This is a genomic window from Stenotrophomonas sp. 05N37 (genome assembly GCF_056397365.1).
In genome coordinates, this window is record NZ_JBFTNG010000003.1 from 337,143 (window position 1) to 392,810 (window position 55,668).

The following is a 55,668-nucleotide window of genomic DNA, read 5'->3' on the forward strand; positions in this document are numbered from 1 at the left end:
GGCGAGGGCGAGCAGGCACATGGCGTCATTGTGCCGGGGTTTGCGCAAGACCGAGTCAATGGCGACGGGGCTCGGGATGAATGCGCGCCTATGTTTCACGCCCTCTACACGCGCCTGAACTTCGCCCCAATCTCAAAAAATGAGACGAAACAGCAACTTGTGGATAAGCCTTGAACAAGTCTCTAAACATTGCTGCAAGCCCTTGATGTCCAAGGCGATTTCCCGCTCGCAAAGTTGTTGACAACCCAATCGGCACTGCTAAGGTGGGCAACAGAGGCAAAACCGGGTTTTTTGTGGTTTTTCGTGGTTCAATGTTTCATCCAGGCGAAGGAAAGGTGCACGCGTCGTGTTTCAGGGCGAGACGGCCATCACGGTTGACGACAAAGGACGCATGGCGGTTCCCACCGCGCATCGCGACCTTGTCGCACGTGTGAGCAACAACCGCCTGGTCCTGACCTACAACCCGTTCGAGTCCGGCTGCCTCTGGCTGTATGCCGAACAGGAGTGGGAGCGGGTCCGCGACGACGTCATGGCCAAACCCAACACACAGCGCGTCGTGCGTCTGCTGCAACAGAAGCTGGTCGGTTCGGCCGCGCATCTGGAGCTGGACGGCAACGGCCGCATCAGTATTCCTGCCAGCCACCGCGGTGCCGTTGGCATTGAAAAGAAGGCGGTTCTGCTCGGCATGGGCGACAAATTCGAATTGTGGAGCGAGCAGGCACATCGCGCATTGATCCAGCAGACGTTGTCTGACGGGGATCTGGGCGATGGGTTGCTCGACCTGAAGTTGTGAGCCGGGGTGCCCGGATGCGCGGAGCAGCGCAGACCGGTCACCTTCCGGTGTCGCAGTCGCCGGCAGGGCATCTGCCGGTGCTGTACACGCAGGTCCTGGATGGCCTGAAGGTGATCGAAAACGGTACGTATCTCGATGGCACGTTTGGTCGTGGCGGTCACGCCCGCGGCGTGCTCGAGCAACTCGGTCCTGGAGGCCGGCTGCTGGTCATGGACAAGGATCCCGAAGCGATTGCGGTGGCCGAGCGCGATTTCGCGCCGGACCCGCGCGTGTCGATCTTCCGTGGCAGCTTCGCCGACCTGCTGCACTGGGACGCCACCGCCGACGGCCTGGACGGGGTGCTGTTCGACCTCGGCGTCTCTTCGCCGCAGCTGGACGTGGCCGAGCGTGGTTTCAGCTTCGGCAAGGACGGCCCGCTGGACATGCGCATGGACCCGGACAGCGGCGAAAGCGCGGCGCAGTGGCTCAACCGTGCCGAAGAGCGTGAGATCGCCGACGTGCTGTGGACCTACGGCGAAGAACGCCAGAGCCGGCGCATTGCCCGCGCCCTGGTGGCGCGCCGCGAGAAGCAGCCGTTCACCCGTACCGCCGAGCTGGCCGATGCGATCGCCGTGGTGATGCCGCGTGGCAAGGACAAGATCAACCCGGCCACGCGCAGCTTCCAGGCCATCCGCATCCACATCAACCGCGAACTGGCCGACCTCGAAGCCGGCCTGGACGCGGCGATGGCGCGCCTGAAGCCGGGCGGCCGGCTGGCGGTGATCAGCTTCCACTCGCTGGAAGACCGCATCGTCAAGCAGTTCATGAACCGCCACGCCAAGGCCCCGCCGAGCAATCGCCGGTTGCCCGAGGCGCAGCCGTTCGTGCCGAGCCTGGACCTGCACGGCGGCGCCATCAAGGCCGAAGACGACGAGTTGGCGGTCAACCCGCGCTCGCGCAGCGCCGTGCTGCGCGTGGCCGAAAAGCGCGAGGTGGCCGGGTGAGTCGCCTGCTGCTCATCGTGCTGCTGGCCTGCACCGTCGCCTCGGCGATCGGGGTGGTGTTCATGCGCCACCGCCACCGCCAGACCTTCATCGAGTTGTCCAGGGTCGAGCGTGCGCGCGATGAGCTCAACATCGAATTCGGCCGCCTGCAGCTGGAGCAGGCGACCCTGGCCGAGGCGACCCGGGTCGACCGCGTCGCCCGCGAGAAGCTCGGCATGAAGTTCCCCGAAGCGGCGGACGTGGTGGTGGTACGGCCATGAACAAGTCCGGCCGCAACCGCGCACGCAACAGCTTCAACCTGCGCCAGCGCCTGAAGTGGGTGGGCCTGGCGCTTGGGCTGTGCTCGGTGTCGCTGGTTGGCCGCGCGGCCTACGTGCAGATCATCAACAGCGATTTCTACCAGCGCCAGGGCGAAGCGCGCTACCTGCGCGAGCTGCCGATCAATACATCGCGCGGCATGATCACCGACCGCAACGGCGAGCCGGTGGCGGTGTCCACCCCGGTCGCCTCGATCTGGGTCAACCCGCAGGAACTGCTGCGCGCCCCGGACCGCATCCCCGAGCTGGCCACCGCGCTGGGCATGCCGCTGGACGAGCTGACCTCCAAGCTGTCGCAGAAGGCCGACAAGGAATTCATGTACCTGCGTCGCCGGATCAATCCGGACGAGGCGGAAAAGGTGGTGGCGCTGAAGATTCCGGGCGTGGCCTCGCAGCGCGAGTTCCGCCGCTTCTACCCGCAGGGTGAGGCGATGGCGCACGTGCTGGGCTTCACCAACATCGACGACCGCGGCCAGGAAGGGCTGGAGCTGGCCTTCGACGAATGGCTGCGCGGCAAGGCCGGCGCCAAGCGGGTGATCCGCAACCGCAAGGGCGACACCGTCGAGAGCGACCTGCTGCGCGCCGCCGAGCCGGGCAAGGACCTCACCCTCAGCATCGACCGCCGCATCCAGTTCCTGGCCTTCAAGGAGCTGCGCAACGCGCTGATCGCCAACAAGGCCGCCGGCGGCTCGATGGTGATCATGGACGTGGCTACCGGCGAAGTGCTGGCCATGGTCAACCTGCCCACCTACAACCCCAATTCGGTCGGCGGCGCCGCCCCGGACACCCGCCGCAACCGCGCGGTGACCGACCTGGTCGAGCCCGGCTCGACCATGAAGCCGTTGACCATCGCCTCGGCGCTGCAGTCCGGGGTGGTCACCAAGGACACCACGGTGGACACCAACCCGGGCTACATGGCCGTGGGCCGGTTCACCATCAAGGACGTGCCGCGCAACAACGGCGTGCTCAACGTCACCGGCGTGATCACCCGCAGCTCCAACATCGGCGCGGCCAAGATCGCGGCCAAGATGCCGGACCAGGTCTTCTACGACCACGTCCACAGCTTCGGGTATGGCGTGTCCCCGCACAGCGGTTTCCCCGGCGAATCGGCCGGCGTGCTGCCGCGGCCGGCGCGCTGGAGTGGCTCGTCCAAGACCACCATGTCCTACGGCTACGGCCTGAATGTCACCCCGCTGCAGATCGCCACGGCCTACTCGGCGCTGGGCAACGGCGGCAAGCTGATCGCGCCGACCTTCGTCAAGGGCCAGCGCAGCGAAGGCAAGCAGATCATCGACGAGAAGATCGCCAGGGAAGTGGTGGCGATGATGGAAACCGTGGTCACCCAGGGCGGCGCCAAGCAGGCGGCGGTGCTGGGCTACCACGTGGCCGGCAAGACCGGTACCGCGCGCAAGGCCGGCCCGGGCGGGTACGAGCGCGGCCATTACAACGCGCTGTTCGCCGGCGTGGTGCCCGCCACCAATCCGCGCTTTGCCACGGTCATCGTGATCAACGACCCGCAGGCCGGCAAGTACTACGGCGGCCTGGTGTCCGCGCCTGTGTTCCACAACGTGATGGAAGGCGCGCTGCGCCTGATGGACGTGCCGCCGGATGACATCGAGTCGTGGCTGGCCGCCCAGCAGTCCGGAAAGATGGGCCACGCCGCCTCGGTGCTGCCGATGCCGCCCCCGGAAACGGTGATCGCCCCGGATGCCGCCGCCGAATTCGATGCCGCGCTGCCCAGCGCGCACGCCCCGGTGCCGCCCGCGCAGGGAGGCACCCAGCAATGAGCCAGACGATGTTGCTTTCGCAGTTGATTCTCGACGTGGCGCTGGGCCATGACCCGTCCATCACCGGCCTGGTGCTGGACAGCCGGGCCGTGCGCCCGGGCAACGCCTTCGTGGCGATCGCCGGCTTCGGCGCGCATGGCCTGGGCTTCGTCGACCAGGCGCGCGCCAACGGCGCCGCGGCGATCCTGTTCGAGCCGCCGGCACCGATCGAACTGCCCGCACCGGCCGACGCCATCGCGGTCCCGGGCCTGCGCGCGCGCATGGGCGCGATGGCCGACCAGTTCCATGGCCAGCCGTCGCGTGCGCTGACGATGGTCGGCGTGACCGGTACCAACGGCAAGACCTCCACCGTGCAGCTGCTGGCGCAGGCCTGGCACCTGCTCGGCACCGCCAGTGGAAGTATCGGCACGTTGGGCGTGGGGCTTTATGGCCACGTGATCCCGACCGGCTTCACCACCCCGCTCGTGCTGCAGATGCATGAGGTGCTCGCGCAGCTGCGCGATGACGGCGCGCAGGCGGTGGCGATGGAAGTCAGCTCGCACGCGCTCGACCAGGGCCGCGTGGATGCCGTGCACTACGACGTGGCCGTGTTCACCAACCTCACCCGTGACCACCTCGACTACCACGGCGACATGGTCCAGTACGGCGCGGCCAAGGCCCGGCTGTTCCATCGCGAGGGCCTCAAGGCCGCCGTGGTGAACCTGGACGACAGCTTTGGAAGTGAACTGCTGCGCACCGTCGATGCCGGCGTCCAGCAGATCGGGCTGAGCTCGCGCGGCGCGCAGCAGGCCACGCTGCGCGCCGATTCGCTGAAGCTGGATGGCCGCGGCATCGCCTTCGACCTGGTGGTCGATGGCGCCCGCCATCCGGTGCAGTCGCCGCTGCTGGGCCGCTTCAACGTGGACAACCTGCTGGCCGTGGCCGGCGCATTGTTCGCACTCGGCCACCGCCCGGCGGCGATTGCCGCGCTGCTCTCGCAGCTGCAGCCGATCGCCGGGCGCATGAACCGCCTCGGTGGCGAGCGTGGCCTGCCGACCGTGGTGATCGACTACGCGCATACGCCCGACGCGCTGGAACAGGCGCTTGGCAGCCTGCACGACCACCTGGCCGGGCGCCTGGTGTGCGTGTTCGGCTGCGGCGGCGAGCGCGACACCGGCAAGCGCCCGCAGATGGCCGCCATCGCCGAGAAGCTTGCCGACGTCGTCATCGTCACCGACGACAACCCGCGCGGAGAAGATGGCGATGCGATCGTCGCCGACATCGTCGCCGGGCTGAGCTCGCCCGCCGCCGCCACCGTGCAGCGCGACCGGGCCACCGCGATCGCCACCGCGATCGGCCTGGCCGGCGCCGGCGACATCGTGCTGATCGCCGGCAAGGGCCATGAGCCCTACCAGGAAGTGCACGGGGTGCAGCATGCCTTCGACGACACCGACGTGGCCGGCCGCGTGCTGGCATCGCGGCAGGGAGTGACGCAATGAAGCGCACCCCGCTGTCGCTGATCGCACATTGGGCCGGTGGCGAGATCCATGGCGATGACACCGCCATCGACGCCATCAGCAACGACACCCGCACCCTGGGCCCGGGCAGCCTGTACGTGGCGCTGCGCGGCGAACGCTTCGACGGCCATGACTTCGCCGCCGATGCGGTCGCGCGCGGTGCCTCGGCGATGCTGGTCGAGCGCCTGCTGGACGTGGCACTGCCGCAGATCGTGGTCGCCGACGGCGAGTACGCGCTGGGGCGCATCGCCCATGGCATGCAGCGTGACCGCGCCACCGAGGTCTTCGCGATCACCGGCAGCAACGGCAAGACCAGCGTCAAAAGCCTGCTGCTGGCGATCCTGGAACAGGTCGCGCGCGAGCAGCACAAGGTGGTCTACGCCAACCCGGGCAACCGCAACAACGAGATCGGCCTGCCGCTGGCCGTGCTCGATGCGCCGGAGGATGCCGACTTCGCCATCTACGAGATGGGGGCCGGCAAGCCGGGTGACATCGCCTACCTCACCGACATCGTGCGCCCGCGCTACGCGCTGGTGAACAACATCGCGCCGGCGCACCTGGAGCGGATGGGCAGCCTGCAGGGCGTGGCCACCACCAAGGGCGCGATCTACGCCGCGCTGCCGGCCGACGGCGTGGCCGTGATCAATGCCGACGACGCCTTCGGGATCTGGTTCGAGCAGCACATCGTCGGCCAGCCCCCGCGCAGCCGCGTGCTGCGCTACGGCCTGGACCACAGTGCCGACGTCTCGGCGCTGGCGATCCGCCCGACCGCCACCGGCAGCCAGTTCCTGTTGACCAGCCCGCACGGGCAGGTCGAGATCGCCCTGGCCTTGCCGGGGCGGCACAACATCAGCAATGCCCTGGCCGCTGCCTCGCTGGCGCTGGCCGCGGGCATCGGCCTGGACCAGATCGCACTGGGCCTGGCCCGTGCCGAACCCGTGCCGGGCCGGCAGATCGCGCACCAGCTGCGCAACGGCGCGGTGCTGATCGATGACAGCTACAACGCCAATCCCGGCTCGCTGGCCGCCGCGATCGACGCGTTGGCCGGCGGCAAGGCCGAGGGCTGGCTGGTGCTGGGCGACATGCGCGAGCTCGGCCCGGATGGCGAGGCGCTGCATGCCCAGGCCGGGCGCCGCGCGCGCGAAGCCGGCCTCAAGCGCCTGTACACGCTGGGCACGCTCAGTGCGGCCGCATCCACCGCCTTCGGCGAGGGCGGCCGGCACTTCCAGGACCACGACAGCCTGGCCGCGGCGCTGGCCGACGAACTGCATGCTGGCGTGCGCTGCCTGGTCAAGGGCTCGCGCGGCAGTGCCATGGACAAAATTGTGAAAGCGCTGCTGGCGCGAGGAGAGGAAAGCCCCAATGTTGCTTGAACTGGCCCGATGGTTGCAGCAGTTGGAGAGCCTGTTCGGGCTGTTCGGCTATCTGACTCTGCGCGGCATCCTGGCCGCGCTTACCGCGCTGTTCCTGTCGCTGTGGCTGGGCCCGGCGATGATCCGCAAGCTGGCGCAGTTCAAGGGTGGCCAGCCGATCCGCACCGACGGCCCGCAGACCCACTTCTCCAAGGCCGGCACGCCGACCATGGGCGGTTCGCTGATCCTGCTCACCATCACCCTGTCGGTGCTGCTGTGGGCCGACCTGCGCAACCGCTATGTGTGGGTGGTGCTGGCGGTGATGCTGTGCTTCGGCGCCATCGGCTGGTATGACGACTGGATCAAGATCGTGCGCCGCGACCCGAACGGGTTGAAGTCGCGCTGGAAGTACCTGCTGCAGTCGATCTTCGGCCTGGCCGCGGGCCTGTTCCTGTTCTACACCGCCGACGTGCCGGCCGCGCTGACGTTCTATATCCCGATGTTCAAGTCGGTGGCATTGCCGCTGGCCGGGATCAGCTTCGTGGCCATCGCCTACTTCTGGATCGTCGGCTTCTCCAACGCGGTCAACCTGACCGACGGCCTGGACGGCCTGGCGATCATGCCGACCGTGCTGGTGGCCTGCGCGCTGGGCGTGTTCGCCTACGCCTCGGGCAACGTGGTGTTCTCCAACTACCTGCAGATCCCGCAGATCCCGGGGGCCGGCGAGCTGGTCATCATCTGCGCGGCGATCGCCGGCGCGGGCCTGGGCTTCCTGTGGTTCAACACCTATCCGGCCATGGTCTTCATGGGCGACATCGGCGCGCTGGCGCTGGGCGCGGTGTTGGGCACCATCGCGGTGATCACCCGCCAGGAACTGGTGCTGGTGATCATGGGCGGCGTGTTCGTGATCGAAACGCTGTCGGTGATGATCCAGGTCGCCTCGTTCAAGCTGACCGGCAAGCGCGTGTTCCGGATGGCGCCGATCCACCACCACTTCGAACTGAAGGGCTGGCCCGAACCGCGCGTGATCGTGCGCTTCTGGATCATCTCGGTGGTGCTGGTGCTGATCGGCCTGGCCACGTTGAAGGTCCGCTGATGAACGACCTGTCGCGCCAGGCAACCCGCCTTGAAGCCATCGGAGGCCACTTCGACAAGTGGCTGCTGGGCGCGATCATCGCGCTCACCGGGCTGGGCGTGGTGATGGTCGCGTCGAGCTCGATCGCGCTGATGAGCAGCCCGTTCTATTACCTCAACCGCCACCTGATCTTCCTGGCGGTGGGCATCGCGCTGGCGATCATCGCCATGCGCACCGAGCTCAAGAGCATCGAACAGTACAACCAGGTGCTGCTGCTGGGCTGCTTCGCCCTGCTGGTGGTGGTGTTCGTGCCCGGCCTGGGCAGCAGCGTCAACGGCGCGCGTCGCTGGATCAACCTGGGCATCTCCAAGTTCCAGACCGTCGAAGCGGTCAAGGTGCTCTACATCGTGTGGCTGTCCAGCTACCTGGTGCGCTTCCGCGATGAGGTCAATGCCACCTGGCCGGCGATGCTCAAGCCACTCGGCGTGGCCGGCGCGCTGGTGGTGTTGCTGCTGCTGCAGCCGGACTTCGGCTCCTCCACCCTGCTGCTGGCGATCACCGCCGGCATGCTGGTGCTGGGCGGGGTGAACATGCCGCGCATGTCCATGCCGGTGGTGTTCGGGCTGGTGGCGATGAGCGCCCTGGCGATCATCGAACCGTACCGCATGCGCCGCATCACCTCCTTCCTCGACCCGTGGGCCGACCAGCAGGGCGACGGCTACCAGCTGTCCAACGCGCTGATGGCCGTCGGCCGCGGCGAATGGACCGGCGTGGGCCTGGGCAACTCGGTGCAGAAGCTCTACTACCTGCCCGAGGCGCACACCGACTTCATCTTCTCGGTCACCGCCGAGGAGCTGGGCTTCCTCGGTACCTGCCTGATCATTTCGCTGTACGCCCTGCTGGTCGGTCGCACCTTCTGGCTGGGCATGCGCTGCGTGGAGATGAAGCGCCACTTCTCCGGCTACATCGCCTTCGGCATCGGGCTGTGGATCAGCATGCAGAGCTTCGTCTCGATCGGGGTCAACCTCGGCATCCTGCCGACCAAGGGCCTGACCCTGCCGCTGATTTCCTCCGGTGGCTCCAGCGTGCTGATGACCTGCGTGGCGATGGGCCTGCTGCTGCGGGTGTCCTACGAACTGGATCGCGCCGAGCGCCGCCAGGCCGTGCGCATGGGCGCCGCCGAAGGCGACGAGCCGGTGGGCGGTGAACCGGGCAGGGCGCCGGGCGCATCCGCCGTGGCCGCTGCGATGCAGGACGCCGCGCATGACGCGGCACCGCGCGACAGTTCGCCACGCGGCACCAGCCGCATGCAGCAACGCATCGAACCGACGTTGGGGAGGATGGGATGAGCACCGTCTCCACCCCGTCCTCCGCGCGCCCGGTGCTGATCATGGCCGGCGGCACCGGTGGCCACATCTTCCCCGGCCTGGCCGTGGCCCGGGTGCTGCGCGAGCGCGGCATCCCGGTGACCTGGCTGGGCAGTGACGGTGGCATGGAAACGCGCCTGGTGCCGCAGCACGACATCCACATCGACACGCTGGCCATCAGCGGACTGCGCGGCAAGGGCAAGCTCGCCCTGCTGACCGCGCCGGGGCGCCTGCTGCGCGCGGTGCGCGCGGCCGGCTTCCTGATCCGCGACCGCCAGCCCCGCGCGGTGATCGCCTTCGGCGGGTTCGCCTCCGGCCCCGGCGGCCTGGCCGCGCGCCTGCACGGCCTGCCGCTGCTGGTGCACGAACAGAACCGCGCGCCCGGCCTGACCAATCGCATCCTGTCGCGCTTCGCACGGCGCGTGCTGACCGGCTTCCCGGGCAGCTTCGCCCAGCGCGAGGAAGCGGTGGGCAACCCGGTGCGTGCCGAGATCGCCGCGATCACCCCGCCCGAACTGCGCCTGGCCAACCGCCAGGGGCCGTTGCGGCTGCTGGTACTCGGTGGCAGCCAGGGCGCGCGCGCCTTGAACACCGCCGTGCCGCAGGCGCTGGCCGCACTGGGCGCCGGCAGCGCGTTCGACGTGCGCCACCAGAGCGGCGAAAAACTGCATGCCGAAGCGTTGAAGGCCTACCAGGATGCCGGCGTGACCGCGCGCGTGGATGCCTTCATCGCCGACATGGCCGAGGCGTTCGCCTGGGCCGACCTGGTGGTGTGCCGCTCCGGCGCCTCGACCCTGGCCGAGCTGTGCGCGGTCGGGATCGGCAGCGTGCTGGTGCCGTTCGCCGCCGCCGTCGACGACCACCAGACCCGCAACGCCGAGTACCTGGTCGAACGGGGCGCGGCGGTATTGCTGAAGCAGGATGAAACGCTGGCCACGCACCTGCAGGGCGTGCTGCGCGAATTGTCCGAAAATTCCGCCCGTCGCATGCAGATGGCCAACGCCGCGCGTGCCCTGGCCAAAGTCGATGCCGCCGAGCGCATCGCCGACATCATTCTCGAGGAATCCAAATGAAGACCGCTACGCGCCTGCCGCGAGGCCGCGCATGATCCGCCGCCTGCACGACACCAACGACCTGGTCCGCGCGTTCCCGCGCGTGCACTTCGTCGGCATCGGCGGCACCGGCATGAGCGGCATCGCCGAAGTGATGCTGACGCTGGGCTACGAAGTGTCCGGTTCGGACAACGCCGACAACGCCGCGACCCGTCGCCTGGCCAGCCTGGGTGCGCGCGTGATGCGCGGCCACTCGGCCGCCAACGTGCTGGGCACCGACTGCGTGGTGGTGTCCAGCGCGATCCGCGATGACAACCCCGAGCTGATGGAAGCGCGCAGCCAGCGCATCCCGATCATGCCGCGCGCGGCCATGCTGGCCGAGCTGATGCGCTTCCGCCGCGGTATCGCGGTAGCCGGCACGCATGGCAAGACCACCACCACCAGCCTGACGGCGGCGGTACTGAGCGAAGGCGGGCTGGACCCGACCTTCGTGATCGGTGGCCAGCTGCTGGCCGCCGGTGCCAACGCCAAGCTCGGCGGGGGCCAGTGGCTGGTGGCCGAGGCCGACGAGAGCGATGGCAGCTTCCTGCGCCTGAACCCGCTGGTGTCGGTGATCACCAACATCGATTCGGACCACCTGGAAAACTACGGCAACGATTTCGCCCGGGTCCAGGCCGCCTTCGCCGAATTCCTGCAGCGCCTGCCGTTCTACGGCCTGGCCGTGCTGTGCATCGATGACCCGGAAGTGGCCGCGCTGGCCGCGCAGACCCCGCGCCACGTCATGAGCTACGGCATGAGCAGCACGGCCGACGTGCGTGCCGAGGACGTGGTCCAGGACGGTCCGCGCATGCGCTTCACCCTGCGCCTGCCCGAAGGCAGCAGCCATCCGGTGACGCTGGCGCTGCCGGGCGCGCACAACGTCCTCAATGCCCTGGCCGCCGCCGCGGTGGGCTGGCAGCTGGGCGTGGCGCCCGAGGCGATCGCCCGCGCGCTGGAGAGCTTTGCCGGCATCGGCCGCCGCTTCAACGACCTGGGCATCGTCACCACCGCCACCGGCGCCAAGGTGCGGGTGATCGACGACTACGGCCACCACCCGCGCGAGCTGGCGGCGGTGTTCGCCGCGGCGCGTGGCGGTTGGCCCGAACAGCGCCTGGTGGTGGCGTTCCAGCCGCACCGCTACAGCCGCACCCGCGACCAGTTCGACGCGTTCGCCGCGGTGCTGTCCGAGGTGGACGCGCTGGTGCTGAGCGAGGTCTATCCGGCCGGCGAAGCGCCGATCCCCGGCGCCGATTCGCGCTCGCTGGCGCGCGCCATCCGCGCCCGCGGCCGCAGCGAACCGGTGGTGGTCGGCCAGACCGCCGAGCTGTCGCACGTCCTGCCCGACGTCCTGCAGGACGGCGACCTGCTGCTGATGATGGGCGCCGGCGACATCGGCCACATCGCACAGTTGATCGCCACCGAAGGCTTCACGGAGACCCCGGCGGCATGAACCCGATCTTCTTCCCCTCGCTGCGCATCACCGACCCGGCCCGCTTCGGCCGCGTCGCGGTGTTGCTGGGCGGCACCTCCAGCGAACGCGACGTCTCGCTGGATTCCGGTCGCAACGTGATCGAGGCGCTGCGTGCGCGCGGCGTCGACGCGGTGGCCGTGGACGGCATCCCGGCGCTGGCACGGGCCCTGGTCGAACAGCGTTTCGACCGCGTCTTCAACATCCTGCATGGCCACAACGGCGGCGGCGAAGACGGCATCGTGCAGGGCCTGATGCAGGCCTTCGGCGTGCCGTACACCGGTTCGGACGTGCTCGGCTCGGCGCTGAGCATGGACAAGATCCGCACCAAGCAGGTCTGGCTGTCGCTGGGCCTGCCGACGCCGCGTTACGTCAAGCTGGTGGAAGGCGTGGACGTGCACGCGGCCGCCGCCGAGCTCGGCTTGCCGGTGGTGGTGAAGCCGGCCAACGAAGGCTCCAGCGTGGGCATCAGCCGGGTCGTCGACGACGCCGGCCTGGATGACGCGGTGGCGCTGGCCACGCGCTACGACGGCCAGCTGCTGATGGAGCAGATGGTGGTCGGCGACGAACTCACCGTGGCCATCCTCGGCGACCAGGCGCTGCCGTCGATCCGCATCGTGCCCAAGGGCCAGTGGTACGACTACAACGCCAAGTACATCGCCGAAGACACCCAGTACCTGTGCCCGGGCCTGGACGGCGAGGACGAGCAGGAGATCCGCCGCATCGCGCTGGCCGCCTTCCAGGCCGCCGGCTGCCGTGGCTGGGGCCGGGTGGACGTGATGCGCGACCGCGCCAGCGGCCGCTTCTACCTGCTGGAAGTGAACACCGCACCCGGCATGACCAGCCACTCGCTGGTGCCCAAGGCCGCCGCACAGGCCGGCATCGGGTTCGAGGAGCTGGTCTGGCGCGTGCTGGAGCAGGCCTTGCCGGCCAACCTGCAGGACGGCACCGAGCGGGAGCGCGCCCACGCATGAACGCGGTGCTGCGCATCTTCGTCTGGTTGCTGGCCCTGTCGGTGGTGGCGCTGCCCGTGGTGGCGGTGCTCAACGGCTGGGTCGGTGCCGAGCGCTGGCCGTTGGCCAAGCTGCGCGTGCACGCCGAATTCAAGCGGGTGCCGGCCGAACAGCTGCAGCAGGTGGTGCTGCCGTTCGCCAAGGCCGGCTTCTTCGCGGTCAAGCTGCAGGACGCCCAGGACGCCATCGAAAAGCTGCCGTGGGTGGAAAGCGCGCAGGTGCGCAAGCAGTGGCCGGACGTGCTGGAAATCACCCTGGTCGAACACAAGCCGTTCGCGCGCTGGGGCAACGACCGCCTGCTGTCCGAGCAGGGCAAGCTGTTTGCCACGCCCAAGAAGCTGCAGGACCTGGCGTTGCCCGACCTGGATGGGCCGGACAGCCAGACCGAGGAAGTGGTGGCGCTCTACAACGATGCACGCGCGCTGTTCGCGCCGGCCGGCGTGGACGTCAAGCGGGTCAGCATGGATGCGCGTGGCAGCTGGTCGCTGCTGCTGAGCAACGGCACCGAAGTGGTCGTGGGCCGCGACGACGCGCGTTCGCGCCTGCAGCGTTTCGTGCGCGTGCTGCCGCAGCTGACCAACCAGCAGGCGCCGATCGAACGCGCCGACCTCCGTTATACCAATGGCTTCACGCTGAGCTGGGGTACCCCGGCCGCTACCGCGCCCAAACCGGCGCAGGACAGGACATGAATCGCAAGGGTGACAAATCACTGATCGTCGGACTGGATATCGGCACCTCCAAGGTGGTGGCGCTGGTCGGTGAGTATTCGCCGGGCAATCCGATCGAGGTCATCGGCATCGGCTCGCACGAATCGCGCGGGCTCAAGCGCGGCGTGGTGGTGGACATCGAGTCGACCGTACAGTCGATCCAGCGCGCGGTCGAAGAGGCCGAGCTGATGGCCGGCTGCGAGATCCGCTCGGTGTACGCCTCCATCTCGGGCAACCACGTGCAGTGCCGGAACTCGCCGGGGATCGTGCCGATCCGCGAAGGCGAAGTGACCTGGGGCGACCTGGACCGGGTGCTGGACGCGGCCAAGGCCGTGGCGATCCCGGCCGACCAGAAGATCCTGCATGCGATCCCGCGCGAGTACGTGCTGGACGATTCGCAGGAAGGCATCCGCAACCCGGTCGGCATGACCGGCGTGCGCCTGGAGGTGCATGCGCACCTGGTGGTGTGCGCGCAATCGGCCGCGGCCAACATCAGCAAGTGCGTGCAGCGCTGCGGCCTGCAGGTGGATGACCTGGTGCTGTCCTCGCTGGCTTCCAGCAAGGCCGTGCTCACCGCCGACGAGCGCGAGCTGGGCGTGGTGCTGGTGGACATGGGCGCGGGCACGACCGACCTGGCCGTGTTCGTGCAGGGCGCGATCTGCCACACCGCGTCGTTGCCGATCGCCGGCGACCACGTCACCAACGACATCGCGCACATGCTGCGCACCCCGACCCCGGAAGCGGAGCAGATCAAGGTGCGCTATGCCTGCGCACTGGCGCAGCTGGCCACGGCCGAGGAAAGCATCCAGGTGCCCAGCGTCGGCGATCGCCCGCCGCGCCGGATGCCGCGCCACGCACTCGCCCAGGCGGTGCAGGGCCGTTACGAAGAGATCTTCGAGATGGTGCAGGCCGAACTGCGCCGCTCCGGCTTCGAGGAACTGGTGCGCGCCGGCATGGTGCTCACCGGCGGTGCCTCGAAGATGGAAGGCGTGGTCGAACTGGCCGAGGAAATGCTGCAGATGCCGGTGCGCGTGGGCATTCCGCAGCACGTGACCGGGCTGGGCGAAGTGGTGGGCAACCCGGTGCACGCCACCGGCGTGGGCCTGCTGCTGATGGGCAGCCAGATCGAACACCCGCGCCGTCCGTCGCTGCCCACCGGGCGCGCGGGCAGCATGTTCAAGAAACTCAAGACCTGGTTCCGCGGCGAATTCTGAGCGCGGTCCTGACACGCAGTACACATGCAACACGCGATAAGCAGTTCCCGAAAATCCACGTAGTCCATGCAATACCCGCAATACCACGCAGTGCGATGTAGATAAAACAACGAGCAACACCACGGCCCCCCGGCCGTTTCTTGAAACAGGCAACACGGCCCGAACCGGTGCGATCCGGCCAGGGCAACACCAACTACAACTCGCCGGCACGACGGTGGGGGAGGACAGGAGAAGGAATCTCCAACGCCCCCGTCCCGCGTAAACGGCATCAAGAGGACACGGACATGGCGCATTTCGAACTGATTGAAAAGATGGCACCCAATGCGGTGATCAAGGTGATTGGCGTGGGCGGCGGCGGCGGCAACGCCGTGGCGCACATGGTCAGCACCAGCGTGGACGGCGTGGAATTCATCACCGCCAACACCGACTCGCAGGCCATCAAGAATTGCGGTGCCAAGCTGCAGCTGCAGCTGGGTACCAACGTCACCAAGGGCCTGGGTGCAGGCGCCAACCCGGAAGTCGGCCGCCAGGCCGCGCTGGAAGACCGCGAGCGCATCATGGATGCCCTGCAGGGTGCGGACATGGTGTTCATCACCGCCGGCATGGGCGGTGGCACCGGCACCGGCGCAGCCCCGGTGGTTGCCCAGCTGGCCAAGGAGATGGGCATCCTGACCGTCGCCGTGGTCACCAAGCCGTTCCCGTTCGAAGGCCGTCGCCGCATGCAGGTCGCGCTGAAGGGCATCGAGGAACTGAGCCAGCACTGCGATTCGCTGATCACCATCCCGAACGAAAAGCTGATCACCGTGCTGGGCCGCAACGCGACCATGATCCAGGCCTTCCGTGCCGCCAACGACGTCCTCCAGGGCGCCGTGCAGGGCATCGCCGACCTGATCGTGCGTCCGGGCCTGATCAACGTCGACTTTGCCGACGTGCGCACCGTCATGTCCGAAATGGGCCTGGCGATGATGGGTACCGGCACCGCGCGTGGCGACGACCGCGCCCAGGCCGCCGCCGAAGCCGCCATCCAGAACCCGCTGCTGGACGATGTGAACCTGGCCGGTGCCAACGGCATCCTGGTCAACATCACCGCCGGCGCCGACTTCACCATGGCCGAGTTCGACGAGATCGGCCGCACCATCGATGGCTTCGCCTCCGAAGACGCCACCGTGGTGGTGGGTACCGTGCTGGATCCGGACATGCAGGACGAAGTCCGCGTGACCGTGGTCGCCACCGGCCTGAACCGTGCCGTGGCCGCCAAGACCCAGCGTCCGGGCGAGCGTGCACCGATCAAGCTGGTCCGCAACGCCACCACCGGCCAGCCGGAGTTCGGCGAGTTCGACACCGGCGGCGATGCCGTGTCCAAGGCCGTGGGTGGCATGGGCATGGGCCTGCGTCGTCCGAGCGCGGACGCGCCGTCCGCGTCGACCCCGTCGTCTTCGGCGCCGGCCGCCGCCGAGCTGCCCAACGACTACCTGGACATCCCGGCGTTCCTGCGCCGCCAGGCGGACTGAGGAATGCGTGCCGGGGTCTTGTCCTCCCCGGTAGGCGCCTCCATGTCCCTTGCTGCCGGGCCCGGAGTGGCCCGGCAGTCTGCCGCCCGTGTTCTGGTTCAGAAAGGGGTGGTGGTAGTGCGTGTTATTCTTGTTTGTCTCAGCCGCGCTGACCGCGCGCATTCCCGGTCCTGCCCCCCATGATCCCGCAACGCACCCTCAAGAACACGATCCGCGCCACCGGCGTTGGCCTGCACAGCGGCGACAAGGTCTACATGACCCTGCGCCCGGCCCCGGTCAATCATGGCATCGTGTTCCGGCGGGTCGACCTGGATCCTGTGGTGGAAGTGCCCGCGCGTGCGGACCTGGTCACCGAAGTCACCCTGTGCACCGGGCTGACCTACCACGAGGCCAAGATCCAGACCGTCGAGCACCTGATGTCGGCGCTGGCCGGGCTGGGCGTGGACAACATCATCGTGGAGCTGTCCTCGGCCGAACTGCCGATCATGGACGGGTCCTCCGGTCCGTTCGTGTTCCTGCTGCAGTCGGCAGGCATCGCCGAACAGGACGCCCCCAAGCGTTTCATCCGCATCCTCAAGACGGTGGAAGTCACCGAAGGCGACAAGGTCGCCCGCTTCGAGCCCTACGAGGGCTACAAGCTCGGTTTCACCATCCAGTTCGATCACCCGATGATCCCGGCCAAGCAGTCCCGCGCCGAGATCGAGTTCTCCACGGCCGCCTACACCAAGGAAATCTCCCGCGCGCGCACCTTCGGTTTCATGCGCGACCTGGAGTACATGCGCGAGCGCAACCTGGGCCTGGGCGGTTCGATGGACAACGCCATCGTGCTCGACGAGTTCCGCGTGCTCAACGACGACGGCCTGCGTTATGCCGACGAGTTCGTGCGCCACAAGATCCTCGACGCGATCGGCGACCTGTACCTGGCCGGCGGCCAGGTGCTGGGGGCCTATGAAGGCTTCAAGTCCGGCCATGCGCTCAACAACAAGCTGGTGCGGGCCCTGATGGCCGATGCCAGCGCGTGGGAGTGGGTGAGTTACGACGCGGCCGCCGCCACGGCCCCGGTCGCCTACGGGGCGCCCGCCTACGCGTGACCCGCCCCGCGAGGCTGGCGCAAGTCATTGAATTGATTGAAAACCAAACGGCGCCCAAGGCGCCGTTCTGCGTTCCTGGGGCCAACCCGGGGTGACGTTGACGTCAATGAACCGTCTACGGACGCAGGTCACGGAATTGTGAACCTGATCGAGGTTATTGCTGAATTTAACGAGTTTTTAATAAAAGACTAACGACTGCGCGACGATCGACGGCTACGATGCTGGCCGGTTCCCAGACAAATTCACGTACTCGTGACGCGTCCGGGAAGGGGCCGGATGCCCCGATGCCTTCAGGACCTGGGTAGATCCATGTCCTTCAGGCAAGCCAACGCGTCGCGTAGCCCTTTGTGCGTGGCGGCTGAAACTGCGTGGGGGCCATTCCTGTTATCGATCGCTGGGGAGCGTGGAGGAGGGGCAGACGCGGTTTTGACGGTCACCTTGGTGACCTTCAGCCCGATGGACCGGGCCGCGTCGATCAACTGTGCCTCGGCAAGCCGCAATCTGGCGTGCCACACGGGGGAATCGACGAGAAAAACGAGGTGCTCGCCGTTTACATTCGCCAGCCGGCAACGGGTGGCCAGTGCAGGCGGCAAATGGGGGCGCAATTGACGGTCAAGCGCGTCGAGCCACAGGGCACGACGCAGCGGGTTACCGGCTTTGTCCGCCATGACCACATCCAGCGCCGGCTTCGGCGCTGACGGGGTACGGGCACTGGATTTCGGCTCAGACATGAAAACTCACTGATGGCATTCAAAAAGATCGTAATCAAAACGCGTGAAGGAAAGGCCAAGACGCCCCTGGCGCGTTTGCGTTTCTACTTCGAGGATTCACCCCGTGCCCTGCTGGGCAGTGTGCTGGGGGTAGGCTGCCTGATCGGCTTCGGTGCCGGTATCGGTGGCAGCATGTTCAATGATTCGCGGCTCCACGCCAAGGTCGCCCAGCAGGAACGCGAGCTGGCCCAGGCCCAGAAGGACGCCCAGACCCAGGTCAACGCGCTGGCAGCGCGGATGGGTGAACTGCAGGCCCAGGCCACCCGTCTCAACGCCCTCGGCGAACGGCTGACCCAGATGGGCAAGCTGGAAGATGGCGAATTCGACTTCAACGAGACCCCCGGCCTGGGTGAAGGCGAGCCCGGCCCGACCCAGGACATCCCGGTCAGCGCGGTCAACGCCGACTTACAGGTGCTGGAGCAGCGCTTCGCTGCTTCAGGCCGCCAGTTGTCGGTGATGGAATCGCTGATGTTCGACCACCAGCTCGAGCAGAATGCCGTGCCGGGGCGCATGCCGATCCGCAACACCTACATCACCTCCAACTTCGGCACCCGCAGCGATCCGTTCGGTCGCGGTGCGGCCACCCACAAGGGCATGGACTTCCACGCCAAGGTCGGTGACCCGGTGATGTCGGTGGCCGACGGCGTGGTCAGCTTCGCCGGCGTGAAGGGCGGTTACGGCAACGTGGTCGACGTGGACCACGGCAACGGCTACGTGACCCGCTATGCGCACAATTCCCGGCTGGTGGTGAAGCCGGGCGACCTGGTCCGGGCCGGTCAGGAAGTGGCCAAGGCCGGTTCCACGGGCCGTTCCACCGGTGCCCACGTGCACTTCGAGGTCTGGGAGCGGGGCCAGGTGGTCAACCCGCGCAAGTTCCTCGGTGACGGCGGCAATACCCCGGTCGGGCGCGTTTCGCGCGGCTGATCGCGGATTTCGCTTCGGAAGGGGGTGCTTGAAACGCCAGGCCCCCGACCCAAGCTACAATGGGTGTTGCCATAGACAGGGCGCAGTGCGCCCTGTTTCGTTTGCGGCGGACGATTCCCCCGGGGGAGCGTCGCCGTTGGGGCGTCTCATTCCAACCGGTTCCTTCAATGATCAACAGCCTGCTTACCCGCGTCTTCGGCAGTCGTAATGAACGACAGCTGCGCCAGCTCAACCGCATCGTCGCCAAGGTCAATGCGTTGGAGCCGGAAATCGAAAAGCTCTCCGACGAGCAGCTCAAGGCCAAGACCCCGGAGTTCAAGCAGCGCATCGCTGACGGTGAAGCCCTGGACAAGGTGCTCCCGGAAGCGTTCGCGGTCTGCCGCGAGGCCAGCCGCCGCGTGCTCGGCATGCGCCACTACGACGTCCAGCTGATCGGCGGCATGGTCCTGCACCTGGGCAAGATCGCCGAAATGCGCACCGGTGAAGGCAAGACCCTGGTCGCCACGCTGCCGGTGTACCTGAACGCGCTGGAAGGCAAGGGCGTCCACGTGGTCACCGTGAACGACTACCTGGCCCGCCGCGACTCGGCGCAGATGGGCAAGCTGTACAACTGGCTGGGCCTGAGCGTGGGCGTGGTCTACCCGGGCATGCCGCACGGCGACAAGCGCGAGGCCTATGCCAGCGACATCACCTACGGCACCAACAACGAATTCGGCTTCGACTACCTGCGCGACAACATGGCGCTGTCGCGTGCCGACCGCTACCAGCGCGGCCTGCACTACGCCATCGTCGATGAAGTCGACTCGATCCTGATCGATGAAGCGCGTACCCCGCTGATCATCTCCGGCCCGGCCGATGATTCCCCCGAGCTGTACATCCGCGTCAACCGCGTCGTCCCGCACCTGATCAAGCAGGAGGCCGAGGAAGGCGAGGGCGATTTCTGGGTGGACGAGAAGGGCAAGCAGGTGCACCTGTCCGAAGCGGGCATGGAGCATGCCGAGGCGCTGCTGGTGGAAGCGGGCATCCTCAATGCCGAGACCGAAGGCCTGTACGCGGCGCAGAACCTGACCGTGGTGCACCACCTCAATGCCGCCCTGCGCGCGCATGCCATCTACCAGCGCGACGTGGATTACATCGTGCGCGATGGCGAAGTGGTGATCGTCGATGAGTTCACCGGGCGTACCCTGGCCGGCCGTCGCTGGTCCGATGGCCTGCACCAGGCGGTGGAAGCGAAGGAAGGCGTGCCGGTCCAGCGCGAGAACCAGACGCTGGCCAGCATCACCTTCCAGAACCTGTTCCGCATGTACAAGAAGCTGTCCGGCATGACCGGTACGGCCGATACCGAAGCTTACGAATTCCAGAGCATCTACAACCTGGAAGTGGTGGTGATCCCGACCAACCGCCCGACCATCCGCAAGGACGGTTCGGACCAGGTGTTCCTCAACCGCAACGGCAAGTTCAACGCGGTGCTGGCCGACATCCAGGCCTGCAACGAGCGCGGCCAGCCGGTGCTGGTGGGTACCACCTCGATCGAAACCTCGGAGATGCTGTCCGAGCACCTGAACAAGTCCGGCGTGCGCCACGAGGTGCTCAACGCCAAGCAGCACGACCGCGAAGCGACCATCATCGCCAACGCCGGCATGCCCGGCGCGGTGACCATCGCCACCAACATGGCCGGTCGCGGTACCGACATCGTGCTGGGCGGTTCGCTGGAAGCGCAGCTGCACGAACTGGGCGAAGGCGCCACTGACGAGCAGCGCGCGCAGGCCAAGGCCGAGTGGCAGAAGCGCCATGACGCGGTCAAGGCCGCCGGCGGCCTGCACATCGTGGGCACCGAGCGCCACGAGTCGCGCCGCATCGACAACCAGCTGCGTGGCCGTTCCGGCCGCCAGGGCGATCCGGGTTCGTCCCGCTTCTACCTGTCGCTGGAAGACAACCTGATGCGCATCTTCGCCTCGGACTGGGTCCAGAAGGCGATGCGCATGATGGGCATGAAGGAAGACGACGTCATCGAGGACCGCCTGGTCAGCCGCCAGATCGAGAAGGCGCAGCGCAAGGTGGAAGCGCACAACTTCGACATCCGCAAGAACCTGCTCGACTTCGACGACGTCAACAACGACCAGCGCAAGGTGATCTACGCCCAGCGCGATGAGCTGCTGGACGCCGAGTCGGTCAAGGACAACGTGGACGGCATCCGCGGCGATGTGATCTTCGACATCGTGGCGCGTTTCGTGCCGCCGAACTCGATCGACGAACAGTGGGACCTGGAGGGCCTGGAAGCCACCCTGGCCGCCGACTTCGGCGTGCAGATGGACCTCACCGGCCTGGTCAAGCTGCACGAGGAACTGGACGCTGAGGCGATTGCCGCCAAGGTCCAGGCGCGCATCGACGAGCACTTCGCCGAGAAGGAAAACGGCGTGGGCGAGGAGACCATGCGCGCGCTGGAGAAGCACGTCATGCTGACCGTGCTGGACCAGAGCTGGAAAGAGCACCTGGCACGCATGGACTACCTGCGCCAGGGCATCTACCTGCGCGGTTACGCGCAGAAGCAGCCGAAGCAGGAATACAAGAAGGAAGCGTTCGAGCTGTTCTCGGAAATGCTGGAGAACGTGAAGCGCGAAGTGGTCACCCTGCTGGCGCGCGTGCGCATCCGCAGCGAAGAGGAAGTGGCGGCACTGGAAGCAGCCGAGCGCCAGCAGGTCGAAGCGCGCCTGCTGCAGTCGCAGTTCCAGCACCAGGACGCCGGCGGCTACAGCGCCGACGAAGAGGCGGCGGCCGTGCTTTCGGCGCAGAACGGGGTGGCCCAGGTGCGCCTGGATGAGCCCAAGGTGGGCCGCAACGACCCGTGCCCCTGCGGCAGCGGCAAGAAGTACAAGCACTGCCACGGGCAGCTCACCTGACCCGGACAGCGTAGATCCACGCCCTGCGTGGAGCCCCTCGGGGCACGCAGAAAACCCCGCCGCGTGCGGGGTTTTTTGTTGTCGGCCGTGCGTGGCCCGGTGCGCGTCGCCGCGGGTGCCGGCGCCCGGCCCATTGCGCCGGCAAGGCGGTTTTCGGCATGCTCCCCCCATGCCTTCCCCCAAACGATCGATCCACGTCGTGGCCGGCGTCATCACCGACGCCCGCGGCCGCATCCTGCTCAACCGCCGCACCGAAGACCGCGACATGGGCGGCCTCTGGGAGTTTCCCGGCGGCAAGCGCGAGCCCGGCGAAAGCTCCGAACAGGCGTTGGTACGCGAGCTGCGCGAGGAGTTGGGGATCGAGGCGGAGGTCGGCGCGTGGATCATGGACGTGCCGCAGATGTACCCGGACAAGCGCCTGCGCCTTGAAGTGCGGCGGATCAGCAGCTGGAAGGGCAGCCCGCGCGGCCGTGAAGGACAGGCCATCACCTGGGTCACCCCGGACAAGCTCTCCCGCTATTCGATGCCGCCGGCCGATGTGCCGGTGGTGGCGGCGTTGCGCCAGCCCGACCGCTACCTGATCACCCCCGAACCCGAGGCCGACCACGCCCAGGCCCACCACGACTGGCACCAGCGCCTGGCGCAGGCGTTGGCCGCCGGGGTCAACCGGATCCAGTTGCGCACCCCGGCCAGCCCGGCCCGGGTGGCCCTGGCCGAGCAGGCCATCGGCGCCCATCGCGGTGCCGTGCAGTGGCTGCTCAACCGCGACATCGCGTTGGCCCGCCGGCTCGGCGTGGGCGTGCACCTGGGCGCGGAACAAGTGCTGCAACTGGACGCACGGCCCTTGCCGGCCGGGCAGCTGGTGGCTGCCTCCTGCCACGACCTGGCGCAGCTGCAGGCCGCCCAGCGGCTGGGCTGCGACTTCGCCGTGCTTGGCCCGGTCCAGGCCACCGCCAGCCATCCGGGTGCCACCGCGCTGGGCTGGGAGGCGTTCGAGCAGCTGCGCGAGCAGGTCTCGCTGCCGTTGTATGCGTTGGGCGGGCTGCATCCGGACGATATCGGGAAGGCGCGCCAGCACGGCGCGCAGGGCATCGCCGCGATCCGCGCACTGTGGCCGGCCTGAGCGGCCACGCAGCGCCGCCCGCTGGCCGGCATCCGCAGCCCATCGCCGCTACAAGGTGATCCAGAAACACCCGTACTGGCGACGCAGCCCGAACACCGTGCGCGCCGGCGTGGCCGTGTTGCCCAGGGTCTGCTCCAGGCGCAGCCCCACCGGGCGTGGCCGGCGCGGCGCGACATCGGCCAGCGGCTGCGCATCGCCGCCCGGCAGCGGTGCACTGGCAGGCCCGTCCGTCAGCGCCGCCTCGCTTTGCGGGTACACCGGCGCGATGTCCACCAGTGGCCGCTGCACCACCGCTTCCAGCCGGCCGATGATCTGGTTGGCGGTGGCGTTGGAGACGTTGTTCCACAGATAGATGGAGGACAGCCGGTTGACGTCCTGCTGGCTCACCGCATCGCGGATCTGCCCGGTCAACTCGCTGAGCCGACGCGCGCAGCCGGCGCGGTAGATGCCGGTGTTGCCCACGGTGGGCGTGCGGGCCGGCATGCGTGCGGTGGCGCCCAGTGCGTCGCAGCTACGGTCGGTGAATACGGTCTGGCCCTGGGCGTTGGTGCAGCGGTTCACGCGCTGCGCCTGCGCCGATGCCGGAGCGGGCAGGCACGACGCGCACAGCAGGAGCAGGACGAGCGATTTCATCGCAGCAGAGTAACGATGCGCACGTTATCTGCAAGCGATGTGGCCGCGCTCAGCCGCTTAGCAGTTTCAGCACCTGGGTGGTCGGCTTGGCCAGGTTGAGGGTGTAGAAGTGCAGCCCCGGCGCGCCGCCAGCGACCAGCCGTTCGCACAGCCCGGCCACCACCTCCGCCCCGAACGCACGCACCGATTCGGCATCGTCGCCGTAGGCCTGCATCTTGCGGCCGATCCAGCGCGGGATCTCCGCCCCGCACTGCTCGGAGAAGCGGCGCAGCTGGCTGAAGTTGGAGATCGGCATGATCCCCGGCACGATCGGCACGCCCACCCCCAGCTTGCGCACCGCATCGACGAAGTGGAAGTACGCATCGGCATTGAAGAAATACTGGGTGATCGCCGCATCGGCACCGGCATCGATCTTGGTCTTGAAGTGCTTCAGGTCCAGCAGGGCATCGTCGGCCTGCGGATGGGTCTCGGGGTAGGCGCCCACTTCGATGCGGAACGCGTCGCCGTGTTCGGCGCGGATGAAGCTGATCAGGTCCGAGGCATAGCGCAGGTCGCCGGGGTGGCCCATGCCCGAGGGCAGGTCGCCGCGCAACGCGACGATCCGGCGGCAGCCGATGGCGCGGTACAGCTTGAGCAGCTCGCGGATCTCCTCGCGGCTGCCGCCCACGCAGGACAGGTGCGGGGCGGCGTCGAAGCCATGGTGCTGCTTGAGGTGGCGCACGGTCTCGGAGGTGTAGCTCAGGGTCGAGCCACCGGCCCCGAACGTACAGGAGACATACTCCGGCGCAAAGGCCTTGAGCTTGCTCGCGGTACGATCAAGCTGCGCGCGCTGCTCGTCGGTCTTGGGCGGGTAGAACTCGAAGCTGATGGCGGTCATGGGCGGCGGGAAACGTCGGCGGGTGTGGATCAATCATATCTTTTCATCGCGATGAATGTGAAGTGCGTGAGGCCGGCTGCGGCTGACCGGACAGAACCTGCCGCCGATAAATGCGCTGGCCGACGGCGTCGCGTTCCCGTAGCCGCCGCCCCACGCAGGGCAGGCGATTGCAGGGGCGCCGGCTCGCCGAGACCGCAAGGCTCGTCCGCCTCCCGCGACCGCTCACCGCCTTCTGCGTCCGCTGCTCATCTAATTGCCCGCACCGCCTCGGCGCGCGTCACGCTCCACGCTCATCCAGCAGGAGCCTGCCATGTCGACCGCCCGTCCCCGCCGCATCTACGCCATCGCCCCGTTTGCTGCGCTTGCGCTGACCGCATGGGCCACCTTGGCCAGCCCCGCCCATGCGGCCATCGAGCCGTTCCAGGACCTGCAGGTCGAGGTCATCGGCAGCGGCCGGCCGGTGCTGATGATCCCCGGCCTCAACAGCGGTGCCGAGGTGTGGCGTGAGACCTGCGCCGCGCTGCAGCCGCAGGTGCAATGCCATCTGATCCAGCTGCCGGGCTTCGCCGGCGCGCCTGCCACGGCCAGCGATGATTTCCTGGGCGCCATGCGTGACCGCCTGCTGGCCTACAGCGCGGACCGCAGGCTCGATCATCCGGCCGTGATCGGCCACAGCCTCGGCGGCGTGCTGGCGCTGCAGATGGCGATCGCGGCACCCCGGCACATCGGCCCCCTGGTGATCGTCGATGCCTTGCCGTACCTGGGAGCCGCGCAGAATCCGGCGGCGACGCCGGCCACGCTCGAACCGATGGCCGAGCAGGTGCGGGCCGGCATGCTTGCCGTGGACGCCACCCGATACGCGGCGCAGACCGATGCCGCGGTCGCCAACATGGCGCATGCCCCCGCGCATGTGGCGACCTTGAAGCAGTGGGGGCGCGACAGCGATCGCGGCGCCACCGCCAGCGCGGTGTATTCGATGACGATGACCGACCTGCGCCAGCCGATCGCCGGCATCAGGGTGCCGGTGCTGGTGCTGGGCGCGTGGGCGGCCTACCAGCCGTTCGGTGCGACCGAAGCCAGCACGCGCCAGGTCTTCGAGGCCCAGTACGCCGCGTTGCCCGACGTACGGATCGAGATGAGCCGCGCTGGCTACCACTTCCTGATGTGGGATGATCCGCGCTGGCTGCAGGCGCAGATCCGGGACTTTCTCGACCTGCCCGTGGCGCACTGATCGACAGCGGCGTGGAGACGATGAACACGAGGCAGGCAGCACGCAATTCGGGTTTCTGGTGGGCGAACGCGGGCCTGTGGGCTGGCTACCTGGGCGTGAGCATCGGCATGGGCATCGCCTACCGTGGCCCTTGGTCCGGCGGGACCCTGATCTATGTGATGGTCGCGCTTGGCCTGTTCGCCGGCAGTGCACTGATACGCCACTGGGCGCTTGGCCATGCGTGGCTGCAACGCGATCTGCTGGGGCTGACGTGGCGGATGGCGCTGGCCGTGGTGGGTGTCGCGGCCGCCATCCAGCTCCTCACCGCCGCCGTGCTGCTCCCCGCGCTTGCATGGGACTGGGTGGCGCTGCCGGGACAGCGCGCCTATTACCGGCCGGTCGATACGTTCAACTACTGGCTCAGCACTGCCATCGTGTTGAGCGTGTGGTGCGCACTGTGGACCGGCCGCCGCGCGCTGCATCGGGCCCGCAACAGCGAAATGGCGCACCTGCGCGCCGAAGCGCAGCGGGCGACGCTGGAGCACCAGGCGCTACGTGCGCGGCTCAATCCCCACTTCGTGTTCAACGCGCTCAACAACCTGCGCGCGCTGATCAATGAAGACCCGGCGCGTGCACGCGAGATGGTCACTCATCTGTCCAGCACGCTGCGCCACGCACTGGTGCATACCGATGGCGATCGGGTCACCGTGGCCGAGGAGTGGCGCGTGGTGCAGGACTACCTGGCGGTGGAGGCGATCCATTACGAAGACCGCCTGCGCGTGCGGACCGATATCGATCCGGACGCGCTGCGCGCACGGCTGCCCCCGATGGCGTTACAGCTGCTGGTGGAGAACGCCATCAAGCACGGCATCGCCGTCCACGCCGGCGGTGGCGAGCTGACGATCCGCGTGCGGCGCGAGGGTGGCTGGCTGCGGGTGGAGGTGGACAATCCCGCCCCGCACGAGGCAGGCAGCGAAGGCCATGGTATCGGCCTGGCCTATCTGCGCGCCCAGCTTGGCATCGACGCGGCGGCATCCTCCCTCGACCGGGGCACGTTCCTGCTGGAACGTCAGGGCGAACGCATGCTGGCCCGGTTGGAGGTGCAGCAATGAGTGCGTCACTGCGCGTGCTGATCGTGGATGACGCGCGGCTGGCGCGCCGCGAACTGCGCACCCTGCTGGCGGCGATCCCCTGGGTGGAATGCGTGGGCGAGGCGGACGATGTGCCCGCTGCACGCGAGGCGATCCTGCGCGAGCGGCCCGATCTGGTGCTGCTGGATGTGCAGATGCCCTCGGGCGAAGGCTTCGATGTGCTCGACGGCCTGGAGACGGTGCCGATGGTGGTGTTCGTCACCGCCTACGACCAGTACGCGGTGCGCGCTTTCGACGCCAACGCACTCGACTACCTGGTCAAGCCGGTGGAGGCGGGCCGCCTGCAGGCGGCATTGGAGCGTGGCCGGGAGCGCCTCGCGGCACCGGCCGTCTCCCCTGCGACGAACAGCGCTCGCGATTCGCTGGGCGCTGACGACCAGGTGTTCCTGCGCGATGGCGAACGGTGCTGGTTCGTGGCGCTCGGCGAGATCCGCAAGGTCGTGGTCGACGGCAACTACGCACGGCTGTGGTTCCGCGACCAGAACGCCGTGCTGGCGCGCAGCCTCAGCACGCTGGAGGCCCGGCTGTCGCCGGCGCTGTTCTTCCGCGCCAACCGCAACACCCTAGTCAATCTGCGCCGCGTGCGTGCGATCGAACCGTCCCTCGGTGATGGCTACGACCTGACCCTGGATGACGGCAGCCAGGTCGAGGTCTCGCGGCGCCAGGCGCGCGAACTGCGTGAGCGGCTGGCGCTGTAGGGCGCGCCGCACGCGTTACCCTGTGCACGATCTCCGCCGCCTGCCCGTGCCCATGTCCATCGTCCTCACCGAATTCGCCCGTCCCCGCCTGTTCCCGCGTACCCCGCGCGGCAACACCGTCCAGGACTGCACCGCCGAGCAGTTCCAGGCGTACCTCAATACGCATGCACCGTTGAAGGTGCTCGATGGCTACGCGCCGTTCTGCAAGCTGTTCGTCTACGAGAACTGGACCAGCACGCGCTGCCTCACCGTGCCCATCACCGACGCCAACCGCCACCAGTTGCACACCGGCTACGAGGCGCGCAACCGCAACGAGCTGCCGGTGCTGGTGCGCTGGTTCGAGGGCGTCGAGTCGCCGCGCGCCAACTACCTGGTGGTGATCCTGTACAGCGCCGCGCAACTGGCGCTGGAAGGCTCGCCGATCGACGCCGACTGGGGCATCGTCGGCTGCATCTACACCGCCGAGCCGGAGGAAGTGCCGATGGCCCCGATCACCATGATGCGCAACGCGCTGGGGGTGGACGAGGGCGGTTCCGGGGTGCCGCTGGACCGCGATGCCTACCAGCGCGCCGTGGCGTTCTGGGAGAGCAACGCCAACTGGCGCCCCTGAGCGCCCCGGCCCGCTGCACGCGGCCCCCTATCGACACCCCATGGGGCTACCCGCGGACCGGGGCGGAACGCAGCCACGCATGGTGCGGTGCTACCGGTCTATGACGCGTCCACCGGGATGCCCATGCGCCGGAGCATCGCGGCGAATGCGGCCACGTCCTCCGGCGGGGCCGCCAGCGCAATGCGCAGCGGCGACGCCGCCAGGCCCAGCGCGTCGGTGGTGATGGCGTCCAGGTGCAGCGCCAGGGCGTCGGCCGAGAGCTGCGCCGCGTGGATGCCGCCGTAGGCCGCGCGTGCCTGCGCATGCAGGCAGACATGCACGCCGTCGTGGCCCAGGGCGATGTCCTGCGCGTCGGGATGCTCGGCCTTCTGCAGCAGCAGGTAGCGGCGGGTGTCGTGTGCGTGGTCGGCCAGGCCGGCCATCAGCACGCCGTCGTCCGCGCCGACATGGACGACGGCAGCGATGAAGTCATGCATGCGATGGGGTTCCGTCAACGGTGGGAAGGGTCAGGGCCCACTCCCACCAGGGGTAGTGGTACTCGCGGTCGGTGGCCAGCCAGTGCGCCGCGCAGTCCACGCAGGTGACCGAATGCGCCTCGCCCCAGCCACCCTCGGCCTCACCCACCGCATCGATGACCACGTGCCCGCGGGCGGCCTCGCGACGCGGATCGAAGAACGGGTAATGCGGGTACAGGGCGCACAGGCAGCCGGCCCGATCCCGCCAGAAGCGCAGCCGTCGCAAGGCGAACTGCAGGTGATGGTCGTTGGCGAACAAGGCGCCGCGCAGCGCGATGTGCGCGGTGGCGCGCCCGATCCGTTCGACCCACGGCGCAAGCGCGTCCAGCTCGGCCGGATCGCGCAGTTGGGCGATGGCGCAGGCCGCGCGGTAGATGCGGTCGGGGTCCGACGACAACAGCGCCTGCAGGTGCTGCGCGCCGGGTCCTTCGGTGGGGGCGGCCGGCTCCCGGGAGAAGGGCCAGCGCATCAGCGGGCCCTGCCGATGGCGGCATAGCGGCCATCGGTAAGGCGCAGCAGGTCGGCCGGTGCCACCGCCACCTCCAGCCCGCGCCGGCCGGCGCTGACATGCAGCGTGGCCAGCGCCTGCGCGCTGGCATCGAGGAACGTGCGGTGCTTTTTCTTCTGTGCCAGCGGGCTGATCCCGCCGACCAGGTAGCCGGTGGCGCGCTGTGCCTGTTCCAGCGGGGCCATCTCGCACTTCCTGCAGCCGGCCGCCTCGGCCAGCGCCTTCAGGTCGAGCGTGCCGCTGACCGGCACGATCGCCACCAGCAGTTCGTGCTTCTCCGTGCTGGCCAGCAGGGTCTTGAACACCTGCGCCGGGTCCAGCCCGAGCTGCTGCACCGCCTCGCCGCCGTAGGAGTCGGCATCGGGATCGTGTGGGTAGGACAGCACGCTGTGGACGATGCCGTGCTTCTTGAGCAGGTTGATGGCCGGGGTCATGGGTGCATCGTAACGCGGTGCGGACCGGCCGCCTTGACCGAGGCGACTGCGATCGCGGCGATAATGGGGACAGTCCCGTCTGGAACGATCCCATGCACCTCTCTGGTCACTGCAACGCGCTCAGCTTCGACCGTGATGTGGCGCGCGGACCGTATCCTCCCCAGGGGTTCGTATCGATCGCGGAAGGCGCGCTCGGCAATGGCGATTGTTTCGGGCTGTATTGGCCGTTGGGGCGTGAGGCGGACGCGCCGTTCGTGTGCGAGATGTTCCATGACGAAGGGCGCATGGAACTGCGCCATTCTTCGGTGCAGGTGTTTTCGCGCTGGCTGGACGTGAACGATGGCGACTATGGCGAGCGTGAGGTCGAGGATCCCGGTTCACCGACCCTGCAGTTGGAGCAGGCGCGTGCGCACGTGCTGGCAGGGCAGGTCGAGCAGGCCATTGAACGGCTGCGCGCAGCATGCACGGCGTTTCCGGAGCTTCAGCCGGGCTGGGCGCTGCTGGCAAGCCAGTACCTGCGGCAGGGGCAGCGTGACGCGGCGATCGATGCGGCACGGTCGGCCGTGCTGGCCAACTGGGCATTTGGCATTCCCGAGCCCGGGGTGCTGCGCATCCTGCGCGCTGCCCCGGCCAGCATGGACCCGGTGATCGCCCTGGTGCAGCGGATGGGCTTCGCCTTCGGCGGCGCAAAGACCAATCCGGATTACGCGCTGATGCAGGCCTGCATCGATGACTGCTGGGCGGCCGGTGACGCGCTGACCGCGCTGCGACTGTCGCAGAACCGCTGCTACGTGCTTGCGGGCGAAACGGTGTCGTTCCAGGAACGGGAAGGGTTCGCGCTGTCGCGCTGGCAAGCGGACTTCGCCGCGCAGTGCCAGGCCGTCCTGAGCGACGACCGCAGGTGTTTCGGCCAGGACTGAAGGGCATTCCGGCACAAAAAAACGGGCGCCTTCCGGCGCCCGTCTGTGTTCAACGCACCAGCATCGGCACGCCGATCAGTAGCGGTAATGCTCCGGCTTGAACGGACCGTCCACCGGCACGCCGATGTAGTCGGCCTGTTCCTGGCTCAGGGTGGTCAGCTTCACGCCGATCTTTTCCAGGTGCAGGCGCGCCACTTCCTCGTCCAGCTTCTTCGGCAGCAGGTACACCTTGTTCTCGTAGCTGTCCTTGTTCGCCCACAGGTCGATCTGGGCGAGGGTCTGGTTGGCGAACGAGTTGGACATCACGAAGCTCGGGTGGCCGGTGGCGCAGCCCAGGTTGACCAGGCGGCCTTCGGCCAGCAGGAAGATCGCGTTGCCGTTCGGGAACACGTACTTGTCCACCTGCGGCTTGATGTTGATGTGCTGCACGCCCGGGAAGCCGACCAGCGCATCGACCTGGATCTCGTTGTCGAAGTGGCCGATGTTGCAGACGATGGCCTGGTCCTTCATCGCGCTCAGGTGCTCGATGCGGATGATGTCCTTGTTGCCGGTGGTGGTGACGTAGAGGTCGGCACGGCCCAGGGTGGATTCGATGGTGTTGACCTCGAAGCCTTCCATCGCCGCCTGCAGTGCGCAGATCGGATCGATCTCGGTGACCACCACGCGCGCGCCATAGGCACGCAGCGAGGCGGCGCAGCCCTTGCCCACGTCACCGTAGCCGCAGACCACGGCGACCTTGCCGGCCAGCATCACGTCCATCGCGCGCTTGAGGCCGTCGGCCAGCGACTCGCGGCAGCCATAGAGGTTGTCGAACTTGCTCTTGGTGACCGAGTCGTTGACGTTGATCGCCGGGATCAGCAGGGTGCCGGCCTGGGCCAGCTGGTACAGGCGGTGCACGCCGGTGGTGGTCTCTTCGGAGACGCCCTTCCAGTCCTTGACCACGCGGGCCCAGTAACCCGGACGCTCCTTGGCCACGCGCTTGAGCAGGTCCTTGATGACCTGTTCTTCGTGCGAGGCGGCCTTTTCGTTGACCCAGTTGCTGCCGTTTTCCAGCTCGTAACCCTTGTGGATCAGCAGGGTCACGTCGCCGCCGTCATCGACCACCAGCTCCGGGCCGGTCAGGGTGCCGTCGGGCAGGGTGAAGGTGAGCGCGTCCAGGGTGCAGTCCCAGTACTCTTCCAGCGACTCGCCCTTCCAGGCGAACACCGGGGTGCCCGACGCGGCGATCGCGGCGGCGGCATGGTCCTGGGTGGAGAAGATGTTGCAGGAGGCCCAGCGCACGTCGGCGCCGATGTCCTTCAGGGTCTCGATCAGCACCGCGGTCTGGATGGTCATGTGCAGCGAGCCGGTCACGCGCACGCCCTTCAGCGGCAGGGTGGCGGCGTGCTTGCGGCGGATCGACATCAGGCCCGGCATTTCGTGCTCGGCGATGTCCAGTTCCTTGCGGCCCCAGTCGGCGAGTTTGATATCGGCAATCTTGTAATCACCTTCGGTGGAGAAGGTCTTGGCAACAGCATTCATTGGAAAGCTCCGGTAGTGACGCGCCATGCTCGTCAAGCGCGATGTCGGTCATCGGACACCTGCATGACAGCAAGACTCGCAATCGCCGGGCGCCGTTGGAACGATCCTGGCCACCGAGCCTGGCCGCGCGGACAGGGTCCACAACGGTCGCAGCGCCCCTCGGTGGAGGGTCGCCCATTATATCCCGGCGCGCTGCACTGGCATGAATCCGGCACCGCCCCCAACCAACGGCAGGGGGGCGGGCGGGCCGCGGCTGTTAAGGTCCAAGGTTTGCATCAACATGGGATGGAAGATGACTCGCACTGATCGTCGGCGCCGGGCGCGCTGGGGGAGCCTGATCGTGGGCATGGCACTGCTGGCCGTGGCCCCGCTCGGGCTGGCCGCACCGGCCGCCAAGACCGCCGCCCCGCAGGTGGCTGCCGCCAGGGGCGCGCAGGGCTATGAGCTGCCGTCGGCGGCCCTGCAGGCCGTGGTCGACGCGCCGCGCGCGCCCACCCTGCACCTGTCCCCGCGCCGCGACGTGGCGGCGCTGCTGCAGACACCGGCATTGCCGTCGATTGCCGAGGTCGCGCAGCCGGAACTGAAACTGGCCGGCCTGCGCATCAACCCGGCCACCCATTCGGCCAGCCGTTTCAGCTTTGGCAACAAGCTCTGGCTGACCACCGTGGCCGACGGCAAGGAGCGCCAGATCACCGGCCTGCCGCAGCCGCTGTCGATCGCCAGCCTGGCCTGGTCGCCGGACCAGCAGTACCTGGCCTTCAACCAGGTGCACGCGGCCACCGGCGCCAATGAACTGTGGATCGTCGATGTCGCCGCCGGTGCGGCGCGGCGCCTGCTCGCCGACCTGAACACCGTGCTCGGCGACGGCTACAGCTGGCTGCCCGACAGCCGCGGCCTGCTGGTGATGCAGCAGCTCAAGGGCCAGGGCCCGGCACCGGCCGCGGGCGGCATTCCCGCCGGCCCGGCGATCCAGCAGACCGAGGCCGATGCCGGGGTGCGCTCGATCCGCACCTACCAGGACCTGCTCAGGAACGAGGCCGATGCCCGCCAGTTCGATTACTACGCCAGCGCGCAGCCGGCGCGGATCACCCTCAATGGCGTGACCACGCCGCTATCCGGCAGCGGCGTCTACCTGGACACGAGCGTCTCACCGGACGGCCGCTACCTGCTCAGCGAGCGCGTGCTGCGCCCGTACTCCTACCTGGTCCCGGTCGATGACTTCGCACGGCGCATCGAGGTGCTGTCCGCCGCCGACGGTTCGCTGGTGCACACGGTGAGCAACCTGCCGCTGGTGGAAGGCCTGCCGACCGGCAACGACGCCGTGCCGACCGGCGTGCGCAACATCAGCTGGCGCGCCGATGCCCCGGCCACGCTGGTCTGGGCCGAAGCCCAGGATGGTGGCGACCCCAACCGCGAGGTCAAGGTGCGCGACGCGGTGCTGACCCAGGCGGCGCCGTTCGAGACCCCGCCGATCACCCTGGCCCAGCTCGGCAGCCGTTACGCCGGCATCCAGTGGGGGCGGGGCGACCTGGCCCTGCTCAACGAATCGTGGTGGAAGAGCCGCGAGGTCAAACAGTGGCGCATCGCCCCGGACCAGCCCGGGCAGGCGCCGGAGCTGCTGTCCTCGCGCTCCTCGCAGGACCGCTACAACGATCCGGGCCGGCCGGCGCTGGTGCGCGACGTCAACGGGCGCTCGCGCCTGCAGATCAGCGCCGATGGCCGCAGCATCTTCCTCTACGGCCAAGGCGCATCGCCGGAAGGTGACCGTCCGTTCGTCGATCGCCTCGACCTGGCCAGCAAGCAGACCACGCGCCTGTTCCACTCGCAGGCACCGACCTACTCGGCGCCGATCGCCCTGCTCGACCAGGAGGGCACCTCGCTGCTGCTCACCCGCGAATCGCCGGAAGAACCCTCCAACGTGTACGTGCAGTCGCTGGCCGACCCCACCGTCGCGCCGCGCGCGCTGACCCACTTCGCGCACCCGCTGCCGCAGCTGCGTGGGGTGAGCAAGGAGCAGATCCGCTACAAGCGCAACGACGGGGTGGACCTGACCGCCACGCTGATGCTGCCGCCGGGCTACACCGCGAAGAAGGACGGCCCGCTGCCGCTGCTGATGTGGGCCTATCCGGGGGAGTTCAAGACCGCCGCCGCCGCCAGCCAGGTCACCGACTCGCCGTATCGCTTCAACGCGATCAGCTACTGGGGCCCGCAGGCATTCCTGGCCAAGGGCTATGCGGTGCTGGTGAGCCCGTCGATGCCGATCATCGGTGAGGGCGACAAGGAGCCCAACGACACCTACCTGCCGCAGTTGATCGCCAACGCCGAGGCGGCCGTGGACGAGGTGGTCCGGCGCGGGGTGACCGACCGCGGGCACATCGCGATCGGTGGCCATTCCTACGGCGCGTTCATGACCGCCAACCTGCTCGCGCACACCCGCCTGTTCAAGGCCGGCATCGCGCGCAGCGGCGCCTACAACCGCACGCTCACCCCGTTCGGCTTCCAGGCCGAGGAGCGCAACTACTGGCAGGCGCAGGACGTGTACCAGAAGATGGCGCCGTTCAACTACGCCGACAAGATCAAGGACCCGATCCTCTTCATCCACGGCGTGGACGACAACAACTCCGGCACCTTCCCCATCCAGAGCGAGCGCATGTTCGCAGCGGTCAAGGGCTTGGGCGGCACCGCGCGGCTGGTGATGCTGCCCAACGAATCGCACGCCTACCGCGCGCGCGAGTCGATCATGACCATGCTGGCCGAAAGCGAGCGCTGGCTGGAACAGACGGTCGGTCCGGGCAAGCCGATCAAGACGCAGCGCTGAGGCGGCAGGTACCGGCCGTTGGCCGGCTCCTCGCGGCGCACGACATCGCATGGGGCCGGCCAATGGCCGGCACTACCAGATGTAACTAGTTGCGCGACGCAGCATTGACCTCGTTGTGGGGTAGGCTTGGGTGGATTCCGTTCCCGAGGCCAGTGCGTCGCAGATGAACGAGTACCGAAGCAGCATCGTTTTTGCCACTCCCGATATCCCCCTGCGCGACGACGTACGCCGACTCGGCGCACTGGTCGGCGACCTGCTCGCCGAGCAGGTGTCCACGCAGTTCTTCGATGATGTGGAACAGGTGCGCACGCGCGCCATCGCCCGCCGCGAAAGCGACGCTCCGCTGTCCGATCTCAACGATGCCCTCACCGGCCTGCCGCCCGAGCGCGCCGAAGCGATGGTGCGTGCGTTCAGCACCTACTTCCAGGTGGTCAACATCGCCGAGCGCGTGCATCGCATCCGCCGCCGTCGTGACTACCAGCGTGCCGGCACCGCCGCGCCGCAGCCGGACGGGTTGCAGGATGCGCTGCTTAAGCTCAAGGCGCAGGGCGTGACCCTGGCCGAGCTGGCCGAATGGCTGCCGCGCATCGACATCGAGCCGGTGTTCACCGCGCATCCGACCGAAGCCGTGCGCCGCGCGCTGCTGGAAAAAGAGCAGTTGATGGTGGCCAGCCTGGTCGACAACCTCGACGGCCAGCGCACCCCGGGCGAGGCCGCCGCCGATGCCGCGCGCTTCCGCATGGCGCTCACCGCGTCCTGGCAGACCACCGACTCCTCGCCGGTGCGGCCCACCGTGGACGACGAACGCGAGCACGTCGGCTTTTACCTGGTGCAGGTGCTGTACCGGGTGATTCCGGTGCTGTACGAATCGCTGCAGCAGGCCCTGCTGGAAACCTACGGGCAGGACCTGCCGCTGCCACGCCTGCTGCGCTTCGGCACGTGGGTGGGCGGGGACATGGACGGCAACCCGAACGTGGATGCCGGCACCATTCGGAACACCCTGGATGCCCAGCGCCAGGCGGTGCTTGGCCGCTACCAGAAGGATCTGCTGCAGCTGGCCAGCCTGCTAAGCCAGTCCACCGAGCGGATCGCAGTCAGCGATGCGTTGCAGGCACGTGTAGCGCACTACGAACAGCTGCTGCCGCAGGTGACATCGCGCCCGCGGCATGCCGACATGCCGTACCGCCTGCTCAACGACCGCATGCGCGCGCGCGTGCAAGCCACCCTCGACGATGCCGACGGGGCGTATGCCGCGCCGGACGAACTCGAGCAGGACATCGAACTGATCCTGGACAGCCTGCACGCCAACAAGGGCGACCATGCCGGCGGCTTCGCGGTGCGCCGCCTGTTGTGGCGGGTGCGGACCTTCGGCTTCCACCTGGCGCGGCTGGACGTGCGCCAGGAGTCCAGCGTGCACGGCCGCGCGCTGGCCAGCGTGCTCGATGGGCAGGACGCGTGGGATGCCGCCGACGCGGTGGCCCGGGCGGCACGGCTGGCACCGTTCGCCAGCGGCGAGCAGGCCCTGCCAGCCAGTACCGAAGACGGCGGCAAGCGGCTGGATGCGGTGTTCGCCGCGTTGGCCGACGCGCGCCATCGCCACGGTGCCGATGCACTGGGCAGCTACATCATCTCCATGGCGCATGACCGCAGCGACGTGCTCGCGGTGCTGGCGCTCGCACGTCGCGGTGGGCTGGTGGACGAGGCTGGCGCGGTGCCGCTGGATATCGCGCCGTTGTTTGAAACCGTGGACGATCTCAAGCGCGGCACCGCCACCCTGCGCGACCTGCTCGCCGACCCGGTCTACCGCACCCACCTGGCCGCGCGCGGCGATGTGCAGATGGTGATGCTGGGCTATTCGGACAGCGGCAAGGATGGCGGTATCGCGGCCTCGCGCTGGGGCCTGCAGCGTGCCCAAGTGGAGCTGCTGGAGGTGGCCGCCGAGAACGACATCCGCCTGACCTTCTTCCATGGCCGTGGCGGCTCGATCAGCCGCGGTGGCGGCAAGACCACGCACGCCGTGGATGCCTCGCCGCGTGGCAGTATCGACGGCCGCCTGCGCGTGACCGAGCAGGGCGAAGTGATCCATCGCAAGTACGGCATCCGTGCGCTGGCGCTGCGCTCGCTGGAGCAGTCCACCGGTGCGGTGCTGCGCTCCAGCCTGCGCCCGCGCGCGCCGGAGCCGCGCGAGGAACAGTGGCGCCCGGTGATGGACCTGATCGCGGAGAGAAGCGCCGATGCCTACCGCGCCTTCGTCGGCCAGAAAGACTTCATGCAGTACTTCCGGCTGGCCACGCCGATCGACGTGATCGAGCGGATGACGCTGGGCTCGCGCCCGTCGCGGCGGCTCGGCGAGGATGCCGCGCTGTCCAACCTGCGTGCGATCCCGTGGGTGTTCGCCTGGAGCCAGGCCCGCGCGGTAATCCCCGGCTGGTATGGCGTGGGCAGCGGCCTGCAGGCGGCGATCGAGGCCGGCCACGAGGACACCCTGAAGGAAATGGCGCGCGACTGGCCGTTCTTCAGCACCTTCCTGGACGACATCGCGATGGTGCTGTCCAAGGGCGATCTGACCATCGCCGAGCAGTTCTCGCAGCTGTCCGGCGGCCTGCATGCCACCTTTTTCCCGCAGATCCAGCGCGAGCTGGCGCTGACCGGCCAGGTGATCCTCGCGCTTACCGGGCAGGACGAACTGCTCCAGCACGACCAGCGCCTGGCGCTGTCGATCCGCCTGCGCAACCCCTACATCGATCCGATCAGCGTGCTGCAGGTGGACCTGCTGCGGCGCTGGCGGGCCAGTGGCGGCGAAGACGACGACGTGCTGCGCGCGCTGGTGGCGTGCGTCAACGGTGTTTCGCAGGGTGTACAGAACACCGGGTGATCCACACCGTTGGTCTGTGGCCCGTCACCGGGAGTGCCGGCCGTTGGCCGGCGCCCCGCAACGCCGGGCAGCGGCACGTTGTGGCCTTGCGCGCGGGACGACGCGTTGCCCACTGCACCTCCGTCCAACATCGCGTCGTGCCGGCCAGCGGGCGGCACTCCCGGGGGTTATTCCGGGGAGGGCGGGTTGGACGCCAGCAGCTCCAGGTGCCGCTGCTCCATTTCCTCACGCAGCTGGCGGCGGATCAATGCGGCCGCGTGCCGGCGGCGTTCGTCGCTGGTTTCCAGCTGCAGCGGCGGTACCGGGGTGGGCTTGCCGTCCTCGTCCACCGCGACCATGGTGAAGAAGCAGCTGTTGGCGTGGCGCACGCTGCGCTTGAGGATGTCCTCGGCCACCACCTTGACCCCGATCTCCATCGACGAGGTGCCGGTGTAGTTGACCGAGGCCAGGAAGGTGACCAGCTCGCCGACCGCGATCGGCTGGCGGAACATCACCTGGTCCACCGACAGGGTGACCACGTAGCGGCCGGCATAGCGGCTGGCGCAGGCGTAGGCGACCTGGTCGAGCAGGCGCAGCACCGCCCCGCCGTGGACCTTGCCGGAGAAATTGGCCATCTCCGGCGACATCAGCACGGTCATGGACAGCTGGTTGGATTTGAATTCGGGCATGGGGGGAGTGTAGCGCCGGTAGGGCTGCAGGGAGCGCCGACCGTTGGTTTGCTGGACGCACGCGACGGCCGACGCCAACCTGGGCTGATGCCAAAACGACGACGGGCCGCGAAAGCGGTCCGTCCTGTTTTCTTCGATCATTGCCGCGCTGCGCGCGGCAAGCCGACCAACGGTCGGCTCTACCGGTAAGAGAAGGGCCGCCTTCGCGGCCGCGCCGCGATGGTGCCGATGCACCGTGCAGGGGAACGCATCGCCATGCGCCGTGGTGTTGCCGCCCAAACGACGATGGGCCGCCTTCGCGGCCGCGCCGCGATGGTGCCGATGCACCGTGCAGGGGAACGCATCGCCATGCGCCGTGGTGTTGCCGCCCAAACGACGACGGGCCGCTTTCGCGGCCGCGCCGCGATCGTGCCGATGCGCCGTGCAGGGGAACGCATCGCCATGCGCCATGGTGTTGCCGCCCAAACGACGATGGGCCGCTTTCGCGGCCCACCGGCTTTTCCGATCATTGCCAACCGGTAAGAACATGGGCCGCTTTCGCGGCCCATGTGTCTTATTTCAGCTTCGCATCCGCACGCAGGGCGGCGGCGCGATCGGTCTTCTCCCAGGAGAAGGCGGTCGCGTTGACGGTTTCGCCGGAACCGTTGAGGTAGCTGAAGTCCTTCGGCTTGCGGCCGAAGTGACCGTAGGCGGCGGTCTGCTGGTACATCGGGTGGATCAGGTCCAGCATCTTGATGATGCCGTACGGGCGCAGGTCGAAATGCTTGCGGATCAGCTTCTCGATCTTGTCATCGCTGATCTTGCCGGTGCCGAAGGTGGTGACCGAGATCGAGGTCGGCTCGGCCACGCCGATGGCGTAGGAGACCTGCACTTCGCAACGGTCGGCCAGGCCGGCAGCAACGACGTTCTTGGCGACGTAACGGGCCGCGTAAGCCGCCGAACGGTCGACCTTGGACGGATCCTTGCCCGAGAACGCACCACCACCATGACGGGCCCAGCCGCCGTAGGTGTCGACGATGATCTTGCGGCCGGTCAGGCCGCAGTCGCCCACCGGGCCGCCGATCTCGAACTTGCCGGTCGGGTTGATGTGGAACTTGGTGCCCTTGTGCAGCCACTTGGCCGGCAGCACCGGCTTGATGATCTCTTCGCGGACGGCCTCGATCAGGTCCTTCTGCTTCACGCCCGGGGCGTGCTGGGTCGACAGCACCACCGCGTCGATGGCCGAGACCGCGCCGTTTTCATAGCGCAGGGTGACCTGGCTCTTGGCATCCGGGCGCAGCCAGGACAGCGGCGAGTTCTTCTTCTTGCGGATCTTGGCCTGCTGCTCGACCAGGCGGTGCGACAGGTGGATCGCGGCCGGCATGTAGCTGTCGGTCTCGTTGGTGGCGTAGCCGAACATCAGGCCCTGGTCGCCAGCGCCCATTTCTTCGGGCTTCTTGCGGTCAACGCCCTGGGCGATGTGCGGGGACTGCTTGCCGATCAGGTTCAACACGCCGCAGGTGGCGCCGTCGAAGCCGACGTCGGAGCTGTCGTAGCCGATGTCCAGGATCACCTTGCGGGTCAAGGCCTCCAGGTCGATCCAGGCGCTGGTGGTGATTTCACCGGCCACGATCGCCACGCCGGTCTTGACCATGGTCTCGCAGGCAACGCGGGCGCGCTGGTCCTGGGCAAGGATCGCGTCCAGCACCGCATCGGAGATCTGGTCGGCAATCTTGTCCGGATGGCCTTCGGAGACCGATTCGGAGGTGAACAGGTAGCTGGACATCAGGCGTAATATCCTTTGATTCGGATGGAAAGATGGGCGCGAATGATACACGGCAACCCGCGCCGTTGCATTGTGCGCCAGCGCGAGTTGCCCGTGGTTAAGCCCGCGTGCCCGTCGCAGGGCCCGATGTGACGGGATTGGGGCCCAGGGTTACCGCCCAGTGTTCCACCAGCGTGACACTGGTCCGGCCAGCCGGGCCCGGCGAGCGTCATCGCGCTGTCGCCAAACCGCCATCGCCCTGCCTTGCCAGGCGCGCAGGCTTCGGCGCATCCGGGCGCCCGGCCTGGGGGAGCACGCCATGCAGCCGCCTGAGCAGCGCAATGCAGGACCGCGTGCAATGCACGCGGTGACCCGACTGTCGCCGTACCGCCGCGCCGTATTCCTGTCCGACGTGCACCTGGGCTCGCGCCACTGCCACGCCACCGAACTGGCGCGGTTCCTGGCCGACCTGCGCTGCGAACGCCTGTACCTGGTGGGCGACATCATCGACCTGTGGTGGATGGCGCACCGCCGGGCGAGCTGGCAACCGGCCCACAGCGAGGTGATCCAGGCCCTGCACGCGCTGCGCGGCGCCGGCACCGAGATCATCTACATCCCCGGCAACCACGATGCATCGCTGCGCCAGGTATGCGGGCTGGTGCTGCCGGCCATGCAGGTACGCCGCCGTGCCATCCACGTCACCGCCGACGGGCGCCGGCTGCTGGTCGCCCACGGCGACGACTACGACGGCGTCACCCATTTCGGTGGCCTGCAGGAGCGGTTCGGCGACTGGCTGTATTACCGCATCCTCACCGGCAACCACCTGCTCAATGCCGTGGGGCGCCGGCTCGGGCGCCGGTACTGGTCGTTGTCGGCGTTCCTGAAGAAGCGCAGCAGTGCCGCCGAGCGCTACATCGAGCGCTTCGTCCAGGCCGGGCTGGAGGATGTCCGCCGGCGCGGCCTGGATGGGATCGTCTGCGGGCACATCCATCGTGCCGCGCTGGTCGAGCGGGACGGGCTGGTCTACGCCAACGACGGCGACTGGGTGGAGAGCCTCACCGCGCTGGTCGAAGATCCCGATGGCCGCCTGCGGCTGCTCGACCACAGCGGTCGCACGCGGGTGGAGCTTCCGCCCGCGGTCGCCCGCGTGCCGCGCGCGGCCTGAGCGCGCCGCATCGCGCCTGCGCGGCTGCTAGCATCGGCCGATGGACTCCTTTACCCAGATCGTACTGGGCGGCGCTGTCGCCGCCGCCATCGCCCCGGCCGGCCACCGCCGCGCCGCCCTGCTGGCCGGTGCCGCACTTGGCACCCTGCCGGACCTGGACGCCCTGCTGCTCGGCTTCACCACCACCGATCCGGTGGCCCTGATGACCGAGCACCGCAGCTATAGCCACTCCCTGCTGGTGCTGCCCTGGGTCGCTGCACTGATCTGGTGGCTGTTCAAGCGGTTCGGCCATGGCCGGGTAGCGCAGGCGCCGGCGCGCTGGTTCTGGGCGATCCTGCTGGCCCTGGTTACCCACCCGCTGCTGGATGCCTTCACCGTGTACGGCACCCAGTTGTGGTGGCCGTTCACGCCCCCGCCGACCATGTGGTCCAGTGTCTTCATCATCGATCCGCTGTACACCGTGTGGCTGCTGCTGGCCTGCGTGGTGGCCTGGGTCGCCCGCGCGCGCCCGCTGGCGCAGAAGGCGCTGGTGGCCGGGCTGGTGCTCAGCTGCGGCTACCTGGGCTGGTCGCTGCTGGCCAAGCGCACGGTCGAGCGCGACGCCGACCGCGCGCTGGCGGCGATGGGCCTGGGCGATGCGCCGCGGTTTTCGGTGGCCACCCCGTTCAACACGCTGCTGTGGCAGGTGGTGGCGATGACCCCCAGTGGCTATGTGATCGGCGAGCGCTCGCTGATCGCCGATGACGGCCCGATGACCTTCGAGGGGCATCCGTCCAATGTGCAGGCCCTGCGCCAGGCGGCCGCGTTGCCGGCGGTGCAGCGGCTGGCGTGGTTCAACCGCGGCTTCATGCGCGCGCAGGTCGTGCAGGGCCAGTTGCAGCTCAGCGACCTGCGCATGGGCCTGGAACCGGACTACACCTTCACCTTCGCGGTGGCCCGGGCCGAGGGCGAGGGCTGGGTGGCGATCACGCCGCTTCAGCTGCGCCCAGCGTATGAAGGCGCGCAGGGCAGGGCGACGCTGAAGCGCCGGTTCGCGGGACTGTGGCAGCGCATCTGGCACGCCCCGACCGCCACCGGGGTGATCGCACCGAAGGCAGGGCTGACGGAGGCACCGTGACCGAACGGTTCGAGATGGAGATCAATGGCACGCGCTATACGCGGCTGGCCGATGTGCCGCCGGAGTACCGCGCGTTGCTGGTGCACCTGGGCCCGGCGCGGTCGGCCGAGCAGCCGGCGGTTCCGCTGCGCGAGATCCTGGACAAGGCCAAGGCGCAGCCTGATCGGGCGCGCCGGCAGCAGGTGGCGCTGGAGGCGCTGGCCAAGGTCGATCCTGCGCGGGCGCGGCGCCTGCAGAACACGCTCACCGAGCGCAGCCAGCGGCCGGCGACCGGCACGCTGGAAGTGGGCACACCGCCGAGCGCCCGCCCTCGCGATGCTGCCCGCAACAGCGCCGCCGGCATGACCGTGGCGCCGGGGGATCGCGGCGGGCTGGGGCTCTGGGTGGTGCTGGCGGGCGTGGTGGTCGCCACCGTCGTCGCCTGGATCATGCGCTAGCGGCGCAACCTCGCGCCCGCGTCTTCAATACACCGTCGCGCGTGCCTGCACGAAGGAGAAGAAGAACACCGCGTTGGGGTCGTTCTGCACCAGGCTGAACTCGCGACGCATGCCGTCCACGGTGTCCTGGTCGACCAGGCCCGCCTCCAGCAACGCATCGACCGCCGACAGCAGCAGCTGCTCCCAGAACGCGATCATGGTCTTGCGCCGGGCCGGCTCGCGGTTGTCCAGGTGGATGGTCTTGATCTCGGTGTGCACGTCGCGGAAGCCACCGGCCAGCAGCAGGTTGCCCAGCTTGGCGCCGACGAACGGGTCGCCGCCGTGGTCGTACTGGAAGTCGTTGAACGCCATCCAGTAGCGCCAGATGTGCGGCGAGTACGGATCGAGCAGGAACGAGGCGTTCATCACCTCGGTGATGTACACCGGCGAGCCCGGGGCCAGCACCCGGCGCACTTCGCTGAGTACGCGCGCCGGCGACGGCACGTGTTCCAGCACCCAGCACAGGAAGGCCGAGTCGAACTGGCGCGCGCCGAACGGCAGGTCGCCGGCATCGGCCTGCAGCAGGGCGTAGCGCTCGCTGCACCAGGGGGTTTTTTCCAGGTTGCCGCGCGCGGTGTCCAACTGGGCCTGGCTCAGGTCCACGCCGGTGACGTGCAGCTCGGGGAAGCGGCGCAGCAGGATCTCGGTCTGCGCACCCACGCCACTGCCCACCTCCAGCAGGCGCTGGGCACCGCTGTAGTCGATGCCACTGAAAATGCTCGATTCGAACAGGCGGGCCTGGGTCACCAGCCGGTGCTGCTCGGTACTGGAGAACCCATGCAGGTAGGTCGGGGCGGCTATCGGCGGGGTCATGGCAGTGGACTCAGGCAGCAGAGGACAGCGGCACGCCAGCGGCGAGCGCGTTGAAATAGTCGGTGGTCAGGGCGATCTGGCTGGCGGCATCGTCGGCGCGGTTGACCACCGCGCGGAAGGCCGCGTTTTCGGGGCGGTCCTTGGCGTACCAGCCCAGGTGCTTGCGCGCGATGCGCACGCCCTGCGGCTCGCCGTAGAAGTCGTGCAGCGCGTGCAGGTGGCCGAGCAGGATGTCGCGCACCTCCGGCAGCGACGGCGGCGCCAGCAGCGTGCCGGTGGCCAGGTAGTGCGCCACCTCGCGGAAGATCCACGGGCGTCCCTGCGCGGCACGGCCGATCATCACCGCGTCCACGCCGGTGACCGCCAGCACGTGGGCGGCCTTCTGCGGCGAGTCGATATCGCCATTGGCCAGCACGGGGATGCGCAATGCCGCCTTGATCGCGGCGATGGTCTCGTACTCGGCCTGGCCGGTGTAATGCTGGTCGCGGGTGCGCCCATGCACGGCGAGTGCGGCGATCCCGCTGTCCTCGGCGATGTGGGCGATGCGCGGACCGTTGCGGTGGTCGCAGTCCCAGCCGGTGCGGATCTTCAGCGTGACCGGTACATCCACCGCCGCGACCACGGCGCTGAGGATGCGGGCGACCAGGTCCTCATCGCGCATCAGCGCCGAGCCGGCCCAGGCGTTGCAGACCTTCTTGGCCGGGCAGCCCATGTTGATGTCGATGATCTGCGCGCCATGATCGACGTTGTAGCGCGCCGCCTCGGCCAACTGCTGCGGCTCGGTGCCGGCGATCTGCACGCTGATCGGGTCCGGCTCACCGGCATGGTCCATGCGGTGCAGGGATTTGCGCGTGTTCCAGAAGCGCGGGTCGGAGATGGTCATCTCCGAGGCGGCCAGGCCCGCGCCCAGCCGCTTGCACAGCAGCCGGAAGGGCTTGTCGGTGACGCCGGCCATCGGCGCCAGCACCACGTTGGGCTGGATGTTGTAGGGGCCAATCTGCATGGGCGCATTGTAGAGCGCGGCGGCCGTGCCCAACGCGCGGGCGGGCACCCTGTTCAGGCCGATCCGGCAGGGCCTGATGCGCTACGGTCATGAGCATATGCTTGACCCTTGGTTCCACCGCCCCCAGTGACCGGGGATGCTGGGCAGTTGGGTGAGGGCCCGGTCGTGCTCAAGGCGCCGGGCCGCAGGCATAGGCCAGCACGGCCAGGTGCCGCCTTGGGTCCAGCCCGAGCAGGTCGAGTACGGCGGCATCCTCGAAGGAGCCGATCGCGCAGCCGGCGGCCTTCATCGCCGCCACTTCCTGCCCCAGCGCCCCCAGCCAGACCCCCGCCTCGATCAACACGAAGCGGCCACCGCGTTCACCGTACTTGGCCAGCGTGCCCGCCGGCTCGGCGATCAGGAACAGCACCGCCGCCGGCCGCTCCGGCCAGTCCACGCCGAGCAGCGTGGACAGCGCCGGCCACGCCGGGCACGGCGCCACCGGCACCAAGGCGTGTGCGAGCGGGTCGTACCAGTGGATGCCCTGCGCCGGGGTGAGCGCATCGTCGCTGGCGTACAGCGCGGCATAGGCCTGGATCGGGTACTTGGCCCCACCGGACGGCAGACGCCGGGTGTCGCTGGCACCGGGGCGTGCGCGCAGCGGGGCCAGCACGCGCCCCAGCTCCTGCGCGCCCCAGCGTGCGTCCCCGAAACGGCGGCCACTGTGGCGCTGCGCCAGGGCGTCATCGGGGTGGACCGGGTCCGGCAGGGCGATGCCGCCGGCCGCATGCAACGGCCGCGGCGGCGAGCCAGCGCGTGCGGCATCGTCGGCGATGCGCGCGCGCATCACCTCGGCGCGCGCAGGGTTGAGTTCGCCGTTGTGCCAGAACAGATGGAACAACGGGGCATCCTGCCAGGGGGAAGGCGGTGACGGCATGCGGTCCTCGGGCATCAGCCCAATGGATGCGGGAAGGGGTTGGGAAACGCACCGCCGTGCGGCACGCCGGGATAACGCCAGGCCACGTCCTGGCACCGGCCACCGAGGAACGGCGCGCGCTCGTCGGCATGCAGGCCACTGAGCTGGGGCGACAGCACCCGCATCACCCGCAATCCCGCCGCGGCCACGTCGGCGGTGGTCAACTCGCGGTAGTACAGCGCGATGCCGGCATGGCCGAGCCGCCGCCGCAGCGCATCCAGCTCGGCGATCGCGCGCTGCGCCGGCGGGCGCAGGGCGGCGTCGGGCGGCGGCAGGGTCAACGGGCTGGCGCCTGCATCCCGCAGCAGCGGCAGCTGCGGCCACAGGTCCGGGCGCAGGGTGTAGAACGCGGCATGTTCGTCGAAGCTGCGCAGCGCTGCCGGGTCGCGCGGCAGCCGGGCACGTTCGCGGCCACACAGATGCGCGGCGAAGGTCAGCGACTGCTGCCATTCCAGCAGCGCCTTGTGCAGCGCCTCGCCCGGATCGGCGCGGCAGGCGATGCCGAGTACATTGCGTGGGCGGCCGTCGAACGGGATGCCACCGGCGACCGCGATGACCGGGTGCGGGTTCCACTGCTGGGTCAGGTCGAAGGCCTGCAGTTCGCCACCGCGCGCGCTTGCGTGGGCATGCCATGGCGCCGGCAGGACGATCCTCCGGCCGGCCACGCCATTGAGCCAGGTCACCGCCAGCGCATCGCGCTCGAGCAGCTCCTGGGCGGCGCGCAGCAGCGCCAGCCAGGCGCCATCACGGCCATCCCGCCAGGCGGCCAGCCCACTGGAGGTCGACGGCAGCCGCGCCTGGCCGCTGCGCGGCCCCAGTCCCACCAGTTCCTGCGGCACCCAAACCACCCGGTTGTCATCCAGCGCATGCACCGCGGCGAACAGATCGTCATCGCGTTCGGGCATCGGCCACGGAAAGCCGGGCGTCGCGCGTTGACGTGCCGAGAACAGGGCGAACGTCGCTTCGTCCCGGTGTTGTGCGGGCGTCAGCGCATCACGGCGACGCACCTCGAGGCCCACCTGCGCCGCCGCCAGCCGCTCCAGCGCCTCGGCGACCGCGCCATCGGCGGCTGCATCGGCGTCCAGCGCGACCGCGCCTGACACCCCTTGCCAGGGGTTGGCCGGGTCGGCCGGGGTGGCGGCATTGTGGACCCGGCGTCCCTCGAACAACGGGCCGGTGTCATCACAGGGATTGGCGTCGATCGCCTGCGCCGGGCGGACCAGCCCACAGCGCGGACGCGCCGCGCCATGCAGCAGGTGCGACGACAGCGTGGGGGTTTCCGGGTCCGCCGCGTCGACGGCGGAGCGGCTCATTTCATGACGCTCAGCCAGAGCATCATCTCGGCCGCGCCGACCACGAACAGGCCCAGCAGCAGCGCGATGCCGATGCCGATGCCGCGCCCGAGCGAACGCCCCGAGCGCTCGTAGATGAGTGCGTAGATCCCGACATACACCCCGACCGCGACGAACAGGCCGAATATCGGGTTGGCGATGCCCATGAAGAGGCCACCGCCGGCCGCCGCCAGCGGCAAGGCGAACAGCCCCAGCAGCACCCGGCTGGTGCGGCTCATCCCGGCTGCCGGCACTACATGGGCGGCGCTGTCGGAAAGGTCCGGATGCGCGGTGCTGGACGGGTCCAACTGCGATCGAGGTTGCGGGGTGTCGTGGTCGGTGCCTGTCGGGGGGGCGACGGCGACGACCGGGGCGTGTGCGTCACTGCCGGCGGCCGCGGGCGCAACCGGTTGCAGCCCGCCGAGCACCACCGCCGACAGCACCGAAGTGCCGAGCAGGGTGACGATGCAGGAACTGCAGGTGGTCGAGGTCGAGCCGCCGCCTGCCGCGGCAAGGTCCTGGCGCGAAGCACTGGCGTCGAACTGGTTGGGCAGGCGATACATACGGTCACTCCATTGACCGAGGCGGAAACGCCCGGCGCGTGGGCCACAGTATCACGGGCGCCCGGCGTCCCAGGGCAACGACAGCGGCGCTGGCAAGGGTGCGTCGCCGCGCTGGCAGGCCGGGCACCACGGCAGCCGCAGCACCCGGTCGCGCTCGCCATGCAGGCGATGCAGGTCCAGCCAGACGGTGCGTTCGAAGTAGCCCAGCAACAGCTGGGGTTGATCCAGCAACGGCGCGACCAGTGCCGCGATCCGTGCCGGTTTCGCCGCGACCGCCGGCATCGCCGGCACTGCCGCCTCGCCCCAGCGGCGCAGCACCCGGTTGCCCAGGCAATACACACAGGCACTCTGGCCCGGCACCACATAGGGCCCCAGCGCGAGCGTGTGGTGATAGCTCAGGTCCAGCAGCAGGTGCGGTTGGGTCGGCATCTGCGTGCGGTACCGGGTCAAGGCCGCTTCCCAGCCAAGCCCATGCCGGACCAGCACCAGCAGGTCGGCATCGGCGACGGCATCGACGCGCTGCAGCGCCGCGCCACCCTGCTGGTCGAACGCGTCGGCCAGGCCGGGCAGGGGATCGCCGAGCCAGTCCAGTGCATAGCGCCGCACCGTGGGCACTGCCTGCAACGGCACCAGCACGCCGAGGCGGATCAACTGGCGGACCGCGGGGCCGCAGTCGGCATCGTCCTGCAGGATCGCCAGGGTGTCGTCCTGCCAATGGCCGAGGATCCGCTCGACGGCTGTCGGCGTATCGGCCTCGTCGACCACGTACAGCTCGTCCGCGCCACCGGACACCAGCAACAGCTGACGCTGCGCATGGGTCTGCGAAAACAGGGCCCAGGCCGGATTGCGCGTCCAGCGCGGTTCGTCCGCCTGCGCCACTGCGTGTTCGGGACTGCCTGCTGCTGCCACTGCGTACGGTCCGTGTATCGGTTGAAACCCAAGAATAACGGCAAACAGGCGCGCCACGTTCTGCTACGGTGCGCGCGTGCGCACACTGCCTGTTGCCAACGTTCCGGTCCCCCCGCCGCCCTGGCGCGAGGCGTTGCTGTGGATGCTGCTGCTCGGCGCGATGTTCATCCATGGCTACAGCTGGACCAACCAGTGGGCGGCCAGCCAGGCCCAGACCCATACCCTGCATGGTCGCTGGGATGATGCGATCCCGTTCTGGGCGTGGACCATCTGGCCCTACCTGGCGTTGAACCTGTTGTACCCGCTGACGTTCTTCATCTGCCCGACCCGGTCGGCCTTGCGCCGCCACGCGGTGGCCATCGCCCTGGTGCAGGCCGGCTGCATGCTTGCCTTCGTGTGCTGGCCAACCGGCAATATCCGTCACCTGCCGCAGCCGGACGGCGCCAGTGGACTGCTGTTCGCCCAGCTGCGCGCGTTCGAGGCGCCGTTCAACATGGCGCCGTCGCTGCATGCCGCGGTACTGGTGCTGGTCTGGCAGGCCTGGCGGCAGGTGCTGCGGACGGAGGCGGCGGCGTTGCGCTGGCTGTGGCACGGCGCCTGTGGCCTGATCCTGCTGTCGACCGTGACCACCTGGCAGCACGATCTGCTGGACGTGCTTGCGGGACTGTTGCTCGGTGCGCTGGCGGGGTTGATCGCGCGATGCGTGTGCAGGCCGCGCCGGCCAGTCGGCTGAGCGGCGCGGACGGCGATGAAGCAAAAAAAAAGGCCAGCGCGAACGCTGGCCTCGCTATCCACGACGGTGACGCTTACTTGTTCTCGACATCACCCGGGGTGAAGTGCGGCATCGCCACGGCGGCGCCTTCCTTCTCGGTGGAGCGGCCCGCGAACTGGTTGGCAAAGCGCACGTGACGGATGAAGGCCGCCTCGCCGTCCTGCGCGATCGAGGCGCACAGCGCGCCGTTGAACGCGTCGCCGGCACCGGTGGTGTCCAGCACCTGTACCTGTTCGGCACCCACGCGGTAATACGGCTGGGTGTCGCCGCGCAGGTTTTCCTCGGCATGCGAAACGAACACACCCACCGCCCCCAGCGTGACCACCACGGTGCCGTTGCCGACCAGCTTGCGGCACAACGCATGCAGGCTGGCACCGTCCAGGGCGGCGACGTCGTTGGCGTCCACGCGCTCACCGACATGGCGGCCGAGCAGGGCGGCGAACTCGGTCTCGTTCGGGGTCAGCACGTCGGCCAGCTTGAGCAGGCCGATGCTGGAGGGGGCGTCGGCCGGGGCGGCATTGAGCACGGTAGTGGCACCGGCCTCGCGGGCCAGCGCCAGCGCCGCTTCGATGGTTTCCACCGGGGACTCCAACTGCGCCAGCACCACCTTGGCGCGGCCCAGCAGCGCGCGCTGGGCCTGCACGAAGTCCAGGCTGAGCGCCGCGTTGGCGCCGGGGCCGATCACGATCGTGTTGCGACCGCGGGCGTCCACGTAGATGCCGCCGGTGCCGGTCGGCTCGCTGCTGGCCTCGGCGGTCAGGGCGAAACCGTCCTGCTCGGCCAGGCCACGCGCCATCGCACCACCGGCGTCGTCGCCGAGCGCGCACAGGAAGGTGGTCGCCGCACCGGCGCGGCGGGCAGCCACGGCCTGGTTGAAGCCCTTGCCGCCGGGGCCGGTGCTGTAGCGCCCGGCGATGGTCGCACCCGGGGCCGGGAGCGACTCGCAACGCCAGACATGATCCACGTTGAAGGAACCGACTACGACGACACTGCTACTCATAAAGACTGTTTCTCAAAGAACGGATATCAGCTGAAATGCGTCAGCACGCCGGCAATGGTCGCCGTCATGAAGGTGGCGATGGTACCGCCGAGCACGGCGCGCAGGCCGAACTTGGCCAGATCGTGGCGACGCTCGGGGGCCAGGCCACCAATACCACCGATCTGGATCGCGATGGAGCTGAAGTTGGCAAAACCGCACAGCGCGTAGGTCGCGACCAGGCGGCCTTCCTCGGACAGGGACACCCCCGGCACCTGGCCGTTGACGATCTCCGACAGCTTGGAATACGCCACGAACTCGTTGATGACCACCTTCTGGCCGATCAGCGAGCCGACGGTGTTGGCGTCGGCCCACGGGGTGCCGATCACCCAGGCGATCGGGGCCAGCACATAGCCGAAGATGGTCGACAGGTCGGTCGGGCGACCAATCATCGCCTGCAGGCCGCTTACTTCGCCCAGCCAGGTCAGCGGGGCGTTGAGCAGGGCGATCAGGGCGATGAAGGCCAGCAGCATCGCGCCGATGTTCAGCGCCAGCTTGAGGCCGTCGCCGGCGCCGGCGGCCGCCGCGTCGATGATGTTGCTGGAGGTCTTTTCCACTTCCATCTTGACCGTGCCGCGGGTCAGCGGGGTACCGGTCTCGGGCACCAGCAGCTTGGCCACCACCAGGGTCGCCGGCGCGGCCATGATGCTGGCCGCCAGCAGGTGCTTGGCGTAGAAGGCCTTCTGCACCGGGTCGTCGCCGCCGAGCATGCCCACGTAGGCAGCCAGCACGCCGCCGGCGATGTGCGCCATGCCGCCGATCATCATGGTGATCAGCTCGGACTGGGTCATCTTGGCGATGTACGGGCGCACCGTCAGCGGCGCCTCGGTCTGGCCGATGAACACACTGGCGCAGACGCTGGTGGTTTCCGCGCCGGACACGCGCATCACCTTGGTGATCGCCCAGGCCATGCCGCGCACGATCCCCTGCATCACGTTGAGGTGGTACATGACCCCCATCAACGCCGAGAAGAAGATGATCGTCGGCAGCACCTGGAAGGCGAAGATGAAACCGAACTTGCTGGTGTCCATCAGGCTGCCGAAGATGAAGGTCGAGCCGGCGTTGACGAACTCCAGGATCTTGACGAAGCCCTTGCCCAGCGCATCGAACACGTCGCGGCCACCGGGCACCAGCAGCACCACCGCGGCGAACGCGATCTGCAGGGCGATGCCGGTCACCACCAGGCGCCAGTCCACGGCGCGCTTGTTGTTCGAGAACAGCCAGGCGATGCCGATCAGCACTGCCAACCCGAACAGGCCGAAGCCAATCCTGCCCAAACCATCGACCATGAGACTTCCCTTGGGGCGCCGCGAAAAACGGGAAGCCTATAGCGGTGGCAGGGTCCGGGCAAGGAAAAGCAGCGTCCAGGTCCCCATCGGCCGTGATCGGGCAAGTATCCACAAGGGTTCGCGCGGTCCAGCCGGCTACACTGACGGGCATCGTTCCGGCCCGGATGCGGGCCTGCAGCAGAGGAGAACCCCCATGCACTACCGGCGTCTTGGATCCACCGGCCTGAAGCTGTCGGCCTTGTCCTTCGGGGCCTGGGTCACCTTTGGCGACCAGATCGGCCGCGATGAGGCCCGCAACCTGATCGCCAGCGCCTGGGACCATGGCATCACCTTCTTCGACAATGCCGAAGGCTATGCGCGCGGCCGCGCCGAGCAGGTCATGGGCGATGTGATCGCCGACCTGCGCCTGCCCCGCGATGGCTTCTGCGTATCCAGCAAGGTGTTCTTCGGCGCCGTCGACGACCCGCGCCCCACCCAGCACGGGTTGTCGCGCAAGCATGTGACCGATGCCTGCCATGCCGCCCTCAAGCGGCTGCGGGTGGACTATCTGGACCTCTACTATTGCCACCGCCCGGATCCGGACACGCCCATCGCCGAGACCGTGCAGGCCATGGACACCCTGATCCGCCAGGGCAAGGTGCTGTACTGGGGCACGTCGGAATGGTCGGCCGCGCAGATCCAGGAAGCGGTGGCCATCGCCCGTGCCCAGCACCTGCACCTGCCCTCGATGGAGCAGCCGCAGTACAACCTGCTGCACCGCGAGCGGGTGGAGCGCGAGTACGCGTCGCTGTATGCCGACCCGGGCCTGGGCACCACGATCTGGTCGCCGCTGGCCTCTGGCCTGCTGACCGGCAAGTACAACGACGGCGTGGACGCGCAGTCGCGGCTCGGCCAGGGCCAGCTGGGCTGGCTCAAGGACCAGGTGCTGGGCGACCCGTCCGGCAACCGCCTGGACACCGTGCGCCGCTACACCGCCCTGGCCGCCAGCCTCGGCGTGTCGCCGGCACAGTTGGCGATCGCCTGGTGCCTGCGCAACCCCAACGTCTCCAGCGTCATCCTCGGCGCCAGCCGGGTGGGGCAGCTGGAAGAGAACCTGGGCGCGCTGGACCTGCTTGATCAGGTCGATGACGCCACGTGGCAGCAGGTCGACGCGATTTTCGCCTGACCGAAGGGGAGGGGGCGGACGGGACCGGAACTGGGACTGGGACTGGGGCCGGAACTGGGACTGGGACTGGGACTGGGACTGGGACTGGGACTGGGACCGGAACTGGAACGGGACGGGACGGGAACTGGAACGGGCACGGGAACTGGAACGGGAACGGGAACGGGGCGCGAACGAGGCGGGACCGGGTAGAGCCGAGCCATGCTCGGCTGCATCCCCCACAGACCTCCAGATCCCTCAGCCCCGCAGCTCGGCAACCCCGCAACCCGGCAATCGGCAATCGGCAATCCCGGCCCCGCAGCCGAGCATGGCTCGGCTGCATGCCCCCACAGACCCCCAGATCCCTCAGCCCCGCACCTCGGCAACCGGCAATCGGCAATCGGCAATCGGCAATCCGGCAACCCGGCAACCCGGCAACCCGGCAATCGGCAACCCGGCAATCGGCAACCCGGTAATCGGCAACCCGGTAATCGGCAATCCCGGCCATCCCGGCGCCGCAGCCGAGCATGGCTCGGCTCTACCGGGCGATCGGTGCTGCCTTCGCTGGCTTTTGATTGATCTCATCAATCGGAATAACGAATTCCATCATCAATTCCATCAATAAAGTTGAGAATGGTTGTTGATTGTCAACTGAGAATCATTATCATTTAAGTCGTCCCTCGCACGAGTCCAGACGATGAACACTCAAGCTGCTGTACTGCTGCGCCCCGAAACGCTGACCCTCCGCGACCGTCCGGTCCGCGTGGTCCCGCCCGAAGAAGTCATCGACAGCGAAGCCCTGCTCAAGGGCCGCCGCGAAATCCTGATCCAGCACGGCGACCGCTTCTATCGCCTGCGCCATACCAGCAACGACAAGCTGATCCTGACCAAGTAACGGCGCTGCCTCCCCCACGGGCGGGCCTGCCGTCGCGCCGCCGCGCGACCGCTGCCGTCCCGGGCCCCGCCTCGGTCCACCGCTCTCTCCCCCTCGACACGTCGCCGGCGACTTCGGTCCTCGACGCCGGTCGGGGGTCTCCTTCCGCGCCCAGCCGATCCCCGCCCCCCCTCATGAAGATCCGTCCGAACGCCCTGAGCGCCGCCTTGTGGCTGGCGCTGCCCATGGCTGCCAGTGCCGCTGCCTCCGCCGCACCCGATGCCGCGCCCGACGCGCGCGAGTTCGACCGCGTGCAGGTCACCGCCACCCGCACCGAGCGCGCGCTCAGCGACGTGGCCGCCACCGTCGATGTGATCGACCGCGAGCAGCTCGACGATCACCTGGTGCGCGACATCAAGGACCTGGTCCGCTATGAGCCGGGCATTTCGGTCACCAGCAGCCCGGCCCGCTTCGGCCTGGGCGGCTTCCGCATCCGTGGCCTGGACGCCAACCGCGTGCTGATCCAGACCGACGGCATCGCCATGCCGAAGGCCTTCGCGATCGGCAGCTTCTCCGATGCCAACCGCAACTTCACCGACCTGGAGACGCTCAAGCGGGTCGAGATCGTGCGTGGCCCGGCCAGCGCCCTGTACGGCTCGGACGCGCTCGGGGGCGTGGTCGCCTTCGTCACCAAGGACCCGGCCGATTACCTCAAGGACGGCAAGGACAGCTACGTCGGCCTGAAATTCGGTTACGACGGCCAGTGGAAGGGCCTGTACGGCGGCGCCACCACCGCCTTCGGCGGCGAACGCTGGAGCGGCATGGTCAACATCAACCACCGCCAGGGCCAGGAAACCGAGAGCAACGGTGACGTGCGCAGCACCAACAGCACCCGCACCGCCGCCAACCCGCAGGACCGCGATGGCCGCAGCCTGCTCGGCAAGCTGGTCTTCGCGCCCAGCGAGGACCAGCGCTTCAAGCTGACCGTGGAAGGCAACGAAGACAGCGTGGACACCAACGTGTTGTCCTCGGTCGCGCCGACCACCGCGGCGCCGCCGTCGGCCACGACCACCACCGCGATGAAGGCGCACGACCACCAGACCCGCGCCCGCGTGTCGTTTGCCCACCAGATGGACAACCTCGGCCAGGCCTTCGCCGATGACCTGTCCTGGCAGATCTATCGCCAGGACAGCGAGACCACCCAGCGCACCGTCGAAGATCGTGGCCGCGGCGCGACCGCCAGCCTGCGCGATCGCACGTTCAACTTCGACCAGCGCGTGTACGGCCTGCAGGCCGTGCTGCACAAGGGCCTGCAGACCGGCACGGTCGAGCATGACCTGACCTACGGCGTCGAAGGCACCTGGACCGACACCCGGCAGAAGCGCGACGGTTACCAGGTATCGGCCAACGGCACGGTCAGCAGGATGATCCTGCCCGACACCTTCCCGGTCCGCGATTTCCCGATCAGCAAGACCACCGAGCTGGGCCTGTACGTGCAGGATGAAATGCGCTTCGCCGACGGCCGCGTGTCGCTCGTGCCGGGCGTGCGCGTGGACCACTACGAACTGCGCCCGGACGTGGACGGGATCTTCGGCACCGACAATCCCGGCGTGGCCGTGTCCGACCTGACCAAGACCAGCGTGTCGCCCAAGCTGGGCATGGTGTGGCGCTTCGCCGACCAGTGGTCGCTGTTCGCCGGGTACGCACACGGGTTCCGGTCGCCGCCGTACAACGACGTCAACCTGGGTTTCACCAACGTGATGTTCGGCTACACCGCCATCCCCAACCCGGACCTCAAGCCGGAAACCAGCGACGGCCTGGAACTGGGCGTGCGCTTCAGCAGCCCGGCCGCCTACGTCAGCGTGAGCGGCTACTACAACGACTACCAGGACTTCATCGAGTCCCAGCGCCAGGTCGGCATCAACAGCCAGGGCCTGATCGTGTTCCAGTCGCAGAACGTGGCCGATGCGGAGATCTACGGTGCAGAGCTGAAGGCCGGCGTGGATGTCGGCCAGCTGAGCAGCGCGCTGGAAGGCTGGTCGTTGAACAGCGCGGTGGCC

The 55,668-nt window shown here is 68.5% G+C and carries 52 protein-coding genes and 1 riboswitch (2 of these 53 running past the window's edge); of the genes, 34 read left to right on the forward strand and 18 right to left on the reverse strand.

Annotation, left to right across the window (positions count from 1 at the left end):
- On the reverse strand, window positions 1-21 hold the start of the coding sequence (locus tag AC1DGC_RS12080) for an NRDE family protein (protein WP_478047943.1). It extends 789 nt beyond the left edge of the window; 21 of the gene's 810 nt are visible here — the first part of the coding sequence; its start codon is at window positions 19-21; the stop codon falls past the left edge of the window.
- Between the two features lie 325 nt (window positions 22-346).
- On the opposite strand from AC1DGC_RS12080, the gene mraZ reads away from it, so the two are divergent.
- From mraZ to lpxC, 15 genes are all read left to right on the forward strand, one after another.
- Entirely contained in the window at window positions 347-793 is a 447-nt protein-coding gene (gene mraZ / locus AC1DGC_RS12085; protein ID WP_259209259.1) for a division/cell wall cluster transcriptional repressor MraZ, read from the forward strand.
- A 14-nt stretch (window positions 794-807) separates the two neighbouring features.
- Window positions 808-1,776 carry a 16S rRNA (cytosine(1402)-N(4))-methyltransferase RsmH gene (gene rsmH / locus AC1DGC_RS12090; RefSeq protein ID WP_394163858.1) on the forward strand — a complete coding sequence of 323 codons (969 nt, stop codon included), beginning with the start codon at window positions 808-810 and terminating at the stop codon, window positions 1,774-1,776.
- On the forward strand, window positions 1,773-2,036 hold the full coding sequence (ftsL, locus tag AC1DGC_RS12095; protein WP_259209254.1) for a cell division protein FtsL: 264 nt from the start codon (window positions 1,773-1,775) through the stop codon (window positions 2,034-2,036). Before rsmH ends, ftsL begins: the two co-directional genes overlap by 4 nt.
- On the forward strand, window positions 2,033-3,880 hold the full coding sequence (locus AC1DGC_RS12100) for a peptidoglycan D,D-transpeptidase FtsI family protein (RefSeq protein ID WP_394163859.1): 1,848 nt from the start codon (window positions 2,033-2,035) through the stop codon (window positions 3,878-3,880). The genes ftsL and AC1DGC_RS12100 overlap by 4 nt, the downstream gene beginning before the upstream one ends.
- The gene (locus tag AC1DGC_RS12105; RefSeq protein ID WP_478047944.1) at window positions 3,877-5,358 is read left to right on the forward strand and encodes a UDP-N-acetylmuramoyl-L-alanyl-D-glutamate--2,6-diaminopimelate ligase; all 1,482 of its coding nucleotides are present in this window, start codon (window positions 3,877-3,879) and stop codon (window positions 5,356-5,358) included. The genes AC1DGC_RS12100 and AC1DGC_RS12105 overlap by 4 nt, the downstream gene beginning before the upstream one ends.
- A complete protein-coding gene (locus AC1DGC_RS12110) occupies window positions 5,355-6,749 on the forward strand; it encodes a UDP-N-acetylmuramoyl-tripeptide--D-alanyl-D-alanine ligase (protein WP_478047945.1) in 1,395 nt (464 codons plus the stop codon). The genes AC1DGC_RS12105 and AC1DGC_RS12110 overlap by 4 nt, the downstream gene beginning before the upstream one ends.
- Window positions 6,739-7,824 (forward strand): phospho-N-acetylmuramoyl-pentapeptide-transferase, encoded by a 1,086-nt coding sequence (mraY, locus tag AC1DGC_RS12115; RefSeq protein WP_068849228.1) that lies wholly within the window; start codon window positions 6,739-6,741, stop codon window positions 7,822-7,824. Before AC1DGC_RS12110 ends, mraY begins: the two co-directional genes overlap by 11 nt.
- A complete protein-coding gene (gene ftsW / locus AC1DGC_RS12120; RefSeq protein ID WP_478047946.1) occupies window positions 7,824-9,152 on the forward strand; it encodes a putative lipid II flippase FtsW in 1,329 nt (442 codons plus the stop codon). Before mraY ends, ftsW begins: the two co-directional genes overlap by 1 nt.
- Window positions 9,149-10,243: an undecaprenyldiphospho-muramoylpentapeptide beta-N-acetylglucosaminyltransferase gene (murG, locus tag AC1DGC_RS12125; RefSeq protein WP_478047947.1), complete on the forward strand. Its 1,095-nt coding sequence runs from the start codon at window positions 9,149-9,151 to the stop codon at window positions 10,241-10,243. Before ftsW ends, murG begins: the two co-directional genes overlap by 4 nt.
- Window positions 10,244-10,274: 31 nt before the next feature.
- Window positions 10,275-11,711 carry a UDP-N-acetylmuramate--L-alanine ligase gene (murC, locus tag AC1DGC_RS12130; RefSeq protein ID WP_394163862.1) on the forward strand — a complete coding sequence of 479 codons (1,437 nt, stop codon included), beginning with the start codon at window positions 10,275-10,277 and terminating at the stop codon, window positions 11,709-11,711.
- The gene (locus AC1DGC_RS12135; protein WP_478047948.1) at window positions 11,708-12,703 is read left to right on the forward strand and encodes a D-alanine--D-alanine ligase; all 996 of its coding nucleotides are present in this window, start codon (window positions 11,708-11,710) and stop codon (window positions 12,701-12,703) included. The genes murC and AC1DGC_RS12135 overlap by 4 nt, the downstream gene beginning before the upstream one ends.
- Window positions 12,700-13,431, forward strand: a complete 732-nt coding sequence (locus tag AC1DGC_RS12140; protein ID WP_259209231.1) for a cell division protein FtsQ/DivIB — start codon at window positions 12,700-12,702, stop codon at window positions 13,429-13,431. The genes AC1DGC_RS12135 and AC1DGC_RS12140 overlap by 4 nt, the downstream gene beginning before the upstream one ends.
- Window positions 13,428-14,663, forward strand: coding sequence for a cell division protein FtsA (ftsA, locus tag AC1DGC_RS12145; protein ID WP_259209228.1), 1,236 nt, complete (start codon window positions 13,428-13,430; stop codon window positions 14,661-14,663). Before AC1DGC_RS12140 ends, ftsA begins: the two co-directional genes overlap by 4 nt.
- Before the next feature lie 284 nt (window positions 14,664-14,947).
- On the forward strand, window positions 14,948-16,174 hold the full coding sequence (gene ftsZ / locus AC1DGC_RS12150; protein WP_259209226.1) for a cell division protein FtsZ: 1,227 nt from the start codon (window positions 14,948-14,950) through the stop codon (window positions 16,172-16,174).
- 179 nt (window positions 16,175-16,353) lie between these two features.
- On the forward strand, window positions 16,354-17,265 hold the full coding sequence (lpxC, locus tag AC1DGC_RS12155; RefSeq protein ID WP_259209224.1) for a UDP-3-O-acyl-N-acetylglucosamine deacetylase: 912 nt from the start codon (window positions 16,354-16,356) through the stop codon (window positions 17,263-17,265).
- Window positions 17,266-17,555: 290 nt separating this feature from the next.
- Here the strand turns inward: lpxC and AC1DGC_RS12160 are convergent, their stop codons facing one another.
- The gene (locus AC1DGC_RS12160; RefSeq protein ID WP_259209222.1) at window positions 17,556-17,996 is read right to left on the reverse strand and encodes a DciA family protein; all 441 of its coding nucleotides are present in this window, start codon (window positions 17,994-17,996) and stop codon (window positions 17,556-17,558) included.
- 12 nt (window positions 17,997-18,008) lie between these two features.
- On the opposite strand from AC1DGC_RS12160, the gene AC1DGC_RS12165 reads away from it, so the two are divergent.
- The 3 genes from AC1DGC_RS12165 to AC1DGC_RS12175 all read left to right on the forward strand — a co-directional run bounded on the left by AC1DGC_RS12165 (window position 18,009) and on the right by AC1DGC_RS12175 (window position 22,982).
- Complete coding sequence (locus AC1DGC_RS12165) at window positions 18,009-18,959, forward strand: M23 family metallopeptidase (protein ID WP_038690496.1); 951 nt, start codon at window positions 18,009-18,011, stop codon at window positions 18,957-18,959.
- A 167-nt stretch (window positions 18,960-19,126) separates the two neighbouring features.
- A complete protein-coding gene (gene secA / locus AC1DGC_RS12170; protein ID WP_478047949.1) occupies window positions 19,127-21,859 on the forward strand; it encodes a preprotein translocase subunit SecA in 2,733 nt (910 codons plus the stop codon).
- Window positions 21,860-22,028: 169 nt separating this feature from the next.
- On the forward strand, window positions 22,029-22,982 hold the full coding sequence (locus AC1DGC_RS12175; protein WP_259209217.1) for a Nudix family hydrolase: 954 nt from the start codon (window positions 22,029-22,031) through the stop codon (window positions 22,980-22,982).
- Between the two features lie 48 nt (window positions 22,983-23,030).
- Here the strand turns inward: AC1DGC_RS12175 and AC1DGC_RS12180 are convergent, their stop codons facing one another.
- Entirely contained in the window at window positions 23,031-23,615 is a 585-nt protein-coding gene (locus AC1DGC_RS12180) for a DUF4124 domain-containing protein (protein ID WP_478047950.1), read from the reverse strand.
- A gap of 49 nt (window positions 23,616-23,664) precedes the next feature.
- Window positions 23,665-24,492: a methylenetetrahydrofolate reductase [NAD(P)H] gene (gene metF / locus AC1DGC_RS12185; RefSeq protein WP_478047951.1), complete on the reverse strand. Its 828-nt coding sequence runs from the start codon at window positions 24,490-24,492 to the stop codon at window positions 23,665-23,667.
- Between the two features lie 310 nt (window positions 24,493-24,802).
- Between metF and AC1DGC_RS12190 the strand changes: the two genes are divergently transcribed.
- Genes AC1DGC_RS12190 through AC1DGC_RS12205 form a run of 4 tightly spaced genes read left to right on the forward strand, consistent with a single transcriptional unit; the run spans window position 24,803 to window position 28,161 of the window.
- Window positions 24,803-25,723, forward strand: a complete 921-nt coding sequence (locus tag AC1DGC_RS12190; protein WP_478047952.1) for an alpha/beta fold hydrolase — start codon at window positions 24,803-24,805, stop codon at window positions 25,721-25,723.
- A gap of 20 nt (window positions 25,724-25,743) precedes the next feature.
- Entirely contained in the window at window positions 25,744-26,814 is a 1,071-nt protein-coding gene (locus AC1DGC_RS12195; RefSeq protein WP_478047953.1) for a sensor histidine kinase, read from the forward strand.
- Window positions 26,811-27,551: a LytR/AlgR family response regulator transcription factor gene (locus tag AC1DGC_RS12200; protein ID WP_478047954.1), complete on the forward strand. Its 741-nt coding sequence runs from the start codon at window positions 26,811-26,813 to the stop codon at window positions 27,549-27,551. The genes AC1DGC_RS12195 and AC1DGC_RS12200 overlap by 4 nt, the downstream gene beginning before the upstream one ends.
- A 52-nt stretch (window positions 27,552-27,603) precedes the next feature.
- Window positions 27,604-28,161 carry a DUF3228 family protein gene (locus AC1DGC_RS12205; protein ID WP_259209204.1) on the forward strand — a complete coding sequence of 186 codons (558 nt, stop codon included), beginning with the start codon at window positions 27,604-27,606 and terminating at the stop codon, window positions 28,159-28,161.
- A gap of 98 nt (window positions 28,162-28,259) precedes the next feature.
- On the opposite strand, the gene AC1DGC_RS12210 is transcribed toward AC1DGC_RS12205, so the two are convergent.
- Genes AC1DGC_RS12210 through ybaK form a run of 3 tightly spaced genes read right to left on the reverse strand, consistent with a single transcriptional unit; the run spans window position 28,260 to window position 29,618 of the window.
- On the reverse strand, window positions 28,260-28,637 hold the full coding sequence (locus AC1DGC_RS12210; RefSeq protein WP_394163870.1) for an Imm10 family immunity protein: 378 nt from the start codon (window positions 28,635-28,637) through the stop codon (window positions 28,260-28,262).
- On the reverse strand, window positions 28,630-29,145 hold the full coding sequence (locus AC1DGC_RS12215; protein ID WP_394163871.1) for a hypothetical protein: 516 nt from the start codon (window positions 29,143-29,145) through the stop codon (window positions 28,630-28,632). Before AC1DGC_RS12215 ends, AC1DGC_RS12210 begins: the two co-directional genes overlap by 8 nt.
- Window positions 29,145-29,618 (reverse strand): Cys-tRNA(Pro) deacylase, encoded by a 474-nt coding sequence (gene ybaK, locus AC1DGC_RS12220; RefSeq protein ID WP_259209196.1) that lies wholly within the window; start codon window positions 29,616-29,618, stop codon window positions 29,145-29,147. Before ybaK ends, AC1DGC_RS12215 begins: the two co-directional genes overlap by 1 nt.
- A 2-nt stretch (window positions 29,619-29,620) precedes the next feature.
- On the opposite strand from ybaK, the gene AC1DGC_RS12225 reads away from it, so the two are divergent.
- Window positions 29,621-30,538, forward strand: coding sequence for a tetratricopeptide repeat protein (locus AC1DGC_RS12225; protein WP_478047955.1), 918 nt, complete (start codon window positions 29,621-29,623; stop codon window positions 30,536-30,538).
- Window positions 30,539-30,613: 75 nt separating this feature from the next.
- Here the strand turns inward: AC1DGC_RS12225 and ahcY are convergent, their stop codons facing one another.
- The gene (ahcY, locus tag AC1DGC_RS12230) at window positions 30,614-32,059 is read right to left on the reverse strand and encodes an adenosylhomocysteinase (protein ID WP_259209192.1); all 1,446 of its coding nucleotides are present in this window, start codon (window positions 32,057-32,059) and stop codon (window positions 30,614-30,616) included.
- A gap of 80 nt (window positions 32,060-32,139) precedes the next feature.
- Window positions 32,140-32,226: riboswitch (S-adenosyl-L-homocysteine riboswitch) on the reverse strand.
- A gap of 125 nt (window positions 32,227-32,351) precedes the next feature.
- On the opposite strand from ahcY, the gene AC1DGC_RS12235 reads away from it, so the two are divergent.
- Window positions 32,352-34,877 (forward strand): S9 family peptidase, encoded by a 2,526-nt coding sequence (locus AC1DGC_RS12235; protein ID WP_478047956.1) that lies wholly within the window; start codon window positions 32,352-32,354, stop codon window positions 34,875-34,877.
- 163 nt (window positions 34,878-35,040) lie between these two features.
- The gene (gene ppc / locus AC1DGC_RS12240) at window positions 35,041-37,752 is read left to right on the forward strand and encodes a phosphoenolpyruvate carboxylase (protein ID WP_478048004.1); all 2,712 of its coding nucleotides are present in this window, start codon (window positions 35,041-35,043) and stop codon (window positions 37,750-37,752) included.
- 167 nt (window positions 37,753-37,919) lie between these two features.
- Here ppc and AC1DGC_RS12245 read toward each other — a convergent pair whose 3' ends face one another.
- A complete protein-coding gene (locus tag AC1DGC_RS12245) occupies window positions 37,920-38,420 on the reverse strand; it encodes an acyl-CoA thioesterase (RefSeq protein WP_256774928.1) in 501 nt (166 codons plus the stop codon).
- A 255-nt stretch (window positions 38,421-38,675) separates the two neighbouring features.
- Here AC1DGC_RS12245 and AC1DGC_RS12250 point away from each other — a divergent pair, with 255 nt between their 5' ends.
- On the forward strand, window positions 38,676-38,942 hold the full coding sequence (locus tag AC1DGC_RS12250) for a hypothetical protein (RefSeq protein ID WP_478047957.1): 267 nt from the start codon (window positions 38,676-38,678) through the stop codon (window positions 38,940-38,942).
- A gap of 31 nt (window positions 38,943-38,973) precedes the next feature.
- Here the strand turns inward: AC1DGC_RS12250 and metK are convergent, their stop codons facing one another.
- A complete protein-coding gene (metK, locus tag AC1DGC_RS12255) occupies window positions 38,974-40,185 on the reverse strand; it encodes a methionine adenosyltransferase (protein ID WP_259209175.1) in 1,212 nt (403 codons plus the stop codon).
- A gap of 337 nt (window positions 40,186-40,522) precedes the next feature.
- On the opposite strand from metK, the gene AC1DGC_RS12260 reads away from it, so the two are divergent.
- From AC1DGC_RS12260 to AC1DGC_RS12270, 3 genes are read left to right on the forward strand one after another with little or no spacing between them, the layout of a single operon-like run.
- A complete protein-coding gene (locus AC1DGC_RS12260; protein ID WP_478047958.1) occupies window positions 40,523-41,329 on the forward strand; it encodes a UDP-2,3-diacylglucosamine diphosphatase in 807 nt (268 codons plus the stop codon).
- Window positions 41,330-41,369: 40 nt separating this feature from the next.
- Window positions 41,370-42,446: a metal-dependent hydrolase gene (locus AC1DGC_RS12265; protein WP_478047959.1), complete on the forward strand. Its 1,077-nt coding sequence runs from the start codon at window positions 41,370-41,372 to the stop codon at window positions 42,444-42,446.
- On the forward strand, window positions 42,443-42,883 hold the full coding sequence (locus AC1DGC_RS12270) for a hypothetical protein (RefSeq protein WP_394163877.1): 441 nt from the start codon (window positions 42,443-42,445) through the stop codon (window positions 42,881-42,883). The genes AC1DGC_RS12265 and AC1DGC_RS12270 overlap by 4 nt, the downstream gene beginning before the upstream one ends.
- Window positions 42,884-42,907: 24 nt before the next feature.
- Here AC1DGC_RS12270 and AC1DGC_RS12275 read toward each other — a convergent pair whose 3' ends face one another.
- The 6 genes from AC1DGC_RS12275 to AC1DGC_RS12300 form a co-directional block, all read right to left on the reverse strand.
- Entirely contained in the window at window positions 42,908-43,735 is an 828-nt protein-coding gene (locus tag AC1DGC_RS12275) for a methyltransferase domain-containing protein (RefSeq protein ID WP_259209169.1), read from the reverse strand.
- A gap of 10 nt (window positions 43,736-43,745) precedes the next feature.
- Window positions 43,746-44,738: a tRNA dihydrouridine synthase DusB gene (gene dusB, locus AC1DGC_RS12280; protein ID WP_478047960.1), complete on the reverse strand. Its 993-nt coding sequence runs from the start codon at window positions 44,736-44,738 to the stop codon at window positions 43,746-43,748.
- Between the two features lie 169 nt (window positions 44,739-44,907).
- Window positions 44,908-45,654 carry a SagB/ThcOx family dehydrogenase gene (locus AC1DGC_RS12285; RefSeq protein WP_478047961.1) on the reverse strand — a complete coding sequence of 249 codons (747 nt, stop codon included), beginning with the start codon at window positions 45,652-45,654 and terminating at the stop codon, window positions 44,908-44,910.
- A 14-nt stretch (window positions 45,655-45,668) separates the two neighbouring features.
- Window positions 45,669-47,006 carry a YcaO-like family protein gene (locus tag AC1DGC_RS12290; protein ID WP_478047962.1) on the reverse strand — a complete coding sequence of 446 codons (1,338 nt, stop codon included), beginning with the start codon at window positions 47,004-47,006 and terminating at the stop codon, window positions 45,669-45,671.
- Window positions 47,003-47,587 (reverse strand): hypothetical protein, encoded by a 585-nt coding sequence (locus AC1DGC_RS12295; protein WP_478047963.1) that lies wholly within the window; start codon window positions 47,585-47,587, stop codon window positions 47,003-47,005. Before AC1DGC_RS12295 ends, AC1DGC_RS12290 begins: the two co-directional genes overlap by 4 nt.
- A gap of 51 nt (window positions 47,588-47,638) precedes the next feature.
- Entirely contained in the window at window positions 47,639-48,496 is an 858-nt protein-coding gene (locus AC1DGC_RS12300) for a hypothetical protein (protein ID WP_394163881.1), read from the reverse strand.
- 76 nt (window positions 48,497-48,572) lie between these two features.
- Between AC1DGC_RS12300 and AC1DGC_RS12305 the strand changes: the two genes are divergently transcribed.
- The gene (locus tag AC1DGC_RS12305; RefSeq protein ID WP_394163882.1) at window positions 48,573-49,229 is read left to right on the forward strand and encodes a phosphatase PAP2 family protein; all 657 of its coding nucleotides are present in this window, start codon (window positions 48,573-48,575) and stop codon (window positions 49,227-49,229) included.
- A gap of 73 nt (window positions 49,230-49,302) precedes the next feature.
- Here the strand turns inward: AC1DGC_RS12305 and AC1DGC_RS12310 are convergent, their stop codons facing one another.
- Together AC1DGC_RS12310 and AC1DGC_RS12315 are read right to left on the reverse strand one after the other, a co-directional pair.
- Complete coding sequence (locus tag AC1DGC_RS12310; RefSeq protein WP_394163883.1) at window positions 49,303-50,268, reverse strand: ribokinase; 966 nt, start codon at window positions 50,266-50,268, stop codon at window positions 49,303-49,305.
- 26 nt (window positions 50,269-50,294) lie between these two features.
- The gene (locus AC1DGC_RS12315; RefSeq protein ID WP_259209156.1) at window positions 50,295-51,593 is read right to left on the reverse strand and encodes a NupC/NupG family nucleoside CNT transporter; all 1,299 of its coding nucleotides are present in this window, start codon (window positions 51,591-51,593) and stop codon (window positions 50,295-50,297) included.
- 193 nt (window positions 51,594-51,786) lie between these two features.
- Between AC1DGC_RS12315 and AC1DGC_RS12320 the strand changes: the two genes are divergently transcribed.
- From AC1DGC_RS12320 to AC1DGC_RS12335, 4 genes are all read left to right on the forward strand, one after another.
- Entirely contained in the window at window positions 51,787-52,758 is a 972-nt protein-coding gene (locus AC1DGC_RS12320; protein WP_478047964.1) for a potassium channel beta subunit family protein, read from the forward strand.
- A 304-nt stretch (window positions 52,759-53,062) separates the two neighbouring features.
- Complete coding sequence (locus AC1DGC_RS12325) at window positions 53,063-53,359, forward strand: hypothetical protein (protein ID WP_478047965.1); 297 nt, start codon at window positions 53,063-53,065, stop codon at window positions 53,357-53,359.
- A gap of 72 nt (window positions 53,360-53,431) precedes the next feature.
- Window positions 53,432-53,629, forward strand: a complete 198-nt coding sequence (hemP, locus tag AC1DGC_RS12330; RefSeq protein WP_019182448.1) for a hemin uptake protein HemP — start codon at window positions 53,432-53,434, stop codon at window positions 53,627-53,629.
- Window positions 53,630-53,802: 173 nt separating this feature from the next.
- Window positions 53,803-55,668 carry the 5' portion of a TonB-dependent hemoglobin/transferrin/lactoferrin family receptor gene (locus AC1DGC_RS12335; RefSeq protein ID WP_478047966.1) on the forward strand. The gene runs 381 nt beyond the window's last position, so only the first 1,866 of its 2,247 coding nucleotides appear in the window; its start codon is at window positions 53,803-53,805; its stop codon lies beyond the right edge, outside the window.

What these genes read in the sequence shown, in the direction of transcription:
- ftsZ (WP_259209226.1), top strand. Translation starts at nt 14,948, where the DNA reads ATGGCGCATTTCGAACTGATTGAAAAGATGGCACCCAATGCGGTGATC.
- metK (WP_259209175.1), bottom strand. Translation starts at nt 40,185, where the DNA reads ATGTCCAGCTACCTGTTCACCTCCGAATCGGTCTCCGAAGGCCATCCG.
- AC1DGC_RS12275 (WP_259209169.1), bottom strand. Translation starts at nt 43,735, where the DNA reads ATGACCCCGCCGATAGCCGCCCCGACCTACCTGCATGGGTTCTCCAGT.
- AC1DGC_RS12200 (WP_478047954.1), top strand. Translation starts at nt 26,811, where the DNA reads ATGAGTGCGTCACTGCGCGTGCTGATCGTGGATGACGCGCGGCTGGCG.
- AC1DGC_RS12285 (WP_478047961.1), bottom strand. Translation starts at nt 45,654, where the DNA reads ATGCCGTCACCGCCTTCCCCCTGGCAGGATGCCCCGTTGTTCCATCTG.
- AC1DGC_RS12190 (WP_478047952.1), top strand. Translation starts at nt 24,803, where the DNA reads ATGTCGACCGCCCGTCCCCGCCGCATCTACGCCATCGCCCCGTTTGCT.
- ybaK (WP_259209196.1), bottom strand. Translation starts at nt 29,618, where the DNA reads ATGACCCCGGCCATCAACCTGCTCAAGAAGCACGGCATCGTCCACAGC.
- rsmH (WP_394163858.1), top strand. Translation starts at nt 808, where the DNA reads ATGCGCGGAGCAGCGCAGACCGGTCACCTTCCGGTGTCGCAGTCGCCG.
- ahcY (WP_259209192.1), bottom strand. Translation starts at nt 32,059, where the DNA reads ATGAATGCTGTTGCCAAGACCTTCTCCACCGAAGGTGATTACAAGATT.
- AC1DGC_RS12295 (WP_478047963.1), bottom strand. Translation starts at nt 47,587, where the DNA reads ATGTATCGCCTGCCCAACCAGTTCGACGCCAGTGCTTCGCGCCAGGAC.
- AC1DGC_RS12110 (WP_478047945.1), top strand. Translation starts at nt 5,355, where the DNA reads ATGAAGCGCACCCCGCTGTCGCTGATCGCACATTGGGCCGGTGGCGAG.
- murG (WP_478047947.1), top strand. Translation starts at nt 9,149, where the DNA reads ATGAGCACCGTCTCCACCCCGTCCTCCGCGCGCCCGGTGCTGATCATG.
- AC1DGC_RS12215 (WP_394163871.1), bottom strand. Translation starts at nt 29,145, where the DNA reads ATGCGCTGGCCCTTCTCCCGGGAGCCGGCCGCCCCCACCGAAGGACCC.
- AC1DGC_RS12165 (WP_038690496.1), top strand. Translation starts at nt 18,009, where the DNA reads ATGGCATTCAAAAAGATCGTAATCAAAACGCGTGAAGGAAAGGCCAAG.
- AC1DGC_RS12250 (WP_478047957.1), top strand. Translation starts at nt 38,676, where the DNA reads ATGCGCCGTGGTGTTGCCGCCCAAACGACGATGGGCCGCCTTCGCGGC.
- secA (WP_478047949.1), top strand. Translation starts at nt 19,127, where the DNA reads ATGATCAACAGCCTGCTTACCCGCGTCTTCGGCAGTCGTAATGAACGA.
- AC1DGC_RS12320 (WP_478047964.1), top strand. Translation starts at nt 51,787, where the DNA reads ATGCACTACCGGCGTCTTGGATCCACCGGCCTGAAGCTGTCGGCCTTG.
- AC1DGC_RS12315 (WP_259209156.1), bottom strand. Translation starts at nt 51,593, where the DNA reads ATGGTCGATGGTTTGGGCAGGATTGGCTTCGGCCTGTTCGGGTTGGCA.
- murC (WP_394163862.1), top strand. Translation starts at nt 10,275, where the DNA reads ATGATCCGCCGCCTGCACGACACCAACGACCTGGTCCGCGCGTTCCCG.
- ftsW (WP_478047946.1), top strand. Translation starts at nt 7,824, where the DNA reads ATGAACGACCTGTCGCGCCAGGCAACCCGCCTTGAAGCCATCGGAGGC.
- AC1DGC_RS12160 (WP_259209222.1), bottom strand. Translation starts at nt 17,996, where the DNA reads ATGTCTGAGCCGAAATCCAGTGCCCGTACCCCGTCAGCGCCGAAGCCG.
- AC1DGC_RS12175 (WP_259209217.1), top strand. Translation starts at nt 22,029, where the DNA reads ATGCCTTCCCCCAAACGATCGATCCACGTCGTGGCCGGCGTCATCACC.
- AC1DGC_RS12180 (WP_478047950.1), bottom strand. Translation starts at nt 23,615, where the DNA reads ATGAAATCGCTCGTCCTGCTCCTGCTGTGCGCGTCGTGCCTGCCCGCT.
- AC1DGC_RS12195 (WP_478047953.1), top strand. Translation starts at nt 25,744, where the DNA reads ATGAACACGAGGCAGGCAGCACGCAATTCGGGTTTCTGGTGGGCGAAC.
- AC1DGC_RS12310 (WP_394163883.1), bottom strand. Translation starts at nt 50,268, where the DNA reads ATGAGTAGCAGTGTCGTCGTAGTCGGTTCCTTCAACGTGGATCATGTC.
- mraY (WP_068849228.1), top strand. Translation starts at nt 6,739, where the DNA reads ATGTTGCTTGAACTGGCCCGATGGTTGCAGCAGTTGGAGAGCCTGTTC.
- AC1DGC_RS12265 (WP_478047959.1), top strand. Translation starts at nt 41,370, where the DNA reads ATGGACTCCTTTACCCAGATCGTACTGGGCGGCGCTGTCGCCGCCGCC.
- AC1DGC_RS12205 (WP_259209204.1), top strand. Translation starts at nt 27,604, where the DNA reads ATGTCCATCGTCCTCACCGAATTCGCCCGTCCCCGCCTGTTCCCGCGT.
- AC1DGC_RS12100 (WP_394163859.1), top strand. Translation starts at nt 2,033, where the DNA reads ATGAACAAGTCCGGCCGCAACCGCGCACGCAACAGCTTCAACCTGCGC.
- AC1DGC_RS12245 (WP_256774928.1), bottom strand. Translation starts at nt 38,420, where the DNA reads ATGCCCGAATTCAAATCCAACCAGCTGTCCATGACCGTGCTGATGTCG.
- AC1DGC_RS12210 (WP_394163870.1), bottom strand. Translation starts at nt 28,637, where the DNA reads ATGCATGACTTCATCGCTGCCGTCGTCCATGTCGGCGCGGACGACGGC.
- metF (WP_478047951.1), bottom strand. Translation starts at nt 24,492, where the DNA reads ATGACCGCCATCAGCTTCGAGTTCTACCCGCCCAAGACCGACGAGCAG.
- dusB (WP_478047960.1), bottom strand. Translation starts at nt 44,738, where the DNA reads ATGCAGATTGGCCCCTACAACATCCAGCCCAACGTGGTGCTGGCGCCG.
- AC1DGC_RS12325 (WP_478047965.1), top strand. Translation starts at nt 53,063, where the DNA reads ATGGCTCGGCTGCATGCCCCCACAGACCCCCAGATCCCTCAGCCCCGC.
- AC1DGC_RS12105 (WP_478047944.1), top strand. Translation starts at nt 3,877, where the DNA reads ATGAGCCAGACGATGTTGCTTTCGCAGTTGATTCTCGACGTGGCGCTG.
- ppc (WP_478048004.1), top strand. Translation starts at nt 35,041, where the DNA reads ATGAACGAGTACCGAAGCAGCATCGTTTTTGCCACTCCCGATATCCCC.
- AC1DGC_RS12140 (WP_259209231.1), top strand. Translation starts at nt 12,700, where the DNA reads ATGAACGCGGTGCTGCGCATCTTCGTCTGGTTGCTGGCCCTGTCGGTG.
- ftsA (WP_259209228.1), top strand. Translation starts at nt 13,428, where the DNA reads ATGAATCGCAAGGGTGACAAATCACTGATCGTCGGACTGGATATCGGC.
- AC1DGC_RS12235 (WP_478047956.1), top strand. Translation starts at nt 32,352, where the DNA reads ATGACTCGCACTGATCGTCGGCGCCGGGCGCGCTGGGGGAGCCTGATC.
- lpxC (WP_259209224.1), top strand. Translation starts at nt 16,354, where the DNA reads ATGATCCCGCAACGCACCCTCAAGAACACGATCCGCGCCACCGGCGTT.
- AC1DGC_RS12260 (WP_478047958.1), top strand. Translation starts at nt 40,523, where the DNA reads ATGCACGCGGTGACCCGACTGTCGCCGTACCGCCGCGCCGTATTCCTG.
- AC1DGC_RS12290 (WP_478047962.1), bottom strand. Translation starts at nt 47,006, where the DNA reads ATGAGCCGCTCCGCCGTCGACGCGGCGGACCCGGAAACCCCCACGCTG.
- hemP (WP_019182448.1), top strand. Translation starts at nt 53,432, where the DNA reads ATGAACACTCAAGCTGCTGTACTGCTGCGCCCCGAAACGCTGACCCTC.
- AC1DGC_RS12135 (WP_478047948.1), top strand. Translation starts at nt 11,708, where the DNA reads ATGAACCCGATCTTCTTCCCCTCGCTGCGCATCACCGACCCGGCCCGC.